Origin of the sequence: Corynebacterium sp. KPL2830, from assembly GCF_040225635.1 — a bacterium.
Classification (GTDB): domain Bacteria; phylum Actinomycetota; class Actinomycetes; order Mycobacteriales; family Mycobacteriaceae; genus Corynebacterium.
Map to the genome: position 1 here is coordinate 1 of NZ_JBEHFR010000005.1, position 56948 is coordinate 56948.

General features: G+C 59.3%; 54 protein-coding genes (1 of these 54 running past the window's edge). 43 read left to right on the plus strand and 11 right to left on the minus strand.

Going from position 1 to position 56948, the window contains the following annotated elements; all coding sequences use genetic code 11:
- The first annotated feature begins 188 nt into the window (after positions 1-188).
- The 12 genes from ABRP87_RS02845 (at position 189) to ABRP87_RS02900 (ending at position 12856) form a co-directional block, all read left to right on the plus strand.
- A complete protein-coding gene (locus ABRP87_RS02845) occupies positions 189-488 on the plus strand; it encodes a hypothetical protein (RefSeq protein ID WP_349867615.1) in 300 nt (99 codons plus the stop codon).
- Positions 489-646: 158 nt separating this feature from the next.
- Positions 647-2971 carry a Tex family protein gene (locus ABRP87_RS02850; RefSeq protein ID WP_349867617.1) on the plus strand — a complete coding sequence of 775 codons (2325 nt, stop codon included), beginning with the start codon at positions 647-649 and terminating at the stop codon, positions 2969-2971.
- Positions 2972-3227: 256 nt separating this feature from the next.
- Positions 3228-5435, plus strand: coding sequence for a YhgE/Pip family protein (locus tag ABRP87_RS02855; protein WP_349867619.1), 2208 nt, complete (start codon positions 3228-3230; stop codon positions 5433-5435).
- Between the two features lie 174 nt (positions 5436-5609).
- Positions 5610-5954: a 50S ribosomal protein L19 gene (gene rplS, locus ABRP87_RS02860; protein ID WP_005278655.1), complete on the plus strand. Its 345-nt coding sequence runs from the start codon at positions 5610-5612 to the stop codon at positions 5952-5954.
- A 245-nt stretch (positions 5955-6199) separates the two neighbouring features.
- Positions 6200-6895 (plus strand): signal peptidase I, encoded by a 696-nt coding sequence (gene lepB / locus ABRP87_RS02865; protein WP_239269541.1) that lies wholly within the window; start codon positions 6200-6202, stop codon positions 6893-6895.
- Positions 6873-7610, plus strand: coding sequence for a signal peptidase I (gene lepB / locus ABRP87_RS02870; RefSeq protein ID WP_349867621.1), 738 nt, complete (start codon positions 6873-6875; stop codon positions 7608-7610). Before lepB (ABRP87_RS02865) ends, lepB (ABRP87_RS02870) begins: the two co-directional genes overlap by 23 nt.
- Positions 7588-8238, plus strand: a complete 651-nt coding sequence (locus tag ABRP87_RS02875; protein WP_349867731.1) for a ribonuclease HII — start codon at positions 7588-7590, stop codon at positions 8236-8238. The genes lepB (ABRP87_RS02870) and ABRP87_RS02875 overlap by 23 nt, the downstream gene beginning before the upstream one ends.
- A 61-nt stretch (positions 8239-8299) precedes the next feature.
- On the plus strand, positions 8300-8605 hold the full coding sequence (locus tag ABRP87_RS02880; protein ID WP_005278666.1) for a DUF2469 domain-containing protein: 306 nt from the start codon (positions 8300-8302) through the stop codon (positions 8603-8605).
- Positions 8606-8787: 182 nt separating this feature from the next.
- Positions 8788-9186 carry a YraN family protein gene (locus ABRP87_RS02885; protein ID WP_349867623.1) on the plus strand — a complete coding sequence of 133 codons (399 nt, stop codon included), beginning with the start codon at positions 8788-8790 and terminating at the stop codon, positions 9184-9186.
- A complete protein-coding gene (locus ABRP87_RS02890) occupies positions 9173-10738 on the plus strand; it encodes a YifB family Mg chelatase-like AAA ATPase (protein ID WP_349867733.1) in 1566 nt (521 codons plus the stop codon). The genes ABRP87_RS02885 and ABRP87_RS02890 overlap by 14 nt, the downstream gene beginning before the upstream one ends.
- Entirely contained in the window at positions 10735-11916 is a 1182-nt protein-coding gene (gene dprA / locus ABRP87_RS02895; protein ID WP_349867625.1) for a DNA-processing protein DprA, read from the plus strand. The genes ABRP87_RS02890 and dprA overlap by 4 nt, the downstream gene beginning before the upstream one ends.
- Before the next feature lie 22 nt (positions 11917-11938).
- Positions 11939-12856, plus strand: a complete 918-nt coding sequence (locus ABRP87_RS02900; RefSeq protein ID WP_349867627.1) for a tyrosine recombinase XerC — start codon at positions 11939-11941, stop codon at positions 12854-12856.
- A gap of 7 nt (positions 12857-12863) precedes the next feature.
- On the opposite strand, the gene ABRP87_RS02905 is transcribed toward ABRP87_RS02900, so the two are convergent.
- A complete protein-coding gene (locus ABRP87_RS02905; protein WP_349867629.1) occupies positions 12864-13385 on the minus strand; it encodes a M23 family metallopeptidase in 522 nt (173 codons plus the stop codon).
- Between the two features lie 391 nt (positions 13386-13776).
- On the opposite strand from ABRP87_RS02905, the gene rpsB reads away from it, so the two are divergent.
- The 5 genes from rpsB to ABRP87_RS02930 all read left to right on the plus strand — a co-directional run bounded on the left by rpsB (position 13777) and on the right by ABRP87_RS02930 (position 18275).
- Positions 13777-14610, plus strand: a complete 834-nt coding sequence (gene rpsB, locus ABRP87_RS02910; RefSeq protein WP_005278684.1) for a 30S ribosomal protein S2 — start codon at positions 13777-13779, stop codon at positions 14608-14610.
- Positions 14611-14915: 305 nt separating this feature from the next.
- Positions 14916-15728, plus strand: coding sequence for a translation elongation factor Ts (gene tsf / locus ABRP87_RS02915; RefSeq protein ID WP_349867631.1), 813 nt, complete (start codon positions 14916-14918; stop codon positions 15726-15728).
- A gap of 230 nt (positions 15729-15958) precedes the next feature.
- Positions 15959-16645 (plus strand): UMP kinase, encoded by a 687-nt coding sequence (pyrH, locus tag ABRP87_RS02920; protein WP_284769800.1) that lies wholly within the window; start codon positions 15959-15961, stop codon positions 16643-16645.
- Between the two features lie 70 nt (positions 16646-16715).
- On the plus strand, positions 16716-17273 hold the full coding sequence (gene frr / locus ABRP87_RS02925; protein ID WP_005278690.1) for a ribosome recycling factor: 558 nt from the start codon (positions 16716-16718) through the stop codon (positions 17271-17273).
- Positions 17274-17396: 123 nt separating this feature from the next.
- The gene (locus ABRP87_RS02930; RefSeq protein ID WP_349867633.1) at positions 17397-18275 is read left to right on the plus strand and encodes a phosphatidate cytidylyltransferase; all 879 of its coding nucleotides are present in this window, start codon (positions 17397-17399) and stop codon (positions 18273-18275) included.
- A 115-nt stretch (positions 18276-18390) separates the two neighbouring features.
- On the opposite strand, the gene ABRP87_RS02935 is transcribed toward ABRP87_RS02930, so the two are convergent.
- Complete coding sequence (locus tag ABRP87_RS02935; RefSeq protein ID WP_349867634.1) at positions 18391-18786, minus strand: LapA family protein; 396 nt, start codon at positions 18784-18786, stop codon at positions 18391-18393.
- A 104-nt stretch (positions 18787-18890) separates the two neighbouring features.
- On the opposite strand from ABRP87_RS02935, the gene rlmN reads away from it, so the two are divergent.
- Positions 18891-20003 carry a dual-specificity RNA methyltransferase RlmN gene (rlmN, locus tag ABRP87_RS02940; RefSeq protein WP_349867635.1) on the plus strand — a complete coding sequence of 371 codons (1113 nt, stop codon included), beginning with the start codon at positions 18891-18893 and terminating at the stop codon, positions 20001-20003.
- A gap of 178 nt (positions 20004-20181) precedes the next feature.
- Here rlmN and ABRP87_RS02945 read toward each other — a convergent pair whose 3' ends face one another.
- Positions 20182-20640, minus strand: coding sequence for a DUF2631 domain-containing protein (locus tag ABRP87_RS02945; protein WP_349867637.1), 459 nt, complete (start codon positions 20638-20640; stop codon positions 20182-20184).
- Positions 20641-20809: 169 nt separating this feature from the next.
- Between ABRP87_RS02945 and dxr the strand changes: the two genes are divergently transcribed.
- From dxr to map, 5 genes are all read left to right on the plus strand, one after another.
- Positions 20810-21970 carry a 1-deoxy-D-xylulose-5-phosphate reductoisomerase gene (dxr, locus tag ABRP87_RS02950; protein ID WP_349867639.1) on the plus strand — a complete coding sequence of 387 codons (1161 nt, stop codon included), beginning with the start codon at positions 20810-20812 and terminating at the stop codon, positions 21968-21970.
- A gap of 13 nt (positions 21971-21983) precedes the next feature.
- Positions 21984-23192 carry a M50 family metallopeptidase gene (locus ABRP87_RS02955; protein ID WP_349867641.1) on the plus strand — a complete coding sequence of 403 codons (1209 nt, stop codon included), beginning with the start codon at positions 21984-21986 and terminating at the stop codon, positions 23190-23192.
- Positions 23193-23370: 178 nt separating this feature from the next.
- A complete protein-coding gene (gene ispG, locus ABRP87_RS02960; RefSeq protein ID WP_023022875.1) occupies positions 23371-24534 on the plus strand; it encodes a flavodoxin-dependent (E)-4-hydroxy-3-methylbut-2-enyl-diphosphate synthase in 1164 nt (387 codons plus the stop codon).
- 95 nt (positions 24535-24629) lie between these two features.
- Positions 24630-26480: a penicillin-binding transpeptidase domain-containing protein gene (locus tag ABRP87_RS02965; RefSeq protein WP_349867643.1), complete on the plus strand. Its 1851-nt coding sequence runs from the start codon at positions 24630-24632 to the stop codon at positions 26478-26480.
- 65 nt (positions 26481-26545) lie between these two features.
- Positions 26546-27415: a type I methionyl aminopeptidase gene (gene map, locus ABRP87_RS02970; RefSeq protein WP_349867644.1), complete on the plus strand. Its 870-nt coding sequence runs from the start codon at positions 26546-26548 to the stop codon at positions 27413-27415.
- A 118-nt stretch (positions 27416-27533) separates the two neighbouring features.
- On the opposite strand, the gene mtr is transcribed toward map, so the two are convergent.
- Positions 27534-28934: a mycothione reductase gene (mtr, locus tag ABRP87_RS02975; RefSeq protein WP_349867645.1), complete on the minus strand. Its 1401-nt coding sequence runs from the start codon at positions 28932-28934 to the stop codon at positions 27534-27536.
- A gap of 35 nt (positions 28935-28969) precedes the next feature.
- Positions 28970-30016, minus strand: a complete 1047-nt coding sequence (locus tag ABRP87_RS02980; RefSeq protein WP_349867646.1) for an alpha/beta hydrolase — start codon at positions 30014-30016, stop codon at positions 28970-28972.
- 285 nt (positions 30017-30301) lie between these two features.
- On the opposite strand from ABRP87_RS02980, the gene mqo reads away from it, so the two are divergent.
- On the plus strand, positions 30302-31798 hold the full coding sequence (mqo, locus tag ABRP87_RS02985; RefSeq protein WP_349867648.1) for a malate dehydrogenase (quinone): 1497 nt from the start codon (positions 30302-30304) through the stop codon (positions 31796-31798).
- Between the two features lie 107 nt (positions 31799-31905).
- Here mqo and ABRP87_RS02990 read toward each other — a convergent pair whose 3' ends face one another.
- A complete protein-coding gene (locus ABRP87_RS02990; RefSeq protein WP_349867650.1) occupies positions 31906-33261 on the minus strand; it encodes a protein adenylyltransferase SelO in 1356 nt (451 codons plus the stop codon).
- Position 33262: 1 nt separating this feature from the next.
- On the minus strand, positions 33263-34087 hold the full coding sequence (locus tag ABRP87_RS02995; protein WP_349867652.1) for a PhzF family phenazine biosynthesis protein: 825 nt from the start codon (positions 34085-34087) through the stop codon (positions 33263-33265).
- 66 nt (positions 34088-34153) lie between these two features.
- Between ABRP87_RS02995 and ABRP87_RS03000 the strand changes: the two genes are divergently transcribed.
- From ABRP87_RS03000 to ABRP87_RS03015, 4 genes are read left to right on the plus strand one after another with little or no spacing between them, the layout of a single operon-like run.
- A complete protein-coding gene (locus ABRP87_RS03000; protein ID WP_349867654.1) occupies positions 34154-35335 on the plus strand; it encodes a sensor histidine kinase in 1182 nt (393 codons plus the stop codon).
- Entirely contained in the window at positions 35328-36080 is a 753-nt protein-coding gene (locus tag ABRP87_RS03005; RefSeq protein WP_023022856.1) for a response regulator, read from the plus strand. Before ABRP87_RS03000 ends, ABRP87_RS03005 begins: the two co-directional genes overlap by 8 nt.
- A 59-nt stretch (positions 36081-36139) precedes the next feature.
- Positions 36140-37039: an ABC transporter ATP-binding protein gene (locus ABRP87_RS03010; RefSeq protein WP_023022854.1), complete on the plus strand. Its 900-nt coding sequence runs from the start codon at positions 36140-36142 to the stop codon at positions 37037-37039.
- A 28-nt stretch (positions 37040-37067) separates the two neighbouring features.
- Entirely contained in the window at positions 37068-37805 is a 738-nt protein-coding gene (locus ABRP87_RS03015; RefSeq protein WP_023022852.1) for an ABC transporter permease, read from the plus strand.
- A 22-nt stretch (positions 37806-37827) separates the two neighbouring features.
- On the opposite strand, the gene yaaA is transcribed toward ABRP87_RS03015, so the two are convergent.
- Entirely contained in the window at positions 37828-38550 is a 723-nt protein-coding gene (yaaA, locus tag ABRP87_RS03020) for a peroxide stress protein YaaA (RefSeq protein WP_023022850.1), read from the minus strand.
- Between the two features lie 30 nt (positions 38551-38580).
- On the opposite strand from yaaA, the gene ABRP87_RS03025 reads away from it, so the two are divergent.
- Together ABRP87_RS03025 and ABRP87_RS03030 are read left to right on the plus strand one after the other, a co-directional pair.
- A complete protein-coding gene (locus ABRP87_RS03025) occupies positions 38581-40350 on the plus strand; it encodes a proline--tRNA ligase (RefSeq protein ID WP_349867657.1) in 1770 nt (589 codons plus the stop codon).
- Between the two features lie 59 nt (positions 40351-40409).
- The gene (locus ABRP87_RS03030) at positions 40410-40772 is read left to right on the plus strand and encodes a DoxX family protein (protein WP_349867659.1); all 363 of its coding nucleotides are present in this window, start codon (positions 40410-40412) and stop codon (positions 40770-40772) included.
- A gap of 125 nt (positions 40773-40897) precedes the next feature.
- On the opposite strand, the gene ABRP87_RS03035 is transcribed toward ABRP87_RS03030, so the two are convergent.
- Positions 40898-41227 (minus strand): transglycosylase family protein, encoded by a 330-nt coding sequence (locus tag ABRP87_RS03035; RefSeq protein ID WP_431603670.1) that lies wholly within the window; start codon positions 41225-41227, stop codon positions 40898-40900.
- 179 nt (positions 41228-41406) lie between these two features.
- The gene (locus tag ABRP87_RS03040; RefSeq protein ID WP_349867661.1) at positions 41407-42255 is read right to left on the minus strand and encodes a DUF4439 domain-containing protein; all 849 of its coding nucleotides are present in this window, start codon (positions 42253-42255) and stop codon (positions 41407-41409) included.
- A 38-nt stretch (positions 42256-42293) separates the two neighbouring features.
- On the opposite strand from ABRP87_RS03040, the gene rimP reads away from it, so the two are divergent.
- The 9 genes from rimP (at position 42294) to ABRP87_RS03085 (ending at position 51768) form a co-directional block, all read left to right on the plus strand.
- On the plus strand, positions 42294-42833 hold the full coding sequence (rimP, locus tag ABRP87_RS03045; protein WP_349867663.1) for a ribosome maturation factor RimP: 540 nt from the start codon (positions 42294-42296) through the stop codon (positions 42831-42833).
- 23 nt (positions 42834-42856) lie between these two features.
- Entirely contained in the window at positions 42857-43873 is a 1017-nt protein-coding gene (nusA, locus tag ABRP87_RS03050) for a transcription termination factor NusA (RefSeq protein ID WP_023022837.1), read from the plus strand.
- A gap of 84 nt (positions 43874-43957) precedes the next feature.
- Positions 43958-44320, plus strand: coding sequence for a YlxR family protein (locus tag ABRP87_RS03055; protein ID WP_023022835.1), 363 nt, complete (start codon positions 43958-43960; stop codon positions 44318-44320).
- A 107-nt stretch (positions 44321-44427) separates the two neighbouring features.
- Positions 44428-47277 carry a translation initiation factor IF-2 gene (gene infB / locus ABRP87_RS03060; protein ID WP_349867665.1) on the plus strand — a complete coding sequence of 950 codons (2850 nt, stop codon included), beginning with the start codon at positions 44428-44430 and terminating at the stop codon, positions 47275-47277.
- A gap of 221 nt (positions 47278-47498) precedes the next feature.
- Positions 47499-47942 (plus strand): 30S ribosome-binding factor RbfA, encoded by a 444-nt coding sequence (gene rbfA / locus ABRP87_RS03065; protein WP_237791791.1) that lies wholly within the window; start codon positions 47499-47501, stop codon positions 47940-47942.
- Positions 47943-48911: a DHH family phosphoesterase gene (locus ABRP87_RS03070; RefSeq protein ID WP_349863851.1), complete on the plus strand. Its 969-nt coding sequence runs from the start codon at positions 47943-47945 to the stop codon at positions 48909-48911.
- Entirely contained in the window at positions 48901-50211 is a 1311-nt protein-coding gene (locus ABRP87_RS03075) for an MATE family efflux transporter (protein WP_349867667.1), read from the plus strand. Before ABRP87_RS03070 ends, ABRP87_RS03075 begins: the two co-directional genes overlap by 11 nt.
- Before the next feature lie 76 nt (positions 50212-50287).
- Entirely contained in the window at positions 50288-51094 is an 807-nt protein-coding gene (locus ABRP87_RS03080; RefSeq protein WP_349867669.1) for a metallophosphoesterase family protein, read from the plus strand.
- Positions 51094-51768, plus strand: coding sequence for a 4'-phosphopantetheinyl transferase family protein (locus ABRP87_RS03085; RefSeq protein ID WP_349867671.1), 675 nt, complete (start codon positions 51094-51096; stop codon positions 51766-51768). Before ABRP87_RS03080 ends, ABRP87_RS03085 begins: the two co-directional genes overlap by 1 nt.
- Before the next feature lie 49 nt (positions 51769-51817).
- Here the strand turns inward: ABRP87_RS03085 and truB are convergent, their stop codons facing one another.
- On the minus strand, positions 51818-52711 hold the full coding sequence (gene truB, locus ABRP87_RS03090; RefSeq protein WP_349867673.1) for a tRNA pseudouridine(55) synthase TruB: 894 nt from the start codon (positions 52709-52711) through the stop codon (positions 51818-51820).
- Between the two features lie 23 nt (positions 52712-52734).
- On the opposite strand from truB, the gene ABRP87_RS03095 reads away from it, so the two are divergent.
- From ABRP87_RS03095 to ABRP87_RS03110, 4 genes are all read left to right on the plus strand, one after another.
- Positions 52735-53757, plus strand: coding sequence for a bifunctional riboflavin kinase/FAD synthetase (locus ABRP87_RS03095; protein WP_349852755.1), 1023 nt, complete (start codon positions 52735-52737; stop codon positions 53755-53757).
- The gene (locus tag ABRP87_RS03100) at positions 53758-54699 is read left to right on the plus strand and encodes a nucleoside hydrolase (protein ID WP_349867675.1); all 942 of its coding nucleotides are present in this window, start codon (positions 53758-53760) and stop codon (positions 54697-54699) included.
- Positions 54700-54847: 148 nt separating this feature from the next.
- On the plus strand, positions 54848-55117 hold the full coding sequence (gene rpsO / locus ABRP87_RS03105; RefSeq protein ID WP_005278802.1) for a 30S ribosomal protein S15: 270 nt from the start codon (positions 54848-54850) through the stop codon (positions 55115-55117).
- 212 nt (positions 55118-55329) lie between these two features.
- On the plus strand, positions 55330-56948 hold the 5' portion of the coding sequence (locus ABRP87_RS03110) for a polyribonucleotide nucleotidyltransferase (protein WP_349867677.1). The gene runs 628 nt beyond the window's last position; the window shows 1619 of its 2247 coding nt (coding positions 1-1619); the start codon lies at positions 55330-55332; the stop codon falls past the right edge of the window.

Sequence of the window (56948 nt, forward strand, 5' to 3'; positions counted from 1 at the left end):
TAAACCCCTACCCCCACCAACACAAAATGTCGTTTAACTCGACACGCCGAAAAACAACACGTTTTGTCGTTTAACCCGGAAATGGCAATAAGTCCAGCGCCACCGCGCAGGAAAGCCAATTCCAGGAGAAGGTTGACTCCACCAAGGTCGATGCCAAGGACGACGGGAAGTCTGGCAGTGAAGCTACCGTGACCAAGACCGAACAGGCCCCCGCGCCCGCCCCGGCACAGGCGGCTGCAAGCAGCGGCAATGGGCACTCGTGGGGCGATTACACGAGCTATTATGCTGCCTCGAGCAAAACGTCAGATCCGTTTGCCAAAAACGTCTATGACACCTTCATGAATAACTGGATGTCCGGTGGCGGAACGGATGCCACCTTGAGCGTCTATTCACCGACTACCGGCGGTACCTATACGATGTACTGCTCGGGTAATTCCTCGCGGGTGAGCTGCTCCGGCGGCGATAGGGCCAAGGTAGTCATCCACTAAAACCGAGCACGTCCGTTCCTCTTCTTCCTGCTTTTAGCGTGCGGGAGGGAGAGGATTTTTGTGTGCCCCGCTGCGGCAGACCGGGGCGGTGGACAAGGCATGCGGTAGATTGGGTGGGTCCCGTACCAAGCTTTGAAATAGAAGTGTGAGGAATCTACGTGAATATTGCGGCCACCATCGCGGCGGAGATCGGCGCTCAAGAAACCCAGGTTTCGACGGCGCTGAAGCTCCTTGCGGAGGGAAATACCGTGCCTTTCATTGCGCGCTATCGCAAGGAGGTCACGGGTGGTTTGGATGACGCGCAGCTGCGCACCATCGAAGAGCGGGCCACCTACCTGCGCGAGCTAGAAGAGCGCAAAGAGACGGTCCTTGCCGCCATTGATGAGCAGGGCAAGCTTAGCGATGACCTGCGCGGCCAGATCCTTGCCTGCGATACCAAGGCGCGGCTTGAGGATTTGTACCTGCCGTATAAAAAGCGGCGCAAGACAAAGGCGGATATCGCGCGCGAAGCCGGCTTGGAAGAGCTGACCGACACATTGATCGCGCAGCCGCAGGCCCAGCCGGAGGAACTGGCGCAGGGCTATCTCACGGAAGGTTTCGCCGATACCAAGAAGGCGCTCGAGGGGGCGCGCTCCATTCTCATCGATCGCTTCGCGCTCGATGCGGACTTGGTGGGTGGCGTGCGCGAGCGCATGTTTGACCAGGGCACCATGCAAGCACAGGTGGTAGAGGGAAAGGAAGCCGAGGGGGCGAAGTTCAAGGATTACTTCGACTTCAACGAGCCTTTTTCTTCGCTTCCTTCCCACCGCATTCTGGCGCTCCTGCGCGGGGAGAACGAGGGAGTGCTGCAGCTGCACCTGGACGCCGGTGACGACGCCGACTACGAGGACCTCATCGCGGATCGCTTCGATCTGGATCGCAGCTCCGCGTGGCTGGATAATGCCGTGCACTGGGGATGGCGCACCAAGCTGTATGTCTCCTCGAGCCTGGATGTGCGCATGCGCTTGAAGGAAGTAGCAGAAGAAGGCGCGCTCAAGGTCTTTGCCACCAACCTGCGCGATGTGCTGCTTGCCGCCCCCGCGGGCCAGCGCGCGACCATCGGCCTCGATCCGGGCTACCGCAACGGCACCAAGTGCGCCGTGGTGGATAAAACGGGCAAGGTGCTCGATACGACCATCGTTTATCCCCACCAGCCGCAAAACCAGTGGTCGCAGGCGGTGCAGACCCTGTCCACGCTGTGCGCGCAGCACTCGGTTGACCTCATGGCCATCGGCAATGGCACTGCCTCCAGGGAAACGGAAAAACTCGCACACGAGATTGCTGACCTGCTCAAGCAGGCTGGGGGACAGCGGCCGACGCCTGTCGTGGTCTCCGAATCAGGTGCATCGGTCTACTCCGCATCGCAGCTGGCGGCGGAGGAATTTCCCGATATGGATGTCTCGCTGCGCGGGGCGGTCTCCATCGCTCGGCGCCTGCAGGATCCGCTGGCAGAGCTGGTGAAAATCGATCCGAAGGCCATCGGCGTGGGCCAGTATCAGCACGATGTGAACCAAACGTCGCTGGCGCGCACGCTGGACGGCGTGGTGGAAAGCGCCGTCAACGGCGTTGGCGTTGACCTCAATACGGCCTCGGCGCCGCTCTTGGAGCGCGTGGCGGGCGTAAACCCCACCATCGCCGCTAATATCGTGGCCTACCGCAATGACAATGGATCTTTTGCCACCCGCAAGGAGCTGAAGAAGGTGCCGCGCCTGGGGCCGAAGGCCTTTGAACAGTCCGCCGGCTTCCTGCGCATTAATGGGGGAGCGGATCCGCTCGATGCGTCCGCGGTTCACCCCGAGGCCTATCCCATCGTGACGCGGATAGCGGAGCAGACGGGGCTGGGCATCGGCGAGCTCATTGGCAATACCCGGGTGTTGGACAAGTTGGATCCCGCCGATTTTGCCGACGAGACCTTCGGCATCCCAACCGTGAGCGATATCATCGCTGAGCTGGATAAACCCGGCCGCGATCCGCGCCCTGAGTTTAAGACCGCCACCTTTAAAGAAGGCGTGCATAAGGTCTCTGACCTCACCCCAGGCATGGTGCTGGAGGGCACGGTCACCAACGTGGCGGCTTTCGGCGCGTTTGTGGATGTAGGCGTGCACCAAGACGGCCTCGTCCATGTCTCTGCCATGAGCCATCAGTTTGTTTCTGATCCCCATGAGGTCGTGCGCTCCGGCCAGGTGGTCAAAGTCAAGGTGATGGAGGTCGACGTCGATCGCCAGCGCATCGGCCTATCGCTGCGGCTGGATGATGAGCCGGGACAGCCCGCGCCGAAGCGCCGCGGCAGCGACTCGCAGCGCGGATCCGGCAAGCGCGGCGGTCAAGAGCCTTCGCGCGCAGCGGGGAAGAAGAGCGGACGCAACTCCGATCGCGGTGGCTCCCGCGGGCGCCCGGCAGCCAAGGGGACCATGGCGGATGCCCTGAAGAAGGCCGGCTTCTAGCTGCCGAAATCGGCCCCCATCAGCCGCGCGGTGGAGGGCCGCTGCCTACTGCGGTGGTGGGGTGCATTCGTCCCGCCAACCGCGCACGCACAGAAGAATTTTCCCGCGACATCGCAGTCGATGCGGCCTCTCGCGTTCAATAATGGTAAGTTTGACAAAACTAAGTAAATGACGTCCTGCTTCTCCCCGCTTTAGCGAGGCACTCCTGAGTGGATGAGACAACGGGGCGTCGAACTACTGCCATAAGGAGACAACTATGAGTCGTGCGGCCGATAGCGGTCACGGTGCCGAGGACACCGCAGCGATGCCTTCGATAAGCGGCGAGGAGAACAAGGGCCGGGGAGTGCTGGGCTGGCACCGCCTTCTGGATTGGCGCCCGCGCAGCGCTTTGTCGCGGGTGCTTATCGTATTCTTCCTCGTTGCGCCCATCATCGTGGCCGGAACCATGATGTGGGCCATGTGGGATCCGTCCAAGTACATGCGCAATATTGACCTCGCCGTGGTCAATGAAGACGCGGGCGTGGACAAGCAGGGCAAGCACACCAACTATGGCGACCAAGTGGTCGAGGGCCTGCTAGAGACCGATTACCTCAAATTCTCTGAGGTCAACAAGGACGAAGGCGAAGAGGGTCTGGTCAAGGGCGAGTACTTGATGGTCGTGACGATCCCGAAGAACTTTTCCGAACAGGCCGTCACGATCATCAGCGAAAAGCCCGAAAAGCCTGAGATCAACTTCGCTACCAATGACTACTACGGCACGAATGGCTCCGTGATTTCCTCCAGCCTCATTCCGCAGGTGCAAACCAGCGTGGAAAACGCCATTTCCAAAAAGTACGCCGACCAGGTTATTGAAGGGCTTACAAAGTTGAGCGACGGCCTGGGTAATGCCGCGGACGGTGCGGGGCGCCTCGATGAGGGCGTCGGCAAGCTGCAAGAGGGCGGCGGGCGCGCGGTTGAGGGCATCAACAAGCTCGACAACGGTGCCGGCACGCTCAATAACGGCACGGCCGAGCTCCTCAACGGAACGACGCGGTTAAATGACGGCGTCGGGCGGTTGAATGACGGTGCGGGTCGGCTGAGCGATGGCGCCGCGCGCCTCGATGACGGCGCCTCTCAGCTTGCCGATGGCTCCGACAAGCTCCTTGCCGGTACCGGCCGCCTCGCCGATGGTGCAGGCCAGATCGATGCCGGGGTCAATCAGCTCACGGGTATGCTCATCCCCGTCCTGAAACAAGCCCAAGCCGTGGTGCCCGGTCTTAACCAGCTGGTAGACGTGCTGCGCGGGCTTGGCATGACCCAACAAGCAGACCAGCTTTATTCCCTCGTATCCAAGCTCGATCCCGCATCCAGTGGAAATATGGTGGGGCAGCTGGAGAAGCTTTCTGCAGGTACCGGCCAGCTGCACTACAACCTGTCCGATCCGCAATCGGAGTATCTCGGCGGACTTACTACGCTAAATGGCGGAGCACACCGCTTGTCCGATGGTATTAAGGAACTGCGCGGCGGAGTTGGCAAGCTCAGCGACGGTACCTCGCAGCTGCAGGACGGTGCGACCCGCCTGCAGGATGGTGCCTCTCGCCTCCACGATGGCACGGGAGCGCTCAAGGAGGGCACCGGCCGCCTGGCTGAAGGCGGAGCCGAGCTCAAGGGCGGCTTGGACCGCCTCAAGGAAGGCTCCGGCGAGCTATCCACGAAGCTTGCCGAAGGCGCCGCCAAGGCACCTACCATTTCCCGCCCAGAGGATTCCGCGCAAAATATAGCGGTTCCCATTAACTTCACCGCATCCAATGTCCACCCCGTGCAGACGGTGGTCAACCCAGCAGACCCGACCGAAAAGAATATTACCGGCGGCGCCTCCATGCTCTTCGTGCTTGTATTCGGCTTCCTCGTCATGCTGCTCTTGGCGATGACACTGCCGTACTACATGGCGCGCCGGGGAGCCCGCGTCACCAGCCCGGCCCGCAGCGTATTCGGCGCCTTTGCCGCGCTGACCGGCCTGAACTTCCTCATACTGGCGTTTATGGCCCTGATGTCTTCCACCCTGGGGTGGCAGCCGGCAAGCTGGTCCATGATCGCGCTCGTGCTCGCCGCGATTTCCGCCGTGGGTGCGGCGACCTACCAGTTCTTCCTGATTACCTTCGGGCGCAAGATCGGTTCGATCTTTGCAGCCGGCGCGTTCGCCCTGGGCGTGATGGTCTTTGGCGGGGTCTGGCCGGTCCTGGCGATTCCGCGCGCGCTCAGCCTGCTGCACCCTTTCCACCCGGTGTCCTACGCCAAGGACGCGTTCACCCGCGCTACCGACGGCATTCATGATGGCACCTTCTGGAGCAGTATCATTATCCTCTTTAGCATCACGGTGGGTGCCGTGGTGGCGTCGTACTTGGTCTTCCGGGCGCGATACCTGGGCACGGCAAAGATCCTCGATGAGCACCACTCCATCCTCCGCTCACCCATGCCTGCCTAAGGCGTGCTGAGTGTCCGGCTCGCCCCAGGTAGGGTAGTAAATCCGCGAAGTTGAGGAATTTGGAATTGGCCGGTTCCTATGGAAAGATAATCCATCGTTCTATGTAACGGGCACGAACCGGTCAGGCCTCCGGCCGCCAGGGTCCTCTGTCCCAAACTGAAAAGGAATATTGGTATGACCAACATTATCGACAAGGTCGATGCAGCGCAGCTGCGCGACGACATCCCGTCCTTCCGCCCCGGCGATACCCTCGACGTCAACGTCAAGGTTATTGAGGGTAACAACGAGCGTGCACAGCTCTTCAAGGGCATCTGCATCCGTCGCCAGGGCTCCGGTATCCGCGAGACCTTCACCGTGCGTAAGGTTTCCTTCGGTATCGGCGTAGAGCGTACCTTCCCGGTTCACTCCCCGAACCTCGAGTCCATCAAGGTCTCCCGCCGCGGCCGCGTTCGCCGTGCGAAGCTGTACTACCTGCGCGATCTGCGCGGCAAGAAGGCTCGCATCAAGGAGCGTCGCTAGTTCTAGCGCCCGCCCTGGGCAGCGCCTATCTCCCTTCCTTTCCTGCATGCACAATGCCGAAAAGGAAGGGAGATTTTTATTGTGCACTCCCCGAATCATTTCGATTTCCTGTGAATCGCCCCGCACTCACGAGAGCCAATCCGGATTGCGGGCACGCAGTTGCTAGGATCTGACGGGTGAATAACGAAAGCATCTCGCAGGGCAAAGAAGCGGCCGCGGAGGAAGCAACCACGGAGAAAAAACAAATGCCGTGGTGGCTGGAGACTCTCGTGGTCGTCGTCTCCGTGTTGGTGGTCGTGGGGCTATTCCAAAACTTCATCGGCCGCCAATACGTGATTCCCTCAGGATCCATGGAGCCGACGCTGCATGGCTGTGAGGGATGCACGAATGACCGCATCTTTACAGAAAAGGTCTCTTATTACGGCGATAAGGGTCCAGAGCCAGGCGATGTCGTGGTCTTTAAGGGCACCGACGACTGGAACGGGAGTTACGTCTCCCCGCGCTCATCCAATGCTGTCATTCACGGCATTCAGGATGCGCTGAGCTTTATCTCCTTGGCGCCACCAGATGAAAATACCCTGGTCAAGCGCGTTATCGCCACCGGTGGGCAGACGGTTTCCTGCCAAGAGGGCGATCCCGCCGTCATGGTGGATGGCAAGCCCATCAAGCAGGACTACGTGCAGGATCCGCCGACCTATCCGGTGGATGAATCGACCGGATCGGAAGCCTGCGGTGGCCCGTATTTCGGCCCAGTGAAGGTGCCTGAGGATAATATCTGGGTTATGGGGGATAACCGCACCGCATCTGCTGACTCGCGCTACCACATGGGCGATAACTTCCACGGCACGATCCCCGTAGATAACGTGCGCGGAAAGGTGCAGTTCGTATTCTGGCCGTTCAACCGCATTGGTGGGGTCGATGACCCAGACATCCAAAGCTAAACCACAGCAACAGCGCCTGCGCACGCGCGATTTCCTTGCGCCGGTCATAGGCGGCTTCGTGCTCCTAGTCTTATTGCAGGCTTTCGTGGGCAGGATGTATGTCATTCCCTCCGCGTCGATGGAACCCACGCTGCATGGCTGCACGGGCTGCGATAATGACCGCATCGCGGTGCAGAAGATGAGCTATTACTTCCACGACCCAGATCCGGGCGATGTCGTAGTATTTGAAGGCCCTGAGTCTTGGAATACGGAATTTGAGGTGCAGCGCTCCGATAACGTGCTGGTGCGCGGTGCCCAAAACGCCTTGGCGTCAGTGGGGCTTTTGCCCAATGGGGAAAATATCCTGGTCAAGCGCGTTATCGCCACCGAGGGTCAGACGGTCAAGTGCGAGGAGGGCGATTCCGCGGTGATGGTGGATGGTGCACCGATAGACCAGAGCTTCACGTTGGATCCTCCCGAGATCCCGGTCGATCCCGGCTCCGGCTCGCAGGCATGTGGCGGCGAGTACTTTGGCCCCGTGACCGTCCCGGAAGGCAATATGTGGGTCATGGGGGATAACCGCACCAATTCCCTGGATTCTCGCGCGCACATAGGCGATCACCTGCAAGGCACCGTGCCGGTAGACAATGTGCGCGGCAAGGTAGAAGCCGTGGTCCTACCCGTATCGCGCTTCGGCGGCATCGACGATCCGGATATCCAGGATGCGGCAGCTTAAGCAGCAGCGCACCTTTGAGGTAGCGCTGGCCCGGGCGGGGCTCGGCCCCGTCGCTGGGGTGGATGAAGCCGGCCGCGGCGCGTGCTGCGGCCCCATCACCATCGCCGCCTGCATCCTGCCCGAGCGCATCGTGGGCGAATTGGATACCTTAACCGATTCCAAAAAGCTCACGCCCCGCCAGCGCGAAAAGCTCTTTCCCATCATCAAAGACAAGGCTGTGGACTGGTCTGTGGTGCATATTGGTGCGGGGGACATCGACAAGCGCGGCATCCAGCACGCCAATACCTCAGGCATGCGCCGGGTGATAGCGCGCTTGGAACAGCGCCCGGGCTATGTGCTTTCCGATGCCCTCTTTATCCCCGGCCTCACCCAACCTCACCTGCCCATCATCGGCGGGGATGCGGCGGCGCGATGCATCGCGGCGGCAAGCGTGTTGGCCAAGGTCAGCCGGGACCACCTCATGCGGGATCTGGATAAGCGCTTTCCGGGCTATGGATTGGTTGGGCATAAGGGCTATGGCACTAAGGCGCACGAGGCCGCGATTGCCGCTTTGGGGGCGAGCCCGGAACACCGCATGAGCTACAGCAATGTGCAGCGCGCCCATGCCCAATTCACTGCGCGTGCCTAGCGAAATTTGTGGTTTCTGCGCGCTAAGCTAGGGCGAGCTATCCCATCTTTTGGAGGTCCAAGTGAGTGCAGAGGAACTCGAAAACTACGAGGCAGAGGTAGAGCTGTCCCTTTACCGCGAATATCGCGATGTCGTCAGCCAGTTTTCTTATGTCGTAGAAACCGAGCGCCGTTTCTACCTGGCCAATGCCGTAGAACTGATTCCCCATACCGCCGGGCCCGATGTGTACTACGAGGTGCGCATGTCCGATGCCTGGGTATGGGATATGTATCGTTCCGCGCGCTTTGTGCGCTACGTCCGCGTCATTACCTACAAGGACGTCAATATCGAGGAACTGGATAAGCCGGATTTCATCATGCCGGACTAGGGCTTAGCGCTCCTGTCAACTCGGCGCCCGCTCCATCCCGCCGCAGCTGTGGATAACTATTCGTGAAGCCAGAGTTATTCACATCTGCGGCGGTTTTCTGGTTTTCGGGCTTGTAGCCTGCCCGCATCCTGCGGTGTTCTGTGCGTGCAGTACAAACAGCACGAAAGAAGAGGACACCGCACATGCAATTTGCATCCGATAAACACTTGGCCACGAAACGCCCTCGGCATAGACAACAGCTAGGCAAGCGTGGCGAATCATTTGCCGCGCGCTACCTCCGCCAGCGCGGATCCGAGATCATCGCCGCCAACGTTAGCTACCGTGTGGGAGAAATCGATCTGATCGCCCGCGAGCCAGATGGAACCATCGTCTTTGTCGAGGTGAAAACCCGCTCTACAGCGAGCTTTGGCATAGCCGAGGCCGTAACCCCACACAAGCTTTCGCGCATGCGCAGGGCCGCTGTCCAATGGTTAGATGGCAAGCCGCTTTCCACGGTGCGCTTTGATGTCATAGCTCTCGTGGTCAAAGGCGAGGGTTTTGAGCTAGAGCACTTTACGGGGGTCGATGATGGCTCTCGGTAAATGTTTAGCAGTCTCCCTACACGGCGTGCTGGCCCGCGTTATCACCGTAGAAGCGAATGTGGGGCACGGGCTTCCCGGAATCCATGTGGTGGGACATGCGGATACTGCGATATCTGAATCCCGCGACCGCATCAAGACCGCAGCCGCGAATTCCCGCTTGCCATGGCCGAAAACCAAGGTCATCGTGTCCATGTCTCCAGCCTCTCTACCAAAATCGGGCTCCCACTTTGACCTGCCCATGGCCCTTGCGATTCTCGCCGCCCACATAGAACAACACGGCGCTGATTACGCGCGCTTCGTGCAGGCGCCCAGCCGGGTTCTCGAAGAAACCTTGGTGCTCGGGGAACTGGGCCTGGACGGCACGGTTAGAGCGGTACCCGGCATTATCCCAGCGCTTCTTGCCGCCCGCGAGGAGGGAATTACGACGCTGGTCATTCCGCCAGGAAATGCCGCCGAGGCCACCCTCGTGCCCGATATGAATGTGCTGGTTGCAGCTACGCTTTTTGATGCCTTTGCCTGGGCGCTAGGAGAGCGTGACCTGCCTCGCGCCGCCGAGTGCTGCTCCGACCAACCCGCACCGGCGCCCGCGCAGGAGCGCCTCGACTATTGCGATATAGCCGGCCAACACCATGCCAAATGGGCGGCAGAAGTCGCCGCCGCCGGTGGGCACCACCTGTTGATGATCGGCCCACCAGGCTCGGGAAAATCCATGATCGCCTCGCGCTTGCCCAGCATTCTTCCGGCGCTAAGCCCGGACCAGATGGTAGAAACCACCGCGGTCCACTCGCTCACGGGGACCCCCGGTGAAGTGGTCTCCCACGCGCCCTTCATCGCCCCGCACTCTTCGGTTACCCGTGCGGCGCTCCTTGGTGGTGGAAGCGGCCATCCTCGCCCAGGCGCGGTGAGCCTGGCCCATAAAGGGGTGCTCTTCCTCGATGAAGTCAGCGAGGTAAGCGCCCCGGTCCTCGACGGAATGCGCGCGCCTTTGGAAGAAGGCCATGTCCGCCTGGCACGCGCGCAGCAGGAGATTGACTACCCGGCGCGATTCCAACTGATTATGGCCGCCAACCCCTGTCGGTGCGCCGCCGAAGATCCCTCTAAATGCACCTGCAATCCGCATGACCGGCTTAATTATCTATCGAATCTGTCGGGGCCGTTGCGCGACCGCTTGGACATGGTGGTCACCCTCTCCGGACAGTCAGCCACCATCAATGCGGAGGGCGAAGAGTCATCTGCCGCCATTGCCGAGCGGGTCGCTGCGGCTCGCGACCGTGCCCGGGCGCGCTGGGCGGCCGACGGCATTCCGGCACGCGTTAACGGTGCCGTGCCCTCGTCCTATTTGCGCCGGCACCGCCCGGCTTCCGAGTCCGCGATGATCATGTTGTCTGCCTACCTTGCCGAGGGCGAGATTTCACAGCGCGGCATCGACCGCGTCCTGCGCGTGTCGTGGACCTTGGCGGATTTGCACGGCAGCTCCACACCCGATCTCGCGGAAGTGGGCCAAGCCCTCGATCTGCGTTCGAGCCAGACGGTGGGGAGGCTTTCGGCATGAGCGATCTTGATTTATCGACTCCACTTGCCACGTGGGTATATCTCAATCGTGTGGTAGAGGGCCCGTCTGCCTCCTTGCAGGCCTTGCTGGAGCACCATTCGGCAGAAGAGATTGCCCACGGGATTTATCACCGAGCCGATTGGATCGGGCCTCTTTTAGCACGCACGGCCTCGCGGTTTGATTGGGTGCGGCAAAAAGAAGATCTCGCTGCGGCAGAGCGCGTTGGGGCGCGCTTGATTACGGCCGATAGCCCGGAGTGGCCAGCAGTGGCATTTTCTTCTGCCTTTGGCTTCTACCAGAATGGCGCGGACGCGCCGGCCACATTCGATGAGCAAGCGGTGCCGCCGCATAGCTTGTGGGTACGCGGCTCAGCGCTGAAACCCGAGGTAGGGCAGGCCGTTGGAATCGTGGGCACGCGCGCCATTTCGCGCTACGGGTGGCAGGCAACCCAAAGCGTGGTCTCGGGCCTAGTCAACCATGAATGGACTATCGTCTCCGGCGGGGCTTTGGGAGTAGATACCGTGGCGCATGAGACCGCCTTGCACAACGCGGGTCGCACCGTCGCGGTCGCCGCGTGCGGAATCGATAAGAATTATCCGGCCCGCAACGGCGGACTCTTCGATCAGATAGCCGATAATGGCTGCATCGTCTCAGAATTCGCTCCAGAAACTGCACCCAAGCGACATCGCTTCCTCATTCGCAACCGCCTTGTTGCGGCGCTAAGCCAAGGAATCGTGGTCATGGAAGCGGCATATCGCTCGGGCGCGCTTAATACCCTCAACTGGGCAGAAGCCTTGGGGCGCGTTGCCATGGCGGTGCCGGGACCAATTACGACGAGCGGTTCGCTCGGGTGCCACCAGCGCATCCAGGACGGGCGGGCCCAGTTGGTCGCCAGCGCTGATGAAGTCCGCGCCCTGGTGGGTCGCGCCGGGACGGTTGATCCGGAGGCGCAGTATGAAATGAATTTTGCGGCGTCTTTAACGCAGCGATTATCGCGGAATGAGCTGCGGGTCTTTGACGCGACCCCGCCGCCGGGCAGCCCTCCGGCTACTGCTGAAGATATTGCGCGGGACGCGGGGTTCCGCCTGCCCCTCACCGTCCACTTATTGCTTGCCCTAGAGAAAATGTGTGTGATCGTGCGGGAAGGAAATAACTGGGTTCGCTTAGAGATGGGCTGAAAAGCAAGTAAACTCGTGGGGTATGAGTGATCAACAGAAGTCTGCAGAACGTCATGGCCCGGTCGGGCAGATGGATGAGGCAATCGAGGACTTTGCGGACTTCCAACTCCATGTCAAAGGCCGTGCGGAGGCCACGGTGCGTGGCTACCGCGCGGACTTAAAAAACCTGGCCCAAGACATCGATACATTTGCGGACTTTAACCTCAATAACCTGCGCCAGTGGCTAGGAAATGCGGTTGCAGAAGGAAAGGCGCGCGCAACGCTGGCGCGCAGGACTGCCTCAGTTAAAGCCTTTTCTACCTGGGCGGAAAGGGAAGGCTACCTCACCCGCGATGTTGCGGCACGATTGGTAACACCGAAGGTGGGCCAGCATCTCCCGACGGTGATGGCACCGCAGCAGGCGGGCGAACTTGTGGGCAATGCGGTTTCTGTCGATGAAGCGCATTTTCAGCGCGATAGCGCCATTTTGGAGGTGCTCTATGCCACCGGAATGCGCGTGGCGGAATTGGTCCGCCTCGATATAGAAGACGTGGACTTTAAGCGGTCCACCGCACGTGTTACCGGTAAGGGAAATAAGCAAAGGGTCGTGCCCTTCGGCGCTGCCGCAACCGATGCCCTGCAGCAGTGGTTAGACGGCGGGCGCAAAGAAATGGCGCGAGGAGATACCCGCGCCATCTTTGTAGGCAGCAGGGGAGCGCGCATTGACCAGCGCCAGGTGCGGCGCATCGTGGACAAAGCTGCCACGATTACCGGCACAAGCGGCCTAACACCTCACGGGGTGCGCCACCTTGCGGCTACACACCTCTTAGAAGGCGGCGCGGATTTGCGCGTGGTCCAAGAGTTACTGGGTCACTCGTCTTTGAGTACCACACAGATTTATACGCATGTTTCCGCAAAGCGGCTAAAGCAGGTCTATTCCCAGGCCCACCCGCGGGCCTGAGTGATTCTTATAAAGGCTTGAGCCGGATGACCGGCATATCCAGCAGGCTTAAGGGGTCGATGTAGCTGTCTTTGGCAATCCGCGCGCCCCAATGCAGCCCTGGTGTGCCGTCTACTGGGTGGCCGAGTTTGCCTATGGTTTGGCCCTCGTGCACCGCTTGGCCTTGGGTAACGCTCGCGTGCACGGGTTGATACGTGGTGCGAATGCCATCGGCATGGTCAATCGACACGACCGGAGTTCCTGCAACGGTGCCGACAAAAGCCACGGTGCCGGATTCGGCGGCGACGACTGGGCTGCCAATTCTTAGGGCCATATCGACGCCTCGGTGGCCCGCGCTCCACTTATGCTCGGGCTTATCAAACCCGCGCAGCACTCGCACCGGGCGCGGTTTACCCGAGGCGGGATCGACGTATGCGGCAGCGGGCGCCGCGCACAGTAGCACCAGCGCACCAGTGAGGATGGTGGCGAGGGTGGGGATAAGGGGGCATCGGCAAGCGGCGGTGTTTCGTGGTCGTGGCAATGGGTGCATGGGGCACAGTGTGGAGCGCTGCGGTCAATAATGCCCGGCGAAGGGTGGACCGGCTGTGGATAAACTAGCAGCGGTGGGGCGGAAGAAACTCGAGTGACAATCGAGGTGAAACGCCCAGAGAAACTTGTGGAAAAGTGCTCGTTCGGTTTGGAAAATCCAGCTGGCTGGGATTATTGTCTTCTATAGCAGTGTGTCCGCTGGGTGGTAACCATCACGGAGGCATTGACTACGCGCGACGAAGTTGTCGCATCCTGCATCAAGGGTGTGGCGGCCCGGCAGCTGACGTGGTCCTTGGAAACAAGGTGTTAGCAGGGCCTTCGTTGCTAGGGTGCGGAATAAAACACCGCACATTTGGAAAACCGAAAGACAATTAAAAGAAAGCGAGCGAATCATGGCAGTTGTAACCATGCGCGAGCTCCTCGACGCTGGTGTGCACTTTGGCCACCAGACCCGTCGCTGGAACCCGAAGATGCGTCGTTTCATCTTCACCGACCGTAACGGTATTTACATCATCGACCTGCAGCAGACGCTGACCTACATCGATGAGGCATACGAGTTCGTTAAGGAAACCGTCGCTCACGGTGGCACCATCCTTTTCGTTGGCACCAAGAAGCAGGCGCAGGAAGCAGTTGCTGAAGAAGCAACCCGCGTCGGCATGCCCTATGTCAACCACCGTTGGTTGGGCGGCATGCTCACCAACTTCCAGACCGTGTCCAAGCGTCTGAAGCGCATGAAGGAGCTTCAGGCTATGGATGAGCGCGAGGACGGCTACAAGGGCCGTACCAAGAAGGAAGTTCTGATGCTCAACCGCGAGCGCGCCAAGCTTGAGCGCGTTCTGGGCGGCATCTCCGAGATGGCCAAGACCCCATCCGCACTGTGGATTGTTGACACCAACAAGGAGCACATCGCGGTTAAGGAAGCTCACAAGCTGAACATCCCGGTTGTTGCCATCTTGGACACCAACTGCGACCCGGATGACGTTGACTTCCCGATTCCGGGCAACGATGACGCAATCCGTTCCACCAAGCTGCTGTCCGGCATCGTGGCTTCTGCCGTCGAAGAGGGCAAGAAGGCTCGCGAGGAGCGCCAGCTTGCAGCCGCTAAGGAAGCTGCCGGCGATTCCGCAGAGAAGGAACAGCGCGATGCTGAGGCTGCTGCAGCCGCATCCGATCCTGCTTCTGCAGAAAAGGCTGAGGAAGCACCCGCAGACAAGCCTGCACAGTAGGCCTGCCTCTTGTGAGGATTCTTTCTTAACTGCACTTAATTGAATACCCCACGCACATCTTGGTGTGGGGCAGCTAGGGAATAATTCCTGTACAAGGCTGTTTACCTAACCCCTACCACCGTGTGCTACGGCGGTGGGGGTTACTTTTATCTATGCTGGAGGCGGCTAAAACTAGCCTCCGTACAATCGCATTGATGAAGGAAACTGGGGTAGATACCCCCACCCAAAGACGGCGCGAGACCGCTTCTTCGGCTACGCTGTCTCAACGAACACTGATTGATTTTTCAAGGAGGATCGCCCTAACTATGGCGAACTACACTGCTGCAGACGTGAAGGCACTGCGCGAAGCAACTGGCTCCGGCATGCTCGATTGCAAGAAGGCCCTGGAAGAAAACGGCGGCGACTACGACAAGGCCGTTGAATTCCTGCGCATCAAGGGCGCTAAGAATGTGTCCAAGCGCGCTGACCGCGAGGCTACCGAGGGGCTCGTTGCCGTATCCGGCAACACCATGGTTGAAATCAACTGCGAAACCGACTTCGTGGCAAAGAACGAGGGCTTCCAGTCCTTCGCTAACAAGATTGTTGAAGCTGCAGCCGCAGCCAAGGCTAACTCCCCGGAAGAACTCAACAACGTAGAGATCGAAGGCCAGAAGGTCTCCGAGTTCGTTGACCAGGAGTCCGCAAAGACCGGTGAGAAGCTGCAGGCACGTCGTGCAGTCACCGTCGATGGCGACAATGTTGCTGTCTACCTGCACCAGCGCTCCGCTGACCTGCCTCCTGCAGTCGGTGTCTTGGTTTCCTACGAAGGCAACAAGGAAGGCGCACACGCTGCCGCTCTGCAGATTGCAGCTATGAATGCCGAGTACCTGAAGCGCGAAGACGTTCCTGCAGAGATCGTCGAGAAGGAGCGCTCCATCGCTGAGGCCACCACTCGCGAGGAGGGCAAGCCTGAGGCTGCTCTTCCGAAGATCGTCGAAGGCCGCCTGAACGGCTTCTACAAGTCCGTTGTCTTGCTGGAGCAGGCTTCCTTGTCCGATAACAAGAAGACCGTCAAGCAAGTCGCTGAAGAGGCCGGCACCACCATCACCGGCTTCGTCCGCTACGAGGTTGGTGCTTAATTCAAAGCCCGCTTTTTAGCCATTAAAGCCCACGGGAGGAATACCCTCTCGGTGGGCTTTTCTGCTGTCTAGGGACACTGGGGAAGCGGTGGCCGATGGCCTGCGGTGCGGTGTGGGGGAAGCCGCGGCAGTGTGGGTAAGATGGAACAGAAATAAAATCAGCCCGCGCAAAAGGAGACGATGAAGGCGTGACTTCTGCAGACGAAAAGCGAACCGGATACAAACGAGTAATGCTGAAACTCGGCGGCGAAATGTTTGGCGGCGGCAAAGTCGGAATTGACCCGGACGTTGTCGAAAATGTAGCTCGCCAGATCGCTGAAGTGGCTGAGCAGGGGATCGAAATCGCCGTGGTGATCGGCGGCGGCAACTTCTTCCGCGGTGCAGAGCTCTCGCAGCGCGGAATGGACCGCGCCCGCTCTGACTACATGGGAATGCTGGGCACGGTCATGAACTCGTTGGCCCTGCAGGATTTCTTGAAGCAAAAGGGCGTTGATTGCCGCGTGCAAACATCTATCAACATGGCGCAAATCGCCGAGCCGTACCTGCCATTGCGCGCTGACCGCCACCTAGAGAAGGGCCGCGTGGTTATCTTCGGTGCCGGCATGGGCATGCCGTACTTCTCCACGGACACCACTGCCGCGCAGCGCGCACTGGAGATCGGCGCCGATGTTCTCTTCTTGGCCAAGGGCGTCGATGGTGTGTACTCCGATGACCCGCGCACGAACCCCGATGCGGAGCTCTACACCCAAATTACTCCGCGCGAGGTTATTGAAAAGGGCCTCAAAGTTGCCGATGCAACCGCCTTTAGCCTGTGCATGGACAATGACATGCCGATCTTGGTCTTCAACCTCTTGGAAGAGGGAAATATCGCCCGCGCGGCCAGCGGCCAGGTTATCGGCACGCTGGTGCAGTCCTAATTCTAAAACGGCACAGAACCTGCTACCTTTTATACAGCTACCCCTCAACGTTGAAGGATGATTCAGCCTCATGATCGATGACATTCAGCTCGAAGCCGAAGAGCACATGACCGCTTCCGTCGAGCACACCCGCGAGCAGCTGGTGACCATTCGTACCGGACGCGCGAACCCGGCGATGTTCAACGGGCTCATCGCAGAGTACTACGGTGCGCCGACCCCGATTACTCAGATGGCTACCATCTCCGTGCCAGAGCCGCGCATGCTGCTCATTAAGCCATACGAGCAGTCCATGATCCAAGAGATTGAAAACTCCATCCGCAATTCGGATTTGGGCGTTAACCCCACCAACGATGGTCACGTATTGCGTGTGACCGTTCCCCAGCTGACCGAGGAACGCCGTAAAGAAATGGTCAAGCTTGCCAAGAGCAAGGGCGAGGACGGCAAGATTGCAATCCGCAATATCCGCCGCAAGGCCATGGAACAGCTGAAGAAGCTCCAAAAGGATGGCGAAGAGGGCGAGGATGAGGTCCTTGCCGCAGAAAAGGAAATGGAAAAGATTACCGCTGGCTACGTCGAGCAGGTTGACAAGCTAGTGGAAAACAAGGAATCCGAATTGATGGAGGTCTAGGCCTTATCCGCTGCCGCCGCGCCCAATAGGCCGGCGGCGCTTTTCTATACGTAGTATTTTTGTATAGGAAATAGATAAGCCCCGCGACGCGCATAAAAAGCCAATGGAAAGGAGCCGGTCACGGTGAGTGACGCCTTGAACCGCCGATTGCCGCAGCCGAAAAATGGTCCCGGCCGTGACTTACCGGCGGCTATTGGAGTAGGCGTGGGGCTCGGCGCCCTCGTCGTCCTCGCCGTGTGGGCTGGCCCCTTGGCCTGGTATGCGGTGGTAGCCGTCGCGGTCGGCGGGGCCATGTGGGAAGTTCTTACCCGCTTGCGGGAGAACTCGTACTATATCCCGCGCACCCTGTTAATTATTTTGGGCCAGGCCATGGTGTGGATTTCTTGGCCGCTGGGTGCGCCCGGCCTCGTGGCCGTCTATGTCACCGCCGTGCTCATTTTGATGTTCGGCAGGCTGTTTCATAACGGGCGGCATCGCCCACCCATCAATTACCTGCGGGACATGTCCGTCGGTATCTTCGTGCTGACGTGGATTCCGCTATTCGCGACCTTTGCGGCGATGCTGTCTTTGATTTCCACCCCGGTGGCCAGCGGTGCCGCTTCCATCGTGGTCTTTATGCTGTGCGTGGTTGCCTCCGATACGGGCGGCTATATCGTCGGCGTGATGTTCGGATCGCACCCAATGGCACCGGCCGTGAGCCCGAAGAAATCTTGGGAGGGCTTTTGCGGCTCCATTGCCTTCGGCATCATCGTTGGAGCGCTTTCCGTCCACTTCCTCTTGCACCACTCGGCGTGGGTAGGTGCTTTGATGGGCCTAGGCCTTGTCATTTGCGCCTCGCTGGGTGACTTGGTGGAATCGCAATTTAAACGAGAGCTGGGCATTAAAGATATGTCCCACATACTCCCCGGACACGGTGGCCTTATGGACCGCCTCGATGGCATGCTTCCCTCCGCCATGGTTACTTGGGTGGCCATGAGTTTTATGGCCAATTTTGCGGTTTAATCCGGGCTGAAGCAGCCGCGTGCCAGAGGGTGCTGAATATAAAACCGCCGCTTCCCACTACCTAGACAGAATAAGGTTCTAGGCGGGGAGAGCGGCGGTGGGGAGCTCTTTAGCCTTAGGCTTGCTTGCGCAATTGGCGGCGCAATTCCAGCATGCGCCACACACCTACCAGCGCCATGATGAGCGCGCCGCCGATGGTAAACATCAGATAGGCAATGCCCGCTGGGAACTGGCCCGACCAGCCGAGGAAGTTCATTGGAACTTCTTGCTGGTTTTGCATTATGAAGATGATCAACACGATTAGCAAGAGGAAACCGACAATGAGTGCTGCCCAAGTGCTAGCGGCAAAAGAACCTTGGGCTTTTTGCGAGGCGGCAGCAGGCTCGGTGGTGCCGGCGCCGGTGGAGACTTCTTTGCTTCCAGTCTCAGCCAGAGCGGCATTATCGCCTGCCGCGGTGGCCTCGTTATCGGAGGTGGAAAAGTCATCTTCGGGGTATTTCGGATTGGTCATATGTCCATTATTTATGTAAACCGTTCTAAAATTCCACTTGGCTATAAAATGAGGCGCTCCCAATTGGAAAATTTCCGGTAAACCGTGGAAAGATGGGCACCATTATGGCTCAACCAGTAAAACTTAACTTCTCTGCGCCGCGTCGCGGACTGCCACCCAAGCACTTTGCGGACCTCTCTGAAAGCGAGCGCATTGAAAAGCTCGCAGACATCGGCCTACCTAAATTCCGCGCTAAGCAAATAGCAAAGCACTACTACGAGCATTTCACTGACGATGTCGAAGAGATGACGGACATCCCCGCTGGCAAGCGTGAGGAGGTCAAAGAGGCCTTATTCCCTGAGCTCATGAAGCCTATTCGTACGACTTCTACCGATGATGGGGAGACCACTAAGTCCCTGTGGCGCTTGCACGATGGCACCCTTCTGGAGTCCGTCCTGATGCGGTACCCCGGCCGCGCTACGTTGTGCATTTCTTCCCAGGCTGGCTGCGGAATGGCCTGCCCGTTTTGCGCCACCGGCCAGGGCGGACTCGACCGCAACCTTTCTACTGGCGAAATCGTCGAACAGTTCCGCCATGCAGCCGCAGCGATGGCGGCCGAAGGCGGGCGCCTGTCCAACGTGGTGTTCATGGGCATGGGCGAGCCGCTGGCAAACTACAAACGCGTGGTCCAGGCGGTGCGCCAGATCACCGGCCAAGAGGGAACGGGCTTTGGGCTCTCGCAGCGCAATGTGACCGTATCTACCGTGGGCTTGGCACCCGCTATTCGCAAACTCGCGGACGAAGACCTTGCCTGCACGCTTGCGGTGTCGCTGCACACGCCGGATGATGAGCTGCGCGATAGCTTGGTTCCGGTAAATAACCGCTGGTCCGTCGATGAGGTCCTCGATGCCGCACGGTACTACGCCGATAAATCCGCCCGCCGCGTGTCAATCGAGTACGCCCTTATTCGGGATAAGAATGACCAGGATTTCCGCGCCGATATGCTAGGCCGCAAGTTGCACCAGAAGCTCGGCTCCAAGGTGCACGTTAACGTGATCCCTCTTAACCCGACCCCTGGCTCGGAGTGGGACGCAGCTCCTAAGACGCGGCTTGATGAATTCGTGCGCCGCGTCCAAGCACAAGGAGTGCCGTGCACTGTGCGCGATACTAAGGGCGATGAAATCGCGGCAGCCTGTGGCCAACTTGCCGCCGATGAACGAGAAGACATGTCGGCCTAAGAGCCCGCTGTCACAGCCACCTAGGCATTTTTGGATAAGTGCTTAGGTGGTTTTCTCGTTGTATTCTGCGTTTACACGTGCGGTGCAGTCAAACGCAGTACGGCTACGTACCCGGTAAAACCACAAAACCGCCGAGCCCCTCGCATTAAGGCGGCCCGGCGAGTTTCCGTAGCTAGGATTACAGCGCGTGCTTGCCGGAGCTTACCTCGGCAGCGTCGGACGCGGAGTCAACACGCAGGTGGGATACGCGGGAAGGCTCGATATTCAACGCGCGCAGCTGGGAGTCGGTCAACTCGGTGTAGGCACCGGAAACGGTCTTCTGATCATAAATCCAGTCACGTTGTTGGTGGCCGGCCGGCTTATTATTAGAGGTGATGGTGCGCACCTGGTTGAGCTTCGGCTCGAAGGTGAAGATGAGCAGGCCCACGACCAAAAGGACGGTCAGGGTAACCAGCCAGACGGTCTCCACGTGGCCCTTGTGGTTACCAAAGTTGAAACCAATCATGAAAATCACGGAGATCCAACCCGCGATTTGCACACCAGAGCGGCTGATGCGGGACCAACCGAAGCCTGCGGATGGAACATCTTCGGTAGAAACACCGTCATAAACCTGCGGTACCGGCTTGTGGGAAGACACTTGCTCTCCTTCGCTATCGCGTGTGTCCTTTTATCGAGGGGCACACCAATGCCATTTGACTGCCTACTATTTTAAAACATCGTGGCTGCAAAGGCGATTAAACACCCCCGCCTTCTTGCCCGGATCCACCCCATAGCCGGGCGGTGCAAATGACCGCTAGGGTAGAGGCGTGACTACTCAGCGAATACTTATTCTCGGCTCCACCGGCTCTATTGGCGCGCAAGCATTAGAAGTAATTGCGGATAATCCCGATAAGTTTGAGGTCGTGGGCATTGCTGCGGGCGGCTCTAATCCGCAGCAGATCATTGAGCAGGCCCGCGCCTTCCACCTTTCGTTTGACCACATTGCCGTAGCACAGCCTGCGGCGGCTGCGGAAGTTTCTGCGGCTTTAGGCGGCACAGTGGTTTCTGGCGATGGTGCAGCCGAAGAGCTGGTGCGCTCGGTTCCTGCCGATACCGTGCTCAATGCCTTGGTGGGTTCCCTCGGGCTCAAAGCCACTCTGGCGACGGTAGACATGGGCGAGTACCTCGCGCTTGCGAATAAGGAGTCCTTGGTTGCCGGCGGGACCTTGGTCACGAAATCCGCACGGCCAGGCCAAATCATCCCCGTGGATTCGGAGCACTCTGCAATGGCGCAATGCCTGCGCGCGGGCGAGGAAGGCGAGCTGGCCAAGCTCGTTCTCACGGCCTCGGGCGGCCCCTTCCGCGGTCAGACGCGTGAGCAGATGTGGGACGTTACCCCGCACCAAGCCGCGCAGCACCCCACGTGGTCCATGGGGCAGATGAATACGCTGAATTCCGCCACCTTGATCAATAAGGGGCTCGAGCTCATCGAAGCGACGTTGCTTTTTGACATTGAGCCAGAGCGCATCGATGTCACGGTTCACCCGCAGTCGGTCATTCACTCGATGGCCACTTTTAAAGATGGCTGCACTATCGCCCAGGCCTCTCCGCCATCGATGAAGCTGCCCATCTCCCTGGCGCTGAATTGGCCCCAGCGTGTGCCGGGGGCGCAGCCGGCCCTCGATTTTTCCCAAGCGCATACGTGGCATTTTGAGCCGCTTGATGATGTCTCTTTTCCCGCCGTATCCCTCGCCCGCGAGGCTGCGGCGCAGGGAACTGGAGTGATTTATAACGCTGCCAATGAAGAGGCCGCGGCGGCCTTTCTGGCTGGGCGTATCCACTTCCCAGAGATTGTTGATGTTGTAGGCGAGATCCTCGGGGAGTCTTCCCAGTTTGCTGGTGTAGTCTCTACCCTCGATGAAATCCTCGCCGTAGAGGGTGAGGCTCGCAGGCGTGCGAATGCGCGCATTGACCGTTTAGCTGACTAGAAAGCTTTCTTTAATGGCAAATTTGCTGGGCATAGTGTTTTTCGCCCTTGGCATTGGGCTGACCGTGGCACTCCATGAGGCGGGGCATATGTTTACAGCCCGCGCCTTTGGTATGCGGGTGCGGCGCTATTTTATCGGCTTTGGCCCGCGCGTCTTCTCCTTCCGCAAGGGGCATACCGAATACGGGCTTGCCGCGTTCCCGGTGGGTGGATTTTGCGATATCGCCGGGATGACCGCGCAGGATGAATTCCTCACGGAGGAAGAAAAGCCCTTTGCGATGTATAAAAAGCCATGGTGGCAGCGCATCATCGTCCTCGCAGGCGGTATTGGGGTCAACCTTATTCTCGGTTTTGTCATCTTGTATTTCGTGGCGATGACTGCGGGGCTACCCAACCCAGATGCCGATGTGCGCCCGCGGGTAGGGGATGTAACCTGCACCGCTGACCAAAAAGAAAACCAGGAGCTGGAATCGTGCACTGGGAACGGGCCCGCTGGTAAGGCCGGTGTCCAGGAAGGCGATATCATTCTCGCGCTCGATGGCGAGCACCTTGATTCCTTTACGCAATTGCGCGATGAGGTCATGCAGCGCCCCGGCGAGACCGTGACGCTTACCGTAGAGCGAGACGGTGAGGAAAAAGACTTCTCCATCGAATTGGAAACGGTCAAGCGCCTGAATCAACAGGGCGACTTGGTCGACGCCGGTTCGATCGGGCTGAGCAATGAGGTCCTCGACATCGTCGAGAAGTATTCAGCAACGCAGGCGGTTCCCGCAACGTGGCATTTCACCACCTATTCGCTCGAGGCCACGGTGGAGGGAATCAAACAATTCCCCGCTAAGGTACCGGGCGTGGTGGCCTCCATCTTTGGCCACGAGCGGGATGTCAACGGGCCGATGTCTGTCGTCGGTGCATCGCGGGTTGGTGGCGAACTCGTGGAGCGTTCCCTGTGGGCATCGTTCTTCATGATGCTGGCGACGCTGAACTTCTTCCTTGCTCTGTTTAATCTCATTCCGCTGCCGCCCTTTGACGGCGGCCATATCGCGGTCATCTTGTATGAGAAGATCCGCGATGGCGTTCGGAAACTGATGGGCAAGCAGCCGCTGGGTCCGGCCGATTACACCAAGCTTATGCCCATCACCTATGTCATGGCGGCCTTACTTATGGCGCTGGGCGTAGTGATAATCATCGCGGATGTGGTCAATCCGATCAGGCTATTTGGCTAGGTTCGTTAGCCCCTGTGCCCGCCGCGCGGCGTGAGTAGAGCGCCCAACGCTTAGCGCACGTGTGCAGCGCGAGCGCGCACTTTAGCGCTTAACCATCTAGTGCTAGAGTGGGGACGTTCAACACTTATTGTGCAATAACATTTAGCAACGAGCCACGAGCTAGAAATAAGGAGCATTCATGTCTAGTCCTATTGGTCTAGGAATTCCTGACGGGCCTCCGCCAGTATTGCACCCGCGCCGGAAAACGCGGCAATTGCACGTAGGCCCAGTGGGCGTTGGTTCTGACTACCCAATTTCGGTGCAGTCGATGACTAATACCAAGACCCATGACATCAACGGCACCCTGCAGCAAATCGCACAGCTTACTGCCTCTGGCTGCGATATCGTGCGCGTGGCCTGCCCAAAGCCGGTGGATGCGGAGGCGCTGCCGGCCATCGCCAAGAAATCCCCGATCCCGGTCATCGCGGATATCCACTTCCAGCCCAAGTACATCTTCCAGGCTATCGATGCTGGCTGCGCGGCAATTCGCGTCAACCCCGGCAACATTCGTGAATTTGATGGCCGCGTTAAGGAAGTGGCGAAGGCCGCTGGCGATGCGGGAATCCCCATCCGCATCGGCGTCAATGGCGGTTCGCTGGATAAGCGCCTGTTGGAAAAGTACGGCAAAGCCACCCCAGAGGCGCTCGTGGAGTCCGCTATCTGGGAGGCGGGCCTGTTTGAGGAGCACGGCTTTGGCGATATCGCCATCTCCGTTAAGCACTCTGACCCAGTCCTGATGGTGGAGGCCTACCGCCAGCTGGCTGCGCAGACCGATTACCCACTGCACTTGGGTGTGACGGAAGCGGGCCCGAAGTTCATGGGCACCATTAAGTCCTCCGTCGCTTTCGGCGCCCTTTTGGCAGAAGGCATCGGCGATACGATTCGCGTCTCGCTGTCCGCCCCGCCGGAAGAAGAGGTCAAGGTGGGAGACCAGATTCTCCAGTCCTTCAACTTGCGGCCGCGCAAGCTGGAAATCGTGTCCTGCCCGTCGTGCGGCCGCGCGCAGGTGGACGTGTACAAGCTGGCGGAAGAAGTTACCGCCGGCCTCGAGGGCATGGAATTTCCCATTCGCGTTGCCGTCATGGGTTGCGTCGTCAACGGCCCAGGCGAGGCCCGTGACGCAGACTTGGGCGTGGCGTCCGGCAACGGCAAGGGCCAGATCTTCGTCAAGGGCGAAGTGGTGCGCACCGTGCCGGAAGACAAGATCGTGGAAACCCTCATTGAAGAGGCAATGCGCATTGCAGATGAGCAAGGTCTCGAAGCCGTGGACGGCGCTAAGGCCGATGTCCGCGTGACGCAGTAAGCCGCATTCTTCAACGCGCTAATTTTTAATGGACTGCCCCGCACCTCGGTGTGGGGCAGTCTTTTTTGCTGCATGCGCTGCTAATGTGCCAAAGCATGAAGAAGTTATTCGCACTGGTTGCTACAGTCTCGCTTACTGCAACTGGTGTGGTTGCTTGTACCCCTAAGCCCGTATCTGCACAGCCGGTGGCAGAAGAGTTCATTGAAGGCATGGAGAGCCGAAATAACGAGGGCTTGGAGGAGCTTACGGATTCCCCCGATGACGCCACGCAGGCCCTCGATGATACTTATTCGGGCTTGCAGGCAGAGGGCCTCGATATTGAACTCGAGGGGGTAAAGCAGGACGAAACCGTGGCCACGGCGGATTATAAGGTCACGTGGGATCTGCCCAAGGACCGCAGCCTGAGCTATACCACGCAGATGACCTTGACCAAGGCCGAAGATGAGTGGACGGTGCGGTGGAAGCCCAGCATTATTCACCCGGACTTGGGCGCGCACCAGCACTTGGAGCTGCGCGCCTTGGAAGCCACGCGCGCCAGCGTCGTCTCCTCCAACGGGGTGGAGCTGATGAGCCCCGGGTTGAATTACCGCGTCATCGTGGATACGAGCTCGCTTTCCGATGTCCGCCCCACTGCCTCCAAGGTCAGCAGCGCCCTTGCTGCGGCGCACCGCGAGGACGACTCGATCGCGGAGGTGGACGCCAAAGAGCTCGCCGAAAAGCTAGAAAAGGCAGATTCTGCCTATTCGGTGGGCCTTTATACAGAAGAGCAGGAGTCCGTCATCCGCGCCAAGATGGAGGGGATGGACGGCGTCCGCATTAATGAAGAACCCGCGCTGGTGACCCGGGACCGCGGCCTCGCACCCGATCTCTTATCGCGCGTGCGCTCGGCCGTCAATGACGAGCTCGACGGCGAGACCGGCTGGTCCATTGCCGTCGTCAATGAGAACGGTGCGGCGCTTTCCGATGTCGAAAAGCATGCGCCCGAGGCCGCCCCTTCCATCAAGGTTGGCTTGGATTATGACGTCCAACGCGCGGCCCAAGAGGCAGTGGATCAGCGCTCGGACGCCCAGGCCATGCTGGTGGCCATCCGGCCTTCCAATGGCGATATCCTGGCTGTAGCGCAGACCGAAAAGGCGGACGAAGACGGCGACGTCGCCTTGCAAGGCCAATACCCGCCCGGCTCGGTTTTCAAGATCCTTACCGCCGCTGCGGGCGTGGAAAAGCAAGACCTGAACACGGATACCATCGTTCCGTGCCCTGGCACGATGGATATCTATGGCCGCGTGGTGACCAACTACAACGCGTTCTCGCTCGGCAATGTGCCGTTAAGCCGGGCCTTCGCCCAATCGTGCAATACCACCTTCGCGGATATTTCTACCAAGCTGGCACCCGGTGAGTTGAAGGAGACCGGCAAGAAGTTTGGCTTCGGGGTGGATTATGAAATCCCCGGGCTCACCACTACGACCGGCTCGATTCCGGAGGGCAAGGAAGTACTGGAGCGCACCGAAGCCGGTTATGGTCAGGGCCACGACCTTGCCAGCCCGTTCGGCATGGCTATGGTTTCTGCCTCTGTGGCGGCGGGAAAGACCCCAACGCCGAAGCTTATTGAGGGCCGCGAGACCAAGGCCTCGGAGAAGCCGGCGCAGATTTCTGAGGACGTGTTGAATAACGTGCGCGGCATGATGCGCCAGGTGGTCACCAGCGGTACCGCTCGCGGAATACAAGCAGGCGGAACCATTTACGGCAAGACTGGTGAGGCCGAGATCAATGAAGGCTCGCACGCGTGGTTTACGGGCTACCGGGAAGAAGACGATATCGCCTTCGCCACGCTCGTCGTGCTGGGCGGTGGCTCTGAATCCTCGGTAGCCATTACGGATAACTTCTTGCGGAAGCTGGATGATTACCGCTCGCGTCCCAATGATGGCCCAGCGCCGATGGTCGAATAATCCGCAGCCTCGGACGCGATACCCGGATACTGCGCTACGCGGTATGAGGACTACCATGGGCAATTATGAGTACTCGTGGAAAATTGAAGCCAGGTAAGCCAACCCCCATCCGGCCCGTGCCAGACGACATCGAGCGCCCGGAATATGTGTGGAAAGATGAGGTACAAGAGGCCATTGGTGAGTCTTTTGTACAGTCCCCTGAAGTGATTGAGAAGATGCGGGAGGCCTGCAAGATTGCGGCCAACGCGCTGAAGGAAGCCGGCAAGGCCGTAAAGCCTGGCGTAACGACGGATGAGGTCGACCGCGTGGCGCACGAGTATATGTGTGACCACGGTGCGTACCCGTCCACCCTGGGATACCGGGGATTTACCAAGGGCACCTGTGTATCGCTTAATGAAATCGTCTGCCACGGCATTCCGGATACCACCGTGATTGAAGAAGGTGACATCGTCAATATCGATGTCACCGCTTATAAAAACGGCGTGCACGGCGATAATAACGCCACCTTCTTGGCCGGTGACGTATCAGAGGAGCACCGCCTATTAGTAGAGCGCACCAAAGAGGCAACGATGCGCGGCATTAAGGCCGCAAAGCCTGGCCGCGAGATTAACGTTATCGGCCGCGTTATCGAGTCATATGCCAAGCGCTTTGGCTACAACGTTGTACGCGATTTCACCGGTCACGGTGTAGGACCCACCTTCCACAATGGGCTAGTGGTTTTACACCACGATTCCACCACGTACCGCGATATCTTGGAACCGGGCATGACCTTGACGGTAGAGCCGATGATCAATCTTGGTTCGCTGGATTACGATATTTGGGATGATGACTGGACCGTGCAGAACCGGGACGGTAAGTTCACCGCCCAGTTCGAGCACACCTTGGTCATCACCGATGATGGCAATGAAATTCTGACTATCCCCGATGAGGATTAATCGCCAGGGTCTTTCTTAAAAAGGCTCTAGACACGGCGAAAGCCGCCTCCTTTACCACTCGCGTGAATGACTGCGCGTAGCTTAGGGAGGCGGCTTTAGCTATGGGACTTTTGGGGGCTTAGTCCCACTCGAGACCCAAGATGGCGTTTTCTACGACCTCAGGCAGGGCTGGGTGGATCCAGTACTGCTTGCGGGCAAAGTCCCGCAGGTCGATCTCGTAGGTCAGCACGGTGATCAGCTGCTGGATCAGGGTGGAAGCCTGCGGGCCCATCAAGTGGGCGCCGAGGAGCTGGCCCGTCTTGCGGTCCGCAATCAGCTTGCAAATACCCGTGGTATCTTCCATGGCCCAGCCGTAGGCCACGTCGCCGAAGTTCTGAATCTTTACGGTGACATCGAAGCCCTGCTCCCGCGCTTCTTCTTCCTTCAAGCCCACAGTGGCGATCTGCGGGTGGGTGAAGATGGCGGCAGGAACGTTGTCATGCGGAAGCTCCTGCAGGTCCTCTGGGTGGAGCAGGTTGTGCTGGATGGTGCGGGCTTCGGCGTTGGCGACGTGCTTGAGCATGTAGGGCGAAGAGACATCGCCAAGCGCCCAGACGCCTTCTGCATCCGTGAGGCCATGCGCATCGGTGGAAATGCGGCCATTGTCCAGCAGCTTGATGCCGGCCTTGTCCACATCCATGAGATCGCCATTTGGCTTGCGGCCGGTGGCTACCAGGATGGCGTCTGCCTCGAGGCTCTCGCCATTATCGAGCTCCAGCTTTACGCCCTTGTCGGTTTCTTCCAGCTTGGTGCCATTAGCAATCCGCACATCGAAACGCTCGCGGGCAAGCTCGTTGAAGCGCGAGGAGATATCGGAATCGAGGTGGCGCAGCAAGGTCTCGCTGCGGTTGACCACGGTGACCTTGGTGCCGAGGCCATCGAAGACGTGGGCAAATTCCATAGCGATATAGCCGCCGCCCACGATGATCAGGCTTTCTGGTTGGCGGTCCATCCGCATGATGTCTTCGTTGGTGTAGTACTTCACCCCGGAATTGGCGTAGACCTCAGGGATTACCGGGCGGGAGCCGGTAGCAACAACGATCTGGTCGGCGCTGATGACGTGATCGCCGGTCTGGAGGGTTTTAGGCCCAACGAAGCGAGCGTGCTCATCGTAGACGGTGATATTCGGGGTCTTGTCGCCCCGGCGGTAGTCTTCGCCGCTTTGGGCGATCTGGTCGATGCGGTTGTGGAAAACGCGCTCCACAATCGAGTTCCACTCCACGTTGTTGACCTGGGCATCGATGCCAAGGCGCTCGCCTTCGCGGGCTGCGAGGGCGACATCGGCCGCGTAGACGTACATCTTGGTGGGGATGCAGCCGACATTCAGGCAGGTGCCACCGAATCGGCCCTTTTCAATAATGGCAATCTTCTTATCGTGAAAGTCGCGGTTGGCAATGGAGTTGCCGGAACCGGTGCCGATGATGATGAGGTCGTAGTGTTCCTCAGCGGCCGGAGTATTTGCTGTATCAATTGTGGTCATATCTGTACCTTAATCCATGTGTCCAATTTGGGTATTTATGCTGGTGTGGGCGCTTCCACGATGGTGGGAAGCCACGCATCGCACGCTGCGAAGGCCTCCTCTAGGGGGCGGGGGAGGGATAAAAAGACATCGTGGCGCGCACCTTCGATGGAACGCAGCGTGTAATGCGCATTGAGTTCTTTTGCCCACCGTCGGGTCTGTGTAACATCGATGATGCAATCGGCATGATTGACCGCATCGCAGTAGGGCGTGCCTAATAGCGAGCGGGTAGATTGCAGCGTCAATACGGGGACCCCGGCATTAATGCGCCCGCTGTGTATGGCATCGAAACCGTGGAAGACGGCGGCCAGCCAGCCGATATATTTCTTATGCCCGGCTAGGGGTTTCATGCTGAGGTCATAGTCCCACTCGCCGTAGAAATCACTGTGCACCGATTCGCCATAGGCGGTGAGATTGCCCCCAGGCAAGGCGGTCTTGGGTGCGATTTTGGCGGTGGAATATATCGCTGGCTTCAGCGCGGACACCGCCCAGCCGGGAACGCCCATCATGTCGAGCCAAGGGCTATTGAGGATTAGTCCTTTCAGGTGGGAGAATCGCTCCGGATCATGGCGGCGTAAAAAGTCCATCCACAGTGGCGCAATCAGGCCACCGGTGGAGTGGGCCATAACGAATACTTTGTCGTTTGCGATGGCATCGAGGGCCGCGGAAAGATCCGCGTTATATAAGGACAAATCCGAAACGTAGTGCCAGGACTGGCCCGGGCGGTGCGAGCGGCCGCATTTGCGGAGATCGACCGCGTAGAAATCGTAGCCTTGTGCCGCAAAGTGCTGTGCGACGTGCGTTTGGAAGAAGTAGTCAGTCATCCCGTGCAGCCATACCAAGGCCGGGCGGGAAGTGTGGGAAGGCGAGGAAGAATCGGCAGAGCCCGCCGCCGCGGAGCCTTCAGCCGAGCCTGGCATGTAGCGGACGAGGGTGGTGACAACTTCCCCCTCGCCATCGGGATCGGGACCAAGGTCGAGGGTGGCTGATTGAAAATCGGGGCCGAGCATATCGGGCCCCCATGACGGAGTTGCTGTAGCCATGACACGAGTCTAGTCAACTCTAGGGGCTCGCTACGGGAGCTGCGTGACCTGCCATTATTTCCGCACAATGTGAAGTGTATTACACGACGTCCTATATTGTGGTGACCAGGGTGGGGGAGAAAAACCAATCGAGAAAAGAAAAGCGTAAGGTAAGGCGTTAATGCGTGACACATCGGCAGGTTGTCTGTGCAAAACAGTCGCGGTGTGGGGCGCAAAGCGCTTAAAATATATGGTGCAGAATGCGCCGATGTATATAAATTTTCAATTCGAAGAGGTTATAACACAGTGTCCTCAGCAAAGAAGACAGCACAAGTTGTAGATGAGGTTGATGTCGCACTGGTCGGTGCCGGCATCATGAGCGCCACCTTGGGCGCTATGCTCCGCGAGCTGGAGCCGAGCTGGACCCAGATGATCTTTGAGCGCCTTGATGGCCCCGCCCTGGAATCCTCCTCCCCATGGAATAACGCCGGTACCGGTCACTCCGCTCTGTGCGAGCTCAACTACACGCCAGAGAAGAACGGCCGCATCGATATCTCTAAGGCGATTGCAACTAACGAGAAGTTCCAGAAGTCGCGCCAGTTCTGGTCCCACCAGCTCAACAATGGCATCCTGACTGAACCCAGCGAGTTCATCAACCCAGTCCCGCACGTGTCCTTCGCGCAAGGTGAAATCCAGGCGGACTACTTGAAGCGCCGCTACGAGGTGCTGAGTGAAAAGCACATGTTCCCCGGCATGCAGTTCTCTGATGATGAATCCACCTTTGCGGAGAAGCTGCCGCTCATGGCAGAGGGCCGCGACTTTTCCAATAAGGTCGCTATCTCTTGGACCGAAGTTGGCACCGACGTGAACTTCGGCGCTCTGGCCAAGCAGTTCCTGACCGCGGCGCGCGCATCTGGCACGGAGATCCGTTACGGCCACGAGGTCTTCGATATCGACCGCGACGGAAATGACTGGAAGGTTTATTCCAAGAATAAGCACACCGGCGATATCACCGTGGTGAAGGCGAAGTTCGTCTTCGTCGGTGCCGGCGGCTACGCCCTGGACTTGCTCCGCAAGGCAAAGGTGAAGGAAGTCGCAGGCTACGCCGGATTCCCCATTTCCGGTCTGTGGTTGCGTGCCAAGACCCCGGAGCTCATTGAGCAGCATCAAGCCAAGGTTTACGGTAAGGCTGCGGTGGGTGCTCCTCCGATGTCCGTGCCGCACTTGGATACTCGCGTTATCGACGGCGAGAAGGGCCTGCTCTTTGGCCCGTACGGCGGCTGGAGCCCGAAGTTCTTGAAGAAGGGTTCCTACCTGGATCTCTTCAAGTCCATCCGCCCGGATAACATCACCTCCTACCTGGGCGTTGCCGTGCAGGAATTCGGCCTGACAAAGTACCTCATTGATGAGGTGCGCAAGGACTTCTCTGACCGCGTTGATTCCCTCCGCGAATACGTTCCGAATGCGAAGGAAAGCGACTGGGAGACCGTGATTGCCGGCCAGCGCGTACAGGTCATCAAGCCTGCAGGTGCACCGCGTTTCGGTTCCCTCGAGTTTGGTACCGCATTGGTCAATAACCAGGAAGGCAATATTGCCGGTCTGCTCGGTGCCTCTCCGGGTGCTTCCATTGCCCCAGCCGTCATGCTGGAGCTGCTGGAGCGTTGCTTTGGCGAGCGCATGATTGACTGGAGCGATAAGATTCGCGAGATGGTCCCGTCCTATGGCATGAAGCTAGCCAATGATGAGGACTTCTACAACGAGATGTGGGAATACACCCAGAAGACGCTGAAGCTGGAGCGCTAAAACGCCTTCGGCTTGAGGCTAAGTCCTCGGCCGCAAGCCCTCCGCGCAGAACGTATTGCGCGGAGGGCTTTGTGCTGCGCACCCCCTGAATTCGGGGTACCAGAAAATTAGGTACCGCAGTAGGTGAGAAAACCTGCAAGCCCATTCGGGTCGGGCTGTTCGTAGGGCGGATGCGGCTCCCACGGGTGGGTCACGGCGTGGAGGAGCTCAGTAAAGGGCTTAATATCGCCAGCCTCGGCGGCGCGCAGCGCGGCTTCGACGGCCATGTTGCGGGGAATGACCCGGGGCATGGCAGCATCCACGGCATCCGGGGCGGGGTGAGTGGCTAGGTAGCTATCCAGGAAGTCCGAATCTGGGAAGAGCTCACGGGCGGGGCGGGTGTGGCCGCGGGCGGCATCGGCAAGCGCACGGTGCGCCAACGTGATATCCGGGCGAGATAGCTGCATCGCAGTAAGGTAGGCCGAGGCGACCTCGGTGGTGGAATCGAGGGCGGCGGCCATATCGCCGCGGCGCTGGGTGGCGAATTTCTCCTGGAACCCATTGATGGTCTCCTGCGCGAAGTCGACCCCGGCATTGATATCGGCATCGAAAAGCGGCACCAGCGATTCCGCGAGCCGGGCGAGGTTCCAGCCCAAGATTGCTGGTTGATTGCCAAAGGCATAGCGTCCCTGCTGGTCAATGCTGGAAAATACCGTATCGGAAGAGTAGGATTCCATAAAGGCACAAGGGCCATAATCAATGGTTTCGCCGGAGATGGTGGTGTTATCCGTATTCATCACCCCGTGGATAAAACCCAAGCGCATCCACGAAGACACGGTGGCTATCTGGCGGTCCATCACCCCCTGGAAGAATTTCCGGTAATCTGCCCCAGGATAGTGGCGCGCGATGGTGTAGTCCGCGAGATCCCGGAGGTGGCCGGACTGAGCAGCATAGTGAAAAGTACCGACCCGGATATGGCTGGCCGCCACGCGGACTAGGACGCCCGCCGGCTGCACATGGCCGCGCTGGATGGGCCGGCCGGTAGAAATCACGGCGAGGGAACGCGTGGTGGGCACACCGAGAGCATGCATGGCCTCAGAAATCAGGTATTCGCGCAGCATGGACGAGAGGGTGCCGCGGCCATCAGCACCCAGGCGGGAATAGGGGGTTAGCCCCGTGCCCTTGGCGTGGAGATCCCACAGTGTGCCGTCTTTTTCCACCTCGCCCAAGAGCATGGCCCGGCCATCGCCCATCTGCGGGTTGAAGGAGCCGAATTGGAAACCGGAATAAGCCATGGCATGCCCGCCGCCGCGGCCCAAGAGGAAATCCAGGCCGTCTGCAGAGCGCAGCCAGTCCGTATCGAGGCCCAGCTGTCGGGCCAGCTCCTCATTGAGGACTACGAGCTTAGGATCCGGTTGTTGCTCGCCCTGCGTTGCCGCCACTAAGTCCGGCAGGTGCTTTGCATAGTCGTGGTGTAGGTTCATTTTAGACCTCCAATTGTCCTTGCACGCGGATGTGGACGCGGCCGCCAACCCAAATATCGGCGCCGTCATCGTGGATAAAGACCTCACCGTCTCTTCCCAGCTGGCTGCCCTGGCGGGCGGTGTAGCGGGTAGGGACCAACCCGCGCGAGCGCATGAATTGTGCGGCACCGCCGTTGAAGGAACCGGTGACCGGATCCTCGAATTCTGCGGTAAACGCGCGCACTTCATAAGCAGCGGAATCAGTACCCGCGCCGCTATTACACGTGCCCACCACACCCACCTTGGGGCGGGTTGCGGCGGGCTGAACCGCGCGCACGGCCGCCGCATCGCGCAGCTGTATAAGCCGCCAACCGGGCCCATTATCCACCCAAGCGGAATCGATGACATCTGCTTCTGCGATATTCAATCCCGCGCAAGCCTCTGCAAGTTCGGCACTGCTCAGCGGCCCGCTCGCGCGCAGGGGAGGGGTGGCAAAAGAATAAATTCCTTCGCTTACGCGCACGGAGACCATCCCCACCCCGCATTCCTGCGCTATGGTGCCCTCTTTCTGCGGTTTATTGCCGAGCGCCCGCCAGACGGCGGCGCTGCCCAGGGTGGGGTGGCCGGCGAAATCAAATTCTTCGTGCGGGGTAAAAATGCGCACGCGATAGTCCGCCGCGGGATGGGTGGGCTCGAGCAAGAACGTAGTTTCAGAAAAATTGGTCCAGTGCGCGATGGCTTGCATCTGCTGCGTCGAGAGCCCATCGGCTTGGGCCACGACGGCAAGCGGGTTACCGGAAAACGCCGAGGTGGCAAAGACATCGACTTCGAAGAACTGGAATTGCATGCTAACCAGTCTAGTCAGCCCAGGGGATGAGGCCGGGCGGTTAGCTTCTGCGCTAGCCTTGCTCTTATGTCTAAGCTTTGGCCGGATCGTCTGCGCGATTGGATTGGACCGCCGTGGCGAATTATTATCCCCGTGTTCTTCGGCGTGCTTTTGCCCAACGCCGCGAACTTTTTACACACCGATTCGCCCTTTCAAGCCATCGTGGCGGTCTTGTACACCGTTGGCATTCCGCTGGCACTGTGGCTGCATCCCAAGCTGCAAGAAAAGTCCATCTTCTTCGTCGCCGGCACCATGACGCTGTGCATCTTCACGCCCTTGGCCTCCCTGGCGAACTTCCACGCCCCAATTTTTGTTTACACGGCTTTTCTCATTGGCACGCACTCACGCAAGCGTTTGCGCTATATCTGGCTTGCCTGGATTGCCCTAGGCTCCCTGGCCGGAACTACCGCAAGCCTCTTTGGTGAAAGGGTCTTTGCGGGTAGCGACATCGGCTTGGGCGATGCGACCATGAGCCCGCTGCTTGCCTATGCCGGAACGGTCTTGCTCGGCTGGCCAGTCCTCGGCTTTTTCTACCTGCTCGGCACCAATAACCGGAAGCGCAGGGAGGGCCAACAGCTGCTCATCGAGCGCGCGGAAATGGCCGGCGCCGTCGAGCGCAACCGCATCGCCCGCGAGATGCACGACATCGTCGCGCACAACCTCGCCGGGGTCATTGCGCTTGCCGATGGCGCCCGGTTCGCCGCCGCCAAAGATCCCACCGTAGCAACGGAGGCGCTCGATACCATCGCCTCTTCTTCCCGCGAATCCTTAAAACAGATGCGCAGCCTGCTATCCGTCTTGCGCGAAGAAGACGCGCGCGGGGAAACCAAGGCCCCAGGCACCTCAGACATTGCCGGACTGTTCTCGGAAGCCCGGCGCGCGGGCTTTGATATCACCGTCTACGGCATGGAAAAGCTACCTACCGATAGCGATGAGCTCTATCAATTCACCATCTACCGCATCGTGCAGGAGATGCTGACGAATATGCTCAAATACTCCAGCCAAAATAGGGGAACCCTGCGCTTTCGCAGCGATAAGTCGGCGCTTACTATCGAAGGGCACAACCCCATGGCACAGCCAGACGAGGACCACAGCCCAGGCTATGGGCTCATCGGGATGAAAGAGCGCGTAAAGGCCTATGGTGGCAGTGTGTCCACCAAGACCGAGGATGGAACGTTTGCAATCACCGTGGAGGTACCGCATGTCTAATCCGGGGCAGGAACCTGAGCCCATTCGCATTGCGCTTGTCGATGACCAACCGCTCCTGCGCGCCGGGTTCGCCATGCTGATCGGCTCGCAGGAGGATATGAGCGTGGTCTGGCAGGCCTCCGATGGCGATGAGGTACTGGGCCTTGCGCGGCAAGAGCCCGTCGATATCATCCTCATGGACGTGCAGATGGCGCGGGTCAACGGCATTGCGGCCACGGAGGAAGTTCTCCCGGAATGTCCCGATACCAAGGTCATCATGCTGACCACCTTTGATGACCAAAACTTTGTCCACGGTGCAATCTCTGCCGGGGCTTCTGGATTCTTGCTCAAAGACGTCGAACCCGAGGAGCTGCTCTCAGCCATTCGCACCGTGCACTCAGGCGAGGCCGTGCTCTCACCGCGCATTACCGCTCAGGTGCTCCAACAAGTCCGCAGCGAGGATAGCGGGGAGGAGCACCCGGCTTCGCATACCGCCGCGGACGCACAGTCCGGCTCTGATCCCGCAACGACCCCGCCTTCAGCGGAGCTTACCCCGCGCGAAATGGATATTTTAAGGCTTATGGCATTGGGGTATTCCAATACCGAAATATCCGAAGAGGAATTTGTCTCCATGGCAACGGTTAAGACCCACGTGCGCCACGTGCTGACCAAGACCGAGTCCCGCGACCGTGTCCAGGCCGTGCTGTATGCCTATACCCATGGGGTGGTCACCGTGGAAGAACTGCTCTCTCATCCCCAGGGATGAACCGCTAAATCCGCCTCGAGGATGGTTACTTCGCGCCGGGAAAGCGCCAAGATAAAACCATGCTCACAGTTACACAGCTTTCCAAGAAGTACGGTTCCTTTACAGCAGTAGACAACCTCTCCTTCGAGGTTCCCGATGGCCAAGTCACCGGGTTCCTAGGGCCCAATGGCTCCGGCAAGTCCACCACGATGCGCATGTGCGTGGGGCTAGAAAATCCCACCTCCGGCACCGCCACATTCGATGGCACCCCGTTCCGCGAACTACCCGATCCCGCCTCCACGGTGGGCACCTTGCTTGATGCCAACTGGTTCCACCCCGGCCGCAGCGCCCGCGCGCACTTGGGCTATATGGCGGCACTGCAGGGCGTATCGATGGACCACGTCGATGACACCCTGGAGCGAGTTGGGCTCGGGAAGGTCGCGAAAAAGCGCATCGGGGGTTATTCGCTTGGCATGAAGCAGCGCCTCGGACTTGCCTGCGCCATGATGGGCCAGCCTAAGCACTTGCTTCTCGATGAACCCGTTAACGGCCTTGACCCTGAGGGCGTGCACTGGATGCGCGACCGCATCCGCGAATTCGCCGCTGGGGGATGCTCCGTGCTTGTTTCTTCCCACCTGTTGTCAGAAATGCAGCTGACGGCAGACCGCCTAGTGGTCATCGGCAAGGGCAAGCTCGTTGGCGAAGGAACAGTAGAAGAATTCGTCAATGCCTCCGGTGCCACCACCGTGGAGGTCGTGGTGGATCAGCCAGAAGAATTGGCCCGCTTGCTGCACGATTCGCAGGCGGAAACTTCCTTTGATGGGGAAGTGCTGCGCATTACCGGCTTGGACCGCGACGAGGTCGGCCAATTGTGCTTTGACCACCGCATCCGCATCAGCAGCCTTGAAGTCAAGCACCCCTCCTTGGAAGACGCCTTCCTCGGCGCTACCGCAGACCACCTGGATTACCGCTCCGCATAACTCGCTTAAGAAAGGCAGATGACGAGCCATGAATACCATCGTTTCCGAATCCCGCAAGATATTTTCCCTGCGCTCTACTTGGGTCTACCTCGCAATCATCACCGTTGGGCTGACAGCGGCCAACGTGCTGATGGGAGCTATCCGCAATGACGACAGCGCCCTTCAATCTTCCGACGTGGCCATTGGTGCCATCTTTGCCGTCGTCATCATGATCTTTTCCTCGGCCACGTTGGTCGGCGGCGATCTACAAAAAGGCACCGTAGCCTGGAGCTACCTATCCACCAATCGGCGCTTGCAGGTGCTCTCGAGCCAAATACTCGTGATCACCGTAGCTAACGTGGCGGCCGCAGCCTTGGCCGGCATCCTTGGAATGCTGCTCAACAGCGCGCTCGGCGGGTCTTATGACTTCTCCAGCTTCGTGCACTACCCAGATAACGCAGTATTCCTCTTCACCTTTGTGGAATACATCGTCTACACCCTGCTGGCCACAGGCCTAGCATATATCCTGCGCAGCGGTACTTTTGCGGCGATGCTGCTCATTATCGAATACTTCGTCATCGAAAGCGTGCTGACCTCAATGGACATGGGCTGGGCCAAATTCATCCTGCAGATTTTGCCCGATGCCAACCTGCGCACCTTCTTCCAAGGCCAAGACACTTTCGGGCTCATGGCCCCGCAGTGGGTATCCGGTGTCATCGTCCTGGCCATGGTGGTAGCTGTCCTCGGCGGGGCCGCAGCCGTCCAGCGCCGTCGCGCCGTGGTCTAAGCTCCTAGCAGGCACTCACACCCTACGGGGATACGATGAGTGTAAGCTCCTGCGAGCCGTGCGGTGGTTCCTCCACCGTCATGCCAGCAGCGCGCGCGATCGCGGCGACATCGGCGGCGCTGAAGGCATCGGCAGGCGAAAGCGCCAGTTCCCGGGCCAATAGGCCCTTATAGTGCTTATTAAAGTGGCTGACCACCTTGCGCGAGCCATCCGGCTGCACGCTTTCTACCCGCACCGTCACGGCCGAAGGCAGCCTACCCAGCTGCTGGTAGGTGCCCGAGCGCAGATCCACAACCAGCTCATCGATGTTTTCTAACGCCTGCGTTACCTGCTTGCCCCAATAAGACTTCATCGTGCGACCGCCCAGCTTGGAACCGCCCGATAAGCGGTAATGCGGGATAGGGTCGCCCGCGCGCAGGAGCCCGAAGAGGGCATCGCCAATAGCAAGGCGCCGCCAAGAAGGAAGGGTGGATGCCGAAAGGGCATCAAACAGCACCCCTGTATAACGCTGCACCGCCGGCATGGTGGGGGTGGTATAAAGCTGGCTATTCGATTCGGCCTCACCGCGCAGCTTCTCCGAGAGCTTAAGCACGACCATTGCCTCATCTATAGGAAGAGACTGCAGCTCAGCGGCGATTTCGCGCCGCGTATCGCTTAGCTCTGGAAAAGATAGGTTGGCAAAATCAAGCGGCTTTCCTGTGCCGCCATGAGCCTTGGTTTCTGAAGGAGGGAGGACAATGAGCATATAGATAGGGTAGCGATGTATATTTTGACCATGATTACCCGCCTTTCTGAACTATTTCTCCGCACCCTTCGTGAGGACCCAGCCGATGCCGAGGTCCCTAGCCACAAGCTGTTGGTGCGTGCCGGCTACGTGCGCCGCGTCGCGCCGGGCATTTATACCTGGTTGCCGTTGGGGCTGCGTACCCTGCGCAAGATTGAAGACGTAGTACGCCAAGAAATGGACGCCATTGGCGGGCAAGAGATGCTTTTCCCGGCGCTATTGCCGCGCGAGCCCTATGAAAAGACCAACCGATGGGTGGAATATGGTCCCAATCTATTCCGGCTGCAGGACCGCAAGAATGCGGACCTGCTGCTTGGGCCCACGCACGAGGAAATGTTTGCCAATACCGTAAAAGACATGTACTCCTCATACAAGGATTTCCCGGTCACCTTGTATCAAATTCAGACGAAGTATCGCGATGAGGAACGCCCCCGCGCCGGGGTGCTGCGCGGGCGCGAGTTCGTGATGAAGGACTCCTACTCCTTCGATATGAACGATGAGGGCCTCGATTCCTCCTACGCCCGCCACCGCAAGGCGTATCAAAATGTTTTTGACCGCTTGGAAATCGATTACGCCATTTGTAAGGCCACTTCTGGGGCGATGGGCGGCTCCGCCTCCGAGGAGTTCTTGGCGCTATCTGAGGCGGGCGAAGACCTCTTTGTCCGCTCCACCGAGGGCGATTATGCGGCCAATGTAGAGGCAGTCGTGACCCAAGCGCCCCCAGAAAAGGACATTGCGGGTCAGCCCGCAGCAAAGGAATATCGGACCCCGGATGCCGCCACCATTGAAGCGCTTGTGCACTGGGCTAAGGCCGAGGACATTGCGGTTGATGGCCATGAGGTTCGGGCTGCGGATATCCTCAAGTGCGTCATGGTGGAGGTAACCTACCCGGCGTTAGAGGATTCTGAAGAGAAGAAGGAACTGGCGGCCGTGCTGATCCCGGGCGACCGCGAACTGGATACCAAGCGCCTTGAAGCGGCCTTGGAACCGGCAGAGTTCACCCTGGCAAGCGATAAGATTTATGCGCAATACGATTTCTTGGAGCAGGGCTTTGTGGGCCCGCGCGCGCTGAATTCCAATGGGGTGAAGGTCTTTGCCGATCCCCGCGTGGTCAAAGGTTCTTCCTGGATCACGGGCGCGGATGCGCAAAACTGCTACGTCGTGGGTTGCGTGGCCGGCCGCGATTTCCACGTCGATGAGTTTGTGGAAGCGGCCGAGGTCAAAGAGGGTGATCCCGCACCAGATAACCAGGGCACCTTGGCTTTGCAGCGCGGCATCGAGCTGGGCCACATCTTCCAGTTGGGCCGCAAGTACACCGAAGCCTTCGATGTGCAGATTCTCGATGAAAACGGCAAGCGCGCCATCCCCACGATGGGCTCTTATGGCATCGGCATCTCCCGCATGCTGGCCGTGCTGGCAGAGCAGCGCCACGATGATAAGGGCCTGAATTGGCCGGTGGCAGTGGCGCCGTACCAGGTACACGTGGCGGTGGCGAATAAGGATGCAGCGGCCATGGAGGCCGGCGATAAGTTGGTTGAAGAGCTGTCGCAGGCGGGCCTTGAGGTGCTTTTCGATGACCGCCCCAAGGTCTCCCCGGGCGTGAAGTTCAAGGACGCAGAGCTACTCGGCATGCCGTTTGTGGCCATCTTGGGACGCGCCTTTAAAGACGGCATCATTGAGCTGCGCATCCGCGGGCAGGAAACTCTGGAAGTTCCGGCGGAGAAAATCGTGGATAAACTCCTTGAGCTGGTGCGGGCTTAACTTAAAGCACCGCGCCAAGGTCCAGCGCTCATAAGCAGGGCAAGGTAGCCTGGGGAAGCATGAGACTTAATAAAAACGTGCTCCCCACGGCCCTTATCACGATGGGCACGCTGCATTTCCTGCGCGCTAAAAATTTTGAATCTATCGTGCCGCCGCAGCTGCCGGGCTCGCCGCGGTTGTACAACTTTGCCTCCGGCGCCTGGGAAATAGCTACCGGCTGTTTGCTCACCGATCGCGCCACTCGCGAATCCGGTGGCGCGTCAGCCGCGGCGCTATTTCTTGCCGTGTGGCCGGCGAATATGTACCACGCCTGGATCGAACGCGATGCGGGAAAGCCGAAAAAGCTTTATCACATCATCCGTCTACCGCTGCAGATTCCGTTGATTCTCTATGCATGGAAGATTGCGCAGGGGAGGGCATAAAACCCAAAAAGAACCGACCCCCAATTTTCCTCGGTAATAAAACCATGAAGAAACGCGGGAAGTCGGTTGCTTGCGCGATGCTGCGTTAGCGGCGGCATCACGCGACCGCTGCGGGCGGAAGCGTATTAGCCAGCCACGGGGCCGCCGCAATTAGGCCATGCGCCAGCTCCCTGGTTTGCAAGAACATTTTCAGCGATATCAATCTGCTGCTCCTTTGTGGCTTGGTCAGCGGTAGCCGCGTACTGGGTGCCGCCGCTACCGGCCCAGGTTTGCTGGGAGAACTGCAGCCCGCCGTGGTAGCCGTTGCCGGTGTTGATGTGCCAGTCACCGCCGGACTCGCACGCGGCGACTTGGTCCCAGGCGCTCGCCGGGGCTGCATTGGCGGCTGGTGCGGCAATGCCGGCGATGCCCAACGTAGCTGCGGCCATAGTAAGCAAGGTCTTCTTAGTACGCATTGAGAAAGCACTCCTTCTCATTGTGTTTTTGGGCTTGTGGAATCTCCACCAAGCACGTAATCCACCAAGTTACGTAGGGGTCGGACGAATTATCAATGAATATCGGCCTATAACTCGCTGATTTTTCGCTGCCCACCGGACAGTGAATGTTCAGGTAGGCGCGGTGGGAAAACCGGGAACTATGCTGCCTTGGCTTCGGCGGCGGTGCCGATTAACCAGTTCAGCCACTCCTGGTTTGGGCTTTCTTGTTGTGCGGCAGCCACCGCGGCCGTGTGCCATTTGTCGGCGTCTTGTTCAACCAAGGTATCGAGGAAGGCGGCGGCAGAGTCCGCATCGCTGGGAAGCGTGGCTGCGCCGGAGGAATAGGCAGTATCCGGCTGGGGAGCCTCGCCATTTTGGCTAAGCGCCTCTTGCAGTTGGTCGATGCGGCGGTGATGGAGGCTTAAGAGCTTATCGATGCGCCCTTCGGCAGCAGGATCGCTATAAGCCCGAGCGAAATCCAGGCCAAAGACCTGCTCGTATTCCCACTGCAACAAATCAGCCGCGCTCTCGCGGAGCGGCTGGGAGAGCGTGGGGATATCGGGGGCATCGCCAGGCAACCAAGCATTAAGCGTGATGGCCTGTTGCGTGATTATGGGCCGGGATTCAGAATTGACCTCATCGGCGGCTTCCGTGGTGGCCGAGGCGGCTTTTTCTAGTACCTGGGAGGAATCTGGGGCCGGCGGTGCCTGCGTGGGCCGTTCCACCTCACAGCTGTGCGGGACGTTTCCTTGGTCATCGGTGCCGCAGAGGCGCGCGATCTCCTCATACAGCGCATCGGCTTGGGAGCTGCGCATATCCGCGGCCGCATCATCAACCCCTTGAAGGGCGAGGCCATCGCTCGCGGCGGCCACGGCAAGGCGCTCGAGCGCGTCTTCTGGGCGCGGGCCAAAATAGTCGACGACGGAATCGACCGCGGAACAGCCCGCGAGTGCGGGCAGGGCGGCAGTCGAGACTACACAGGTTAAAGCAATACGTCGGCGGTTCACCCAAAAGACTGTACCTTGAAGGACGTAGGCTAGTGGGCATGGCTTTCCCAGATGCACAACAATTAACTGATTTGCTCCAACCTCGCCTAGGAGCCCGCGGGCTCGACGTGGAGGATATTAAAACCACTAAGGCGGGAAAGAAATCACAGGTCATCATCCGCATCGATGGCGATAGGCGTCCCAGCTCCGACGTATTAGAGGAAGTCTCCGACGATATTTCGGCCTTCTTCGATGAACTAGAGGCTGCGGGCGAGCTGAATTTTGGCGCCGGATATACCTTGGAGGTCTCCACCCCCGGTGTGGATTTGCCGTTGACCGCACCGCGCCACTGGCGCCGCAACAAGGGGCGGAAGGTGACCTTTAATCGCGGCGACGACACGAGCCATACCGCGCGCATCGGCGCACTCAACGCGGACGAAGATGCCGTTGTCCTTATCACCTCTGAGAAAAACGAGGTGCATACAGAAGTTGAGCGATTGGAAAACATTGCCCACGCAGTGGTAGAAATTGAGTTTGCACAGCCATCACAGCGTGAGCTAGACGCCGTGCACCAGCCATTTGCAGAAGCCGAGAGCTAACCGGCAATCGAGAGGATAGACAAGTGAATATTGATCTTGAGGCACTTCGCACCATCGAATCCGAACGGCAGGTCCCCGTCAATGACCTGTTGGAGTCGATTGCAAGTGCCTTGTTGTATTCCTACCTGGATTACCGCGAATCCACCGCGGAGGGCAAGGCCGAAGGCGCCAAGTCCCGGGTAGACATCGATACCACCACCGGTGCCGTCAGCGTCATCGTTACCGAGCGCGACCCCGAAACCGGGGAAGTTACCAGTGAGTACGATGACACCCCGGATAACTTTGGCCGCGTGGGCGCACGCGCCGTGCGCGAAGCCATCTTGCGCAAGCTGCGCGAGGCTGAAGCCGAGCGCACTTTTGATTCCTATTCGGAGCTTAGCGGGCGCGTTGTCAGTGGCATCGTCCAGCGCGATGCGCGTGCCAATGCCCGCGGCATCGTTGTAGTCCAGCTCGGTTCCGAACTGGAATCGCAAGACGGAATCTTGCTTCCCGCAGAACAAATCCCCGGGGAAAAGCTGCAGCACGGTGACCGCATCAAGGCCTATGTGGTGGGGGTCAATCGCAATGGCGCCAATGTGCAGATCAATTTGTCAAGGACCCACCCAGAGCTGGTGCGCGGGCTTTTTGAACTGGAAGTTCCGGAAGTTGCGGATGGCAGCGTGGAAATGATCGCCATCGCCCGCGAAGCCGGGCACCGCTCGAAGGTCGCCGTTATTGGTCACGCTAAGGGCTTGAACGCCAAGGGCGCGTGCATCGGCCCGCGCGGGCAGCGCGTGAATAACATCATGCGCCAGCTCGGTGGGGAAAAGATCGACATCATTGATTACAGCGAGGATCCCACCGTGTATGTGGGCAATGCATTGGCGCCCTCCAAGGTGATTAAGGTGACCGTGCTCGATAGCGAAGAGCAAGTGGCGCGCGTCATCGTCCCTGACTACCAGCTGTCCCTTGCCATTGGTAAGGAAGGCCAGAACGCGCGCCTAGCCGCCCGTTTGACTGGGTGGAAGATCGATATTCATTCAGACGCGGACGCGAATTAAGGAAATGCGGATAAATAGCGTAGGCTAGTAAACGGCCCAGATGCAGAAAGGGACATGCAGACGCAGCGAAAGTTAAGGAGTTCGATGTCGCAGACTCAACGGCTTCGTACTTGCATCGCTACGCGTCGCCGCATGCCCGATACGGAGCTGCTGCGAGTGGTCATTGATGCCAATGACCCTCAAGGCAGCCGTGCGGTGGCGGATCCATTCCGGCGGCTTCCAGGCCGTGGCGCATGGATTAGCCCCACGCTTTCTGCACTCGAGCTAGCTGAGCGCAAACATGCTTTTAAGCGCGCGCTCCGCACGTCCGCATCCGTGGACACAGGTCAGGTACGTAGGTACTTGGAAGCACAGTGCGAAAATGTACAGGGCGAAAAAGTACCGTGTGCGGAACAAGCTGCACAAGATTCGTACACACCAGAGTTAAAAAGGAAGACCGAACACTGATGAGCGCACAACGATGAAGCATCAGCGATGAAAGTCCAGAACGTTTAACTAGGAGTCAGGCCAGTTTTTCGCGGCCTTGGCTCCTAGGCGATACCAAGAGGAGACAAGTGCCCGGAAAGCTACGTGTTCACGAGTTGGCAAAACAGCTCGGAGTAACCAGCAAGGAACTGCTCGCCACCCTGAAGGAACAAGGCGAGTTCGTGAAGACCGCATCCTCGACCATCGAACCACCGGTGGTCAAAAAGATGCGTGCTCACTATGAAGCACAGTCCGGTGGCGATGCCACCGAAGCTAAGGCTGAGAAGACTGCCAAGCCCGCTAAGCCCGGACAAGGCAGCGCCAAGAAGCAGGCATCGCCTGCGCCAAAGCCAGGCGCTGGCGCACAGGGTGGGGCGAAATCCAAATCCGCTGCGCCTAAGCCCGGCGCACCGAAGCCATCCGACGCTGCACCGAAGCCAGGCGCAGGGGCCGCTAAGGCTGCCCCCAAGCCTGGCCAGGCAGCACCAAAGCCGGGCGCTGCCGCTGGAAAGCCGGCACCGAAGCCTGGCCAGGGTGCACCGAAGCCAGGTCAGAACGCAGGCCAAGGCGATGCCAAGAAGTCGGGCGAGCGTCCGAACCCAGGCAACGCCATGCCGCGTCCGATGCCTAAGCCCGGCGGATCCCGCCGTGTGGCCAATAACCCATTTTCCACGGGTGGCGGCGACAACCGCCCAGGCCCACGCCCGGGTGGCTCCAAGGGCCAGCGCGGCGGCAACCGTCCCGGCGATAACCGCGGTGGAAAGCGCGGCGGCCGCAATGAGGGCGGCGCTAACCGTCAGGGCCAGGATCAGAACCAAGGCCAGGGTGGCGGCGGTGGACGTCGTCCGTCGCCAGCCATGATGCCTTCGCATCCGAACCCTGCCTCGATGCCGTCCAAGGCACCGAGCGGTGGCGGACGCGGCGGCCGCGGTCGCGGCGGCCGCGGCGGACCTGGTGGTCCAGGTGGCCCAGGCGGCGGTCGTCCCGGCGGTTTCCGCGGTGGACGCGGTGGGCGTCGTGGCGGTACCGCTGGTGCATTCGGCCGTCCAGGTGGCGCACCACGCAAGGGCAAGAAGTCGAAGCGGCAAAAGCGCCATGAGTTTGAAGAGCAGCAGAAGCACGTTGTAGGCGGCGTCCGCTTGCCAGATGGCAAGGGACAGACCGTCCGTCTGCGCCGCGGCGCTTCGCTGTCTGACTTCGCGGAGAAGATCGGTGCCGATCCAGCAGCATTGGTGCAGGCACTGTTCAACCTTGGTGAAATGGTCACCGCAACCGCATCCGTATCGGAAGATACGCTGCAGCTGCTCGGTGACGAGATCAACTACAAGGTAGAAGTCGTCTCCCCAGAAGACGAGGATCGCGAGCTGCTCGAGTCCTTCGACCTGCAATTCGGTGAGGACGAAGGTGGCGAAGAGGCCCTCGAACACCGCCCTCCAGTCGTCTCCGTCATGGGTCACGTTGACCACGGTAAGACCCGCCTGTTGGATACCATCCGTAAGACCAATGAGGCAGCCGGCGAGGCCGGCGGTATTACCCAGGGAATCGGTGCTTACCAGACCACGGTTGACGTGGATGGCGAGCGCACCATCACCTTCCTGGATACCCCTGGCCACGAGGCCTTTACCGCCATGCGTGCCCGCGGTGCGAAGTCCACCGACTTGGCCATCTTGGTCGTTGCCGCCGATGACGGCGTCATGCCACAGACGGTTGAGGCCATCAACCACGCCAAGGCTGCCGATATCCCGGTGGTCGTGGCCGTGAACAAGGTGGATAAGCCGGAAGCGCAGCCGGAAAAGATCCGTGGCCAGCTCACGGAGTACGGCTTGGTGCCAGAAGAGTACGGCGGCGACACGATGTTCGTGGACATCTCTGCTAAGCAGGGCCAGAACATTGACCAGCTGCTGGAGTCTGTCATCCTGACTGCCGATGCCGCCCTCGAGCTCACGGCCAACCCAGAGATGGATGCCCAGGGTGTGGCCATCGAGGCCCACTTGGACCGCGGTCGCGGCCCGGTGGCTACGGTCATCGTCCAGCGCGGTACGCTGCACGTCGGCGATTCCATCGTGGTAGGTGATGCGCATGGTCGCGTGCGCCGCATGCTCGATGAGTTTGGCGAGGACGTCAAGGAAGCCGGTCCTTCCCGCCCGGTACAGGTGCAAGGCCTGTCCGGCGTTCCAGGTGCCGGCGATAACCTGCTCGTGGTCGACGATGACCGCGTGGCCCGCCAGATCGCCAACCAGCGCGATGCTCGTAAGCGTTCTGCCTTGCAGGCAAAACAGCGCAAGCGCGTGTCCCTGGAGGATCTGGACAAGGTATTGCAGGAGACCTCCACCCTCAACCTGATCCTCAAGGGCGACAACGCCGGCTCCGTCGAGGCGCTGGAAGATGCCCTGCTGGATATCAAGACCGAGGACGAAGTCGAGCTCAACATCATCGACCGCGGTGTTGGTGCCGTAACGGAGACCAACATTTCCTTGGCCGCCGCTTCCGACGCCGTCATCATTGCGTTCAATGTGCGCTCGGAGGGCAAGGCTACGGAGATCGCTACCCAAGAGGGCGTGGATATCCGCTACTACACGGTTATCTACAAGGCCATCGAGGAAGTCGAGGCCGCTCTCAAGGGCATGCTCAAGCCGATCTACGAGGAACGCGACACCGGTGCGGCCGAAATCCGCGCCCTATTCAAGTCTTCCTCGGTGGGTACCATCGCCGGTTGTATGGTCACCGAAGGCAAGGTTGTCCGCAACGGCAAGGTTCGCTTGCTCCGCGATAACAACGTGGTTACTGCCGATGCCAAGATCGAGTCCCTGCGTCACGAAAAGGACGACGCTACTGAGATCAAGGCCGGCTATGAGTGCGGTATGGTGCTGTCCTACCCGGATATCCAGGTAGGCGATATCATCCAGGCTTATGAGGAAGTCGAGGTACCGCGCGACTAGTCGCTGCTAGTTTCGGCCCGCTGTGCGTGCCCACCTCAAGGTTCTTTCTCCACGGAGGGAGATCGCGAGGTGCGGCAGGTAGAGCGGGCCGTTTCGCGTTTTCACATGTGAGGTTTTCAAGCGGTTTCCATTGGGTGCGGTGAGTAACTAAACTGGTGGTTTCTGATACCGCGACACGGTAATTTAGGAATAAATTTTTCCCCTTTAGCTTGGAGGTTCTCATGGTCGATCACGCTCGCGCTGCGCGGCTAGCAAAACGAATTCAGGAAATCGTGGCTAGTGCGATTGAGCTGCAAATCAAGGATCGCCGCCTGGAGATGGTCACCGTCACCGACGCCCGCGTCACCGGTGATTTGCACGACGCTACTGTCTTTTACACGGTGCGCGGCCACGATATCGAGGCCGAACCCGATTATGACCAAGCTGAGGAAGCACTCAAGCGCGCGAAGGGGCAGTTGCGTAAGATCGTCGGCGATCAGTTGTCCGTCCGCTTTACCCCAACCCTTACTTTTGAGCTCGATACCGTCCCGGAAGCATCCGCGCACATGGAAGAGCTCTTGGCGCGCGCTCGGGCCCGCGATGAAGAGCTAGCAAAATTGAAGGAAAACGCTAAGCCCGCGGGCGAGGCCAATCCGTATAAGACCTCTGATGAAGACGAGGCTTAAGTGACCCGCAAGGAATATCAGGACGCAGTCGATGTCATTTCTGGTGCGCAGAGCATCTGTATTATCACCCACTTGCGCCCGGACGCCGATGCCATTGGTTCAGCCACGGCGTTGCTCTTAGCCGTGCAGCAAAGTGGGAAAGAAGCCTGTGCGGTCATCGGCCAGGACAAGGATTTTGCGCCGAATCTTTACTCCATTCCCGGTGCAGACCAGGTGAAGGTCATGCGAGAGCTCCCGGAGGGTTATGACCTTTATGTCACCGTGGATTGTGGGTCTATCGATCGCACCGGATTATTTTCTGCAGATATCGCTCAGATGGCGACGGCAGGGCGCGTATTGTGCATCGACCACCACTCGTCCAATCCCGGATTTGGCTCAGTAAACTTGGTTGATTCAGAGTGCGAGTCCACCACGGTGGCCATATTGACCATCCTGGACATGCTGTCGGTGCAAATCGAAAGCAGCATCGCACACTGCCTGTACGCGGGTCTTTTGACCGATACGGGTAGCTTCCGGTGGGGCAGGCCTGCCATGCACGATGTGGCCACGCGCTTGATGCGCTATGGCCTGGATACCAAGCAGATTGCCACGGACCTGCTCGATGCCACGACTCCCGATGATTTGCAGATGGTCGGCCGCGTGCTCGCAGGACTGCGCATTGAATATGCTGGTGAAATGGGCGTGGGCATCCTCATTGCAGGCTTGGCCGATATCGAAGGTCATTCGGACTCTGCAGTGGAGTCTCTGGTGGATTTCGTGCGCGCCCTTGAAGGCACGGAATTGGGTGTGGTCTTTAAGGAACAGTCGCCCGGGATATGGGCGGTATCGCTGCGTTCGACCACGATCAATTGCGCGGCCCTGGCAGCCCAATTTGGCGGCGGCGGGCATATTCCCGCTGCCGGGTACATGACATCGGGAAGCGAAGAAAGCATCGTCGCGGAGCTGGTGAGTGCCATCGATGAACGCTAGGCAGACAACCCCCACGACAGTAAGCGCACGCGAGGTCTTTGGCCTCGCGTTTCCTGCGCTTGGAGTCCTGGCAGCGATGCCGCTCTACCTCTTGCTGGATACCGCAGTGGTGGGGCGTCTGGGCGCCCAGGAATTGGCTTCGCTCGCCGCGGCAACCACCATCCATACCGTGGTGACCACGCAGTTGACCTTTCTATCTTATGGTACGACGGCTCGCTCGTCCCGCCTTTTCGGCGCCGGAAAGCGCGCTGAAGCAGTAGCAGAAGGCGTGCAAGCAACCTACGTAGCCCTGGGCGTCGGCGGACTTTTGACGCTTATCATGTGGATCTTCGGCGGCGTTTTTGCCCAGTGGCTTACCGGGGATCCCACCACCGCGGCCGGAACAGCACTGTGGCTGCGGATCGCCGCACTGGCCATTCCCGTAACGCTGGTGGAAATGGCCGGAAATGGCTGGATGCGCGGCGTACAAAATACGAAAAAGCCGCTTTATTTCACCCTCGCTGGAATGATTCCCGGCGCCATTGCCGTGCCTGCATTCGTGTACTGGTGGGGCCTTGCCGGGTCTGCCATGGCCACCGTATTGGGAATGAGCATTATCGCGAGCCTCTTCGTGCGCGAGCTGTATAAGCAGCATGAAGGTTCGTGGGAATTTCGGTGGCACATCGTGCGCGAACAGCTGATCTTGGGCCGCGATCTTATCTTGCGTTCCGCCAGCTTTCAGGTGGCGTTTCTTACCGCAACGGCCGTGGTCTCCCGCGTGGGCACTGCGGCTTTGGGCGGCCACCAAATCATGATGCAGCTGTGGAACTTCATGTCGCTGATTTTGGATTCCTTGGCCATTGCCGCCCAGGCCTTAACTGGGGCCGCCTTGGGCGCCGGCTCGGTGCGCCACGCGCGCAGCGTGGGAAGCAAGGTAGTTATTTATTCCACCATTTTTTCGGCATTTCTTGCATTGGTGTTCGCTGCAGGAGCCGGGTTCATTCCGCGCATCTTTACGTCCTCGCAGGAGGTCATTGATGCCATGAGCCAACCGTGGTGGATCCTGGTTGGCATGGTCATCGCCGGCGGCGTGGTCTTTGCTCTCGACGGCGTCCTATTGGGGGCAGGGGATGCAGCATTCCTGCGCAGCCTGACCATTGCCTCGGTTCTTCTGGGATTTCTGCCCGGGGTGCTCCTCGCGCATGCCATGGGTACGGGCCTCACCGGTGTGTGGTGCGGGTTGGCTGCATTCATTACTTTCCGCCTCATAGGCGTGGTCTACCGCTTTTATTCCATGAAATGGGCTGTAATAGCAGAGTAATAGCTGCGCTACAGTGGCTGTAGTGAGTAGTAACGGCACTTTAGAAGATGAATGAGGAAGGCGGGTGGGAGCAGCAATGCCAACGTTATGGGCAGTAGCAGACCTGCACGGCGCGATCAGTGACAACTTTGCGCGCATTGCAGAGCTTAACCCACCCGATCCGGCCGATTGGCTCATTGTGGCAGGCGATGTTGCAGAGCGCAGCGAGCTCATCGTGCGCATCTTGCGGGACTTGGCCGCGCGCTATGACACCGTCATCTGGGCGCCGGGTAATCACGAGTTATTTTCCCGTTCCCAAGACCAGTACAAGGGGCGCGAAAAATACGATCACCTGGTTGCCGCCTGCCGGGAGATCGGCGTTATCACCCCGGAGGACCCTTACCTGGTCTTTAACGGAATAACGATTGTGCCACTTTTTACCCTGTATGACTACAGCTTCCGCCCACCGGGGACCTCGGTGGAAGAAGCGGTGCAGCAGGCGCGCTCCAAAAAGCTTGTCATGACCGATGAGGTAGCTATCGCCCCTTTTGTAGACGTGCGCGCCTGGTGTTGGGACCGCTTGGCGTATTCCATTAAGCGTTTATCCAGAGTGCAGGGACCAACCATCTTGATCAACCACTGGCCGCTGGTGCAGGAGCCCACGATGGTGCTGCGCTTCCCGGAAATCGCCCTGTGGAGCGGCTCGCGCCATACGCGCTCGTGGCCGCGACGATACAAGGCAGAAGCTGTCATTTACGGCCACTTGCACATGCCTTCCAAGATGAATGTGGATGGGGTAGACCACATCGAAGTCTCTCTAGGTTACCCGCGCGAATGGCGTAATCAGCCGCACCGTATCCCGTGGCCATACCCAGTTACCTCGACATTTGGGGAGGTGAATTAGTGCTTTATCCCGACCTATTCCCAGAAACTACCCGGTATTGCTATGTGCGTACGGATGCTCGCGAGTCCGACCTGCTCAATTATGAGCAGCTCGACCCAAAAGAACAGTCCATAGTCTCGCAGGCGGTCGATATCCGGAAGTCCGAATTTGGCGATGCCCGCTGGTGTGCGCACCAGGCCCTGTGCGAGCTGGGCTTTACAGGCTCGAACCCGATCCTGCGTGGGGAGCGGGGCATGCCGCTGTGGCCCGAAGGTTTCATTGGATCCATGACGCATACGGAGGGCCTTCGCGCAGCGGTGGTGGCCTCCACCACGGATTTTCGCTCCATTGGCCTTGATGCGGAGCCGGCGCAGCGCCTGCCCGATCACGTCTTGACCATGATCGCCCGAGCCGGGGAAATGCAGCAGCTGCCGCGCCTAGAAAAGGCGGGGGTGCACTGCCCAGACCGCCTGCTATTTTGCGCCAAGGAGGCTACCTATAAGGCGTGGTTTCCCATGACGCATCGGTGGCTGGATTTCGATCAAGCGGAGATCGACATACGCGAAGATGGAACCTTTATTTCCTATATTCTGGCCCGCCCCACGCCAGTGCCGTTCATCACTGGAAAGTGGATCCTAAAGGGCGGTTATGTCGTGGTCTCCACGCTGGTTCCGGCGCTTGATTTCTCCGCCTGAACCGACGCCCTCGCACTGTTCCTCTTGGTCGACCCTCTAAGGCTCTGGTTTAGAGGGTAGACGGCCGTGCCACAAAGACCGTGGCCAACCTTTTTCCCTTCTCCTTAATGAGCGCGATGGCCTGGCCATTGGGGGCTACGGCAGCATGAACCCTGGATAGCCCGCGCGGTTCTAACCATTTGCCCATCGCTAAAGCTGCGGCTTCTTTCTCCGTGACGGGCAGGACGGGGAAACTGCGCTTGAGCGCCTCGTCAAGGCTTAAGGACAGGCGGGGGTCTTCGGCAAGATCGTCGAGCAGGTGGGCATCGGCAAGCGCAAAGGGCCCCACCGTAGTCCGGCGCAGGGCGGTTAAATGCCCGCCAACGCCAAGTGCTTCGCCCATATCGCGCGCCAAGGAGCGGATATAGGTGCCGGAGGAACACTCCACGGATACATCGAGGTCAATAAAATCGCCCTCGGTGCGCATGCTATGAATGTCAAAGCTGTGCACGGTGACCGGGCGGGCGGGGATATCTACCTCTTTGCCCTCGCGCACCAATTCATGCGCTCTTTTGCCCTTGATCTTGATGGCGGAAACCGCGGCGGGCTTTTGCATAATCTCACCGGTCAATGTGGCAACTTCGGCCTCGATGGCGGAACGGTGCAGCGCGGCCGCAGGCTTGCCCCAGCTAAATTCGCCCTCGGCATCATCGGTGGTGGTAGAAGCGCCGAGGCGAATGGTGGCTGAATAAGACTTGGTGGAGGCGACCATGTGCGCGAGGAATTTGGTGCCGCGTTCGATGCCGAGGACCAGCACCCCTGTCGCCATGGGATCCAAGGTGCCGGCATGGCCGACCTTTTTGGTGTGAAAATACCTGCGTAAGCGGCTAACAACATCGTGGGAGGTCATGCCGGCAGGCTTATCAACGATGACAAGTCCGGAATGTGCGAGCGCATCAGTCATAGGGTACAAGTCTATGCTCTACGATGGATTCCGTGGATATTTGTTACGGAATCGATGACATCCCCGCGGATGTGGGGCCGACCTCGGTAACCATTGGCGTCTTCGATGGCTTGCACCGCGGCCATCAGCAGCTCGTTTCTGCTTGCGTGGAGCATGCGCGGGCGAATAATCAGGTCCCCGTCATGGTGACCTTTGACCCGCACCCGGTCTCCGTTTTCTTGCCGGAGCGCGCTCCGTTATCCGTAGTGAGCTTCGAGCGTAGGCTAGAGCTCGCGGAAGAAATGGGCATCGAGATGGTGCTTGTCATTGACTTCACCAAAGAACTCGATGGCGTGGAGCCGCGCCCCTATGTGCGCGACCTCTTGGTGGGCAAACTCCATGCGCAGCACGTGGTGGTGGGGGAGAACTTCACCTTCGGCGCTGGGGCCAGCGGCACCGCAGAAGCCATGCGGCAGCTGGGGGAAGAGTTTGGGTTTAGCGTCGATATCATCCCGCTGCTGGATGAAGATGGCGTGCAGATTTGTTCCACCTATATTCGCCAGAGCCTGTCCCAGGGCGCAATAGAATCGGCGAATTGGGCGCTTGGCCGGCACTTTACGGTGACCGGTCCCGTGGTGCGCGGCGCGGGGCGCGGCGGTAAAGAGCTGGGCTTTCCCACGGCCAACCAGTACTTTCCAGATACTGTAGCCATTCCCGCAGATGGGGTGTATGCGGGATGGTTCATTGTGCATTCTGATTCGCCCCTCGATGGGGATATGCAGCCCGAAGTGGCCTACGCCGCGGCGATTTCTGTTGGCACGAATCCCACCTTTGGTGATGAAGAGCGATCCGTGGAGTCTTTTGTCTTGGACCGCGATGCCGATCTTTATGGCTATGAGGCAACCGTGAAATTCGTGGGCCACCTGCGCGATATGGTGAAATTCCATTCCGTCGATGAGCTTTTGGACGCCATGGCCCAAGACGTCGCTGCCGCCCGCAAGGTGCTGGCTGCCGATGCCCGCGCGCAGGGCTGCAATAGCGAAGACTATTTCTTAAAGGAGAAGTAAATGAAGGCCATCCTCGATCTTGATACCGGCATTGATGATGCTTTGGCCTTGGCGTATGCCCTGGCCCACCCCGATCTTGAGCTCATTGGGGTGACCTGCACGTACGGCAATGTCACCGTCCCACTGGCGGTGCGCAATACCCTGGCGCTGCTGGACTTGTTGGATAGGCCCGATATCCCGGTCTTTGCCGGCCCCAGCCCGGACGGTTTCCAGCCCAGCGAGATTTCGGCCTTCATCCACGGCCACAATGGCGTGGGTGAGGTGCTTCTTACCCCGTCCGATAAGACCGAGGACACGCTGCCGGCCACGGATTTCCTTTTGCAGGCCGTGCGCGATTACGGTGATGACCTGGTGATTATCCCCACGGGCCCGTCCACGACCATCGCCCAGGCTATGCTTGCCGATGCCACCTTTGCCACCAACGCCCACATCGTCATGATGGGAGGGGCGCTGACCGTTCCCGGCAACGTTTCCGCGTGGGCTGAGGCCAATATTTCCCAAGATCCGGATGCCACCGATTACCTCTTCCGTCACAGCAGCGATGTCACCATGGTGGGCCTTGATGTCACATTGCGCACCCTCTTGACGGAAAAGAAAACCGCGCGCTGGCGGGCAACCGGAACGGCCGCGGGCGAGGTTTTCGCCGATATGGTGGATTACTATATTCGCGCTTATGCCACCACGGCTCCTCGCCTGGGCGGCTGCGGCCTGCACGATCCGCTGGCCGTGGCGGTAGCCGCCGATCCGTCGTTGGTGGAAGTCATCGAGACCAATATGAAAACCGATACCGAAGGCCCCACCCGCGGGCGCACCATCGCGGATGAAACTAGGCTGAGCCAGGAACCGACCGCGAAGGTCGCCGTGGGCGTGGATAACGAGCGGTTTGTTAGTGAATTTGTAGACCGCCTCGAAGAACTTTTCCGCACGGTGGGCGCCAAGTAGCGCAGCGTTTGATTTGCCACGCTAATTGGCTGTAAGATGACCAGTCGGCTTAGCGACTGTGGTTCACGACAGTTGCGGCACGCGGAGCTCGCCACGGCGGCGCTGCGCGTTGAAGAATAGTGTGGACTGAAATAAAGGAGAAATACTCATGGCATTGACCACTGAGAAGAAGGCCGAAATCCTCAAGGAGTACGGCCTTCACGAGACCGACACCGGTTCCCCCGAGGCACAGGTTGCCCTGCTGACCTCCCGCATCAATACTTTGACGGAGCACCTGAAGTTTCACAAGCACGATCACCACTCCCGCCGTGGTCTGCTGCTGATGGTTGGTCGTCGTCGTGGCCTGCTGAAGTACTTGGCAGAAAACAACGTGGATCGTTACCGTGATCTGATTTCCCGCCTGGGCCTGCGCCGCTAATTGCGACGCGGCCGCGGCCGAATTTTCCCCTTGCCCTGCGGCAAGGGGAATTAGTGGTTTTATACCCTCTTAATCCTTGTAGGGAGCAGGGGCGATTGCGGTCGTCGTAGCTCAAAAGTGCGGAATCTCTGTTAGAATTTTCACCGTTGTCAAAAACAATGTGGAAAAGGCGGCACCGACGATCGCCTAAAGCACTCAAGGAGAATTACTAGATGAGCGTTCAGAACTCCGTAGAGTTCAATATCGATGAAGAATTCGGTATTACCGAAGCTATCGCCGTCCTCGATAACGGGGACTTTGGCACCCGCACCGTTCGTTTCGAAACCGGCCAGTTGGCCCGCCAGGCAGATGGTTCCGTAACCACGTACCTCGACGATGACACGATGCTGCTGGCCACCACGACCGCCTCGAACCAGCCGCGCGAAAACTTTGACTTTTTCCCGCTCACCGTTGACGTGGAAGAGCGCATGTACGCAGCCGGCAAGATCCCCGGCTCCTTCTTCCGCCGCGAAGGGCGTCCCTCCACCGAGGCCATCTTGGCCTGCCGCCTCATCGACCGCCCGCTGCGCCCCACCTTTGTCAAGGGCCTGCGCAATGAAGTGCAGGTGGTCATCACCGTCCTATCTCAGGACCCAGAAGAGTACTACGACGTCGTAGCCATCAACGGCGCGTCTGCGGCAACCCAGCTTTCCGGCCTGCCAGTCTCCGGCGCCGTCGGCGGCGTGCGCATGGCGCTCATCGCTGATGACAAACACCCAGAAGGCCAGTGGGTGGCCTTCCCGAACCACGAGCAGCACGAGCGCGCGCTGTTTGAAATGGTGGTCGCAGGCCGCATCGTTACTAAGGGCCGCAAAGAAGACGTCGCCATCATGATGGTCGAGGCCGGCGCTGGCACCAACGTTGCAGAACGCATTGCCGATGGCGCTCCGGCACCGCAAGAAGCCGCCGTCGCCGAGGGCCTTGAGGCGGCTAAGCCGTTCATTAAGACCCTGTGCGAGACCCAGAACGGCCTGGCAGAGCGCACAGCCAAGGAGACCCAGGAGTTCCCGCTCTTCCCGGCCTATGAGGACGATGTCTTCGCCGCCGTGGAAAAAGCTGCTTCCAAGAAGTTGGAGAGCTTGCTGACGATCCCGGGCAAGCAGGAGCGCGACGAGGCGACGAACGAACACATGGAGCAGGTCGAACAAGACCTGCTGCCGCAGTTTGCTGACCTGGAAGAGGCAGTGGCCTCCAAGCAGATTCGCGCTGCGTATAACGAGGTCATGAAGAAGATCGTGCGCCGCAAGATCTTGACCGATGGTTTCCGCATCGACGGCCGCGGTCTGACCGATATCCGCGACCTGTCCGTTGAAGTTGACTTGGTTCCACGCGCGCACGGTTCTTCTTTGTTCGAGCGCGGCGAGACACAGATCCTCGGTGTCACCACCCTGGATATGTTGAAGATGGAGCAGCAGATCGATTCTCTTACTCCCATTGAGTCCAAGCGCTATATGCACCACTACAACTTCCCGCCATTTTCTACCGGTGAGACCGGCCGCGTTGGATCGCCTAAGCGCCGCGAAATCGGCCACGGTGCTCTAGCAGAGCGCGCCCTGCTTCCGGTCATCCCGTCGCGCGAGGATTTCCCGTATGCCATCCGCCAGGTCTCTGAGGCGCTCGGCTCCAATGGTTCCACCTCCATGGGTTCTGTCTGCGCGTCCACCCTGTCCCTCTACAACGCGGGTGTTCCGCTTAAGGCGCCGGTAGCCGGCATCGCCATGGGCTTGGTCTCCGGTGAGGTTAAGGGCAAGGAAAAGTTCGTGGCGCTGACGGATATCCTCGGTGCCGAAGA

What these genes read in the sequence shown, in the direction of transcription:
- ABRP87_RS02855 (WP_349867619.1), top strand. Translation starts at nt 3,228, where the DNA reads ATGAGTCGTGCGGCCGATAGCGGTCACGGTGCCGAGGACACCGCAGCG.
- rplS (WP_005278655.1), top strand. Translation starts at nt 5,610, where the DNA reads ATGACCAACATTATCGACAAGGTCGATGCAGCGCAGCTGCGCGACGAC.
- lepB (WP_239269541.1), top strand. Translation starts at nt 6,200, where the DNA reads ATGCCGTGGTGGCTGGAGACTCTCGTGGTCGTCGTCTCCGTGTTGGTG.
- lepB (WP_349867621.1), top strand. Translation starts at nt 6,873, where the DNA reads ATGACCCAGACATCCAAAGCTAAACCACAGCAACAGCGCCTGCGCACG.
- ABRP87_RS02885 (WP_349867623.1), top strand. Translation starts at nt 8,788, where the DNA reads ATGCAATTTGCATCCGATAAACACTTGGCCACGAAACGCCCTCGGCAT.
- ABRP87_RS02890 (WP_349867733.1), top strand. Translation starts at nt 9,173, where the DNA reads ATGGCTCTCGGTAAATGTTTAGCAGTCTCCCTACACGGCGTGCTGGCC.
- dprA (WP_349867625.1), top strand. Translation starts at nt 10,735, where the DNA reads ATGAGCGATCTTGATTTATCGACTCCACTTGCCACGTGGGTATATCTC.
- ABRP87_RS02900 (WP_349867627.1), top strand. Translation starts at nt 11,939, where the DNA reads ATGAGTGATCAACAGAAGTCTGCAGAACGTCATGGCCCGGTCGGGCAG.
- ABRP87_RS02905 (WP_349867629.1), bottom strand. Translation starts at nt 13,385, where the DNA reads ATGCACCCATTGCCACGACCACGAAACACCGCCGCTTGCCGATGCCCC.
- rpsB (WP_005278684.1), top strand. Translation starts at nt 13,777, where the DNA reads ATGGCAGTTGTAACCATGCGCGAGCTCCTCGACGCTGGTGTGCACTTT.
- tsf (WP_349867631.1), top strand. Translation starts at nt 14,916, where the DNA reads ATGGCGAACTACACTGCTGCAGACGTGAAGGCACTGCGCGAAGCAACT.
- pyrH (WP_284769800.1), top strand. Translation starts at nt 15,959, where the DNA reads ATGCTGAAACTCGGCGGCGAAATGTTTGGCGGCGGCAAAGTCGGAATT.
- frr (WP_005278690.1), top strand. Translation starts at nt 16,716, where the DNA reads ATGATCGATGACATTCAGCTCGAAGCCGAAGAGCACATGACCGCTTCC.
- ABRP87_RS02935 (WP_349867634.1), bottom strand. Translation starts at nt 18,786, where the DNA reads ATGACCAATCCGAAATACCCCGAAGATGACTTTTCCACCTCCGATAAC.
- rlmN (WP_349867635.1), top strand. Translation starts at nt 18,891, where the DNA reads ATGGCTCAACCAGTAAAACTTAACTTCTCTGCGCCGCGTCGCGGACTG.
- ABRP87_RS02955 (WP_349867641.1), top strand. Translation starts at nt 21,984, where the DNA reads ATGGCAAATTTGCTGGGCATAGTGTTTTTCGCCCTTGGCATTGGGCTG.
- ispG (WP_023022875.1), top strand. Translation starts at nt 23,371, where the DNA reads ATGTCTAGTCCTATTGGTCTAGGAATTCCTGACGGGCCTCCGCCAGTA.
- ABRP87_RS02965 (WP_349867643.1), top strand. Translation starts at nt 24,630, where the DNA reads ATGAAGAAGTTATTCGCACTGGTTGCTACAGTCTCGCTTACTGCAACT.
- map (WP_349867644.1), top strand. Translation starts at nt 26,546, where the DNA reads ATGAGTACTCGTGGAAAATTGAAGCCAGGTAAGCCAACCCCCATCCGG.
- mtr (WP_349867645.1), bottom strand. Translation starts at nt 28,934, where the DNA reads ATGACCACAATTGATACAGCAAATACTCCGGCCGCTGAGGAACACTAC.
- ABRP87_RS02980 (WP_349867646.1), bottom strand. Translation starts at nt 30,016, where the DNA reads ATGGCTACAGCAACTCCGTCATGGGGGCCCGATATGCTCGGCCCCGAT.
- ABRP87_RS02990 (WP_349867650.1), bottom strand. Translation starts at nt 33,261, where the DNA reads ATGAACCTACACCACGACTATGCAAAGCACCTGCCGGACTTAGTGGCG.
- ABRP87_RS02995 (WP_349867652.1), bottom strand. Translation starts at nt 34,087, where the DNA reads ATGCAATTCCAGTTCTTCGAAGTCGATGTCTTTGCCACCTCGGCGTTT.
- ABRP87_RS03000 (WP_349867654.1), top strand. Translation starts at nt 34,154, where the DNA reads ATGTCTAAGCTTTGGCCGGATCGTCTGCGCGATTGGATTGGACCGCCG.
- ABRP87_RS03005 (WP_023022856.1), top strand. Translation starts at nt 35,328, where the DNA reads ATGTCTAATCCGGGGCAGGAACCTGAGCCCATTCGCATTGCGCTTGTC.
- ABRP87_RS03010 (WP_023022854.1), top strand. Translation starts at nt 36,140, where the DNA reads ATGCTCACAGTTACACAGCTTTCCAAGAAGTACGGTTCCTTTACAGCA.
- ABRP87_RS03015 (WP_023022852.1), top strand. Translation starts at nt 37,068, where the DNA reads ATGAATACCATCGTTTCCGAATCCCGCAAGATATTTTCCCTGCGCTCT.
- yaaA (WP_023022850.1), bottom strand. Translation starts at nt 38,550, where the DNA reads ATGCTCATTGTCCTCCCTCCTTCAGAAACCAAGGCTCATGGCGGCACA.
- ABRP87_RS03025 (WP_349867657.1), top strand. Translation starts at nt 38,581, where the DNA reads ATGATTACCCGCCTTTCTGAACTATTTCTCCGCACCCTTCGTGAGGAC.
- ABRP87_RS03030 (WP_349867659.1), top strand. Translation starts at nt 40,410, where the DNA reads ATGAGACTTAATAAAAACGTGCTCCCCACGGCCCTTATCACGATGGGC.
- ABRP87_RS03035 (WP_431603670.1), bottom strand. Translation starts at nt 41,227, where the DNA reads ATGCGTACTAAGAAGACCTTGCTTACTATGGCCGCAGCTACGTTGGGC.
- rimP (WP_349867663.1), top strand. Translation starts at nt 42,294, where the DNA reads ATGGCTTTCCCAGATGCACAACAATTAACTGATTTGCTCCAACCTCGC.
- ABRP87_RS03055 (WP_023022835.1), top strand. Translation starts at nt 43,958, where the DNA reads ATGTCGCAGACTCAACGGCTTCGTACTTGCATCGCTACGCGTCGCCGC.
- rbfA (WP_237791791.1), top strand. Translation starts at nt 47,499, where the DNA reads ATGGTCGATCACGCTCGCGCTGCGCGGCTAGCAAAACGAATTCAGGAA.
- ABRP87_RS03075 (WP_349867667.1), top strand. Translation starts at nt 48,901, where the DNA reads ATGAACGCTAGGCAGACAACCCCCACGACAGTAAGCGCACGCGAGGTC.
- ABRP87_RS03080 (WP_349867669.1), top strand. Translation starts at nt 50,288, where the DNA reads ATGCCAACGTTATGGGCAGTAGCAGACCTGCACGGCGCGATCAGTGAC.
- truB (WP_349867673.1), bottom strand. Translation starts at nt 52,711, where the DNA reads ATGACTGATGCGCTCGCACATTCCGGACTTGTCATCGTTGATAAGCCT.
- ABRP87_RS03095 (WP_349852755.1), top strand. Translation starts at nt 52,735, where the DNA reads ATGGATTCCGTGGATATTTGTTACGGAATCGATGACATCCCCGCGGAT.
- ABRP87_RS03100 (WP_349867675.1), top strand. Translation starts at nt 53,758, where the DNA reads ATGAAGGCCATCCTCGATCTTGATACCGGCATTGATGATGCTTTGGCC.
- rpsO (WP_005278802.1), top strand. Translation starts at nt 54,848, where the DNA reads ATGGCATTGACCACTGAGAAGAAGGCCGAAATCCTCAAGGAGTACGGC.